The following is a 57671-nucleotide window of genomic DNA, read 5'->3' on the forward strand; positions in this document are numbered from 1 at the left end:
TGAGTGGCACAACTTGCTCCGGTACGAGTGGCACAACTTGCTCCGGTATGAGTGGCACAACTTGCTCCGGTTTGAGTGGCACAGTTACATCGGTATAGGTGGCACAACATGAGTCAGCCTATCCACTACACAGGAAAGCTATTAATTACTATTGATGAAGGAAAACAAGACAGAGGGGCGCATTTTATAAATCTTAATACTACTGATTTAGAAAATGGAATCTATCTGTACACCATTAAAATAGATGGACAAGTGGCAGGTTCTAAAAAAATGGTGGTTTTGAAATAGTATATCATTAAATACCTAAATAGAAATCAAAGCCTTATTAGTATGACTAGTAAGGCTTTTGTATGTCCTCTTAGCAAAAAATGATAATCTAGAGTTTTGTTTTCAATAAAAAAAGCACCACCTAAAAAGGCAGCGCTTGAACTATATATTCAAATTTTATATGCTCTAAACCATTCCGGTAAAACCCATAAATGCTAAAGCTAAAATTCCAGCCATCACCAATGCTATAGGTACACCTTTCATTCCTTTTGGAGCTTCCATTAGGTCCATATGCTCTCTTAAACCAGCAAATAATACCATGGCTAATCCAAAACCAACAGCTGATGCTATAGCGTAAACTACACCTTCCATTAAGTTGAACTCTTTTTGAATGGCTAAGATAGCAACACCCAAAACAGCACAGTTAGTAGTAATAAGAGGAAGGAAAACACCAAGAGCAGCGTAAAGGGGAGGACTTACTTTTTTCAAGATAATCTCTACCATTTGCACTAAAGATGCAATCACTAAAATAAATGTAATGGTTTGTAAGAAACCAATGCTTAAAGGAATCAATACGTAATATTGGATGAGCCAGGTAACAATAGTTGCAATTGTCATTACAAACATTACTGCACCACTCATTCCAACTGAAGTAGATATCTTTCCGGAAACCCCAACAAAAGGACAAATTCCCAGAAACTGCGCCAATACAATATTATTGACAAATATGGCGGATATGATGATAATTATATATTCCATAGTTCTAAGATTTAGGCTTTTTTGTTAATTCTGTTGATAATAGCAATCAGGTAACCCAATGCAATAAAAGCTCCAGGGGCCAATACGAATACTAACATTCCGTCGGCTTCCATAAACTTAATATTGAAAATGGCTCCACTTCCTAATATTTCTCTAACTCCTCCAAGTACAGTTAATGCAAATGAGAATCCAAGTCCCATGCCTAAACCATCGATTAATGAAGAAGAAAAGTTTTGTTTTGAAGCAAATGCTTCTGCACGTCCTAATACCAAGCAGTTTACAACAATTAAAGGAATGAATAAACCTAACTGGTCGAAAAGAGCTGGCATATAAGCTTGCATCGATAACTCAACTATAGTTACAAAAGAAGCAATAATTACAATAAAAGCGGGGATTCTAACTTTATCAGGTATGCCATTTTTAATAATGCTGACTACCATATTAGATCCAAGAAGTACAAAAGTAGTAGCCAATCCCATACCCAAGCCATTAAAGGCAGAGGTGGTGACCCCAAGAGTAGGACAGAGGCCTAATAAAAGAACGAATACCGGGTTTTCTTTGATAAAACCTTTGGTGAAATTTTTCATTTGACTCATTATTTCTTTCCTCCTTTATTTAGTTCGAAAGTTTTGTAAGCTCTTTCCGTGGCATCGCTAAATGCCCTAGAACTGATTGTCGCAGCTGTAATGGCATCAATTTCTCCACCATCTTTAGTGACTTTTAAATTGAAGGTAGCTGGATTTTTATTCTCAAACTGATCTTTAAATTTAGGGTCTGCCATTTTAGTTCCCAAACCTGGAGTTTCTTTATGTTCCAATACAGAGATATTAGAAATAACTCCATCGGGTTTAAAACCTACCATGAGTTTGATTAAACCACTAAATCCCATCATAGTATACGTGTTCACTGCAGTTCCTACATATGCACCTTTATTATAGGCATTATAGAATGTTAATGAATCTTTAGGTTTGTTTCCATCGAAAGACATGACTTTATAAGCTGGTTTTACCTCATCAAATTCTGGTAATACTACTTTTATAGCGTTTTCTATTTTTGCTTTCTTGGCCAATTCGATAGGTTCTTTGGTGACATTATATACTGCCCCAAGAGCTAGTCCGGCTATAGCTGCTACTAAAAACAGCACATAAACCATATTGATGAATGTTGATTGTTTTTTAGCCATGTTTCACCTCCTTACCAAATCTAGTGGGTTTAAAAGAATTATTAAGTAATGGAACTACAGCATTCATAATAAGTATGGCGAAAGACATTCCTTCTGGATAGGCTCCCCAAACACGAATAATGACTGTTAAAACTCCAATTCCGACACCATAAACCAATTGACCTTTTTTGGTCATGGGAGAGGAGACCATATCGGTAGCCATAAATATGGCACCTAGCATCATACCTCCAGTTAGTAGATGGAAAATAGGATTTACATAATGTGTGGGATCAATCAACCAGAAAATACCACTGAATACCACAACTGAAATCAATACGCTTCCAGGGATTTCCCAAGTGATGATTTTTCTCCATAACATATAAATACCACCAAGGATTAAGGCCAGAGCAGATACTTCGCCCATACTACCACCCATGTGGCCCATAAACTGGCCCATAAACTGTGGCATCTCTGGAGAAGTCATTAGTTCTTGTACTGTTTGTCCTGCTTTTAAACCTTCTTTCATCACTCCAAGAGCAGTAGGACCTGTAACAGCATCAGCTAATCCATCAATAATAGGACTTGCTTTTGGCCAACTGGTCATTTGAACAGGGAAGGAGATGAGTAAGAATACACGTCCAACTAATGCTGGATTGAAAGGATTCTTTCCTAAACCCCCAAAGCTCATTTTACCCATTCCTATCGCTACTAAAGCACCAATGATAATAATCCACCAAGGCAGATTACTAGGTACATTGAAAGCCAAGAGGATTCCGGTAATGGCTGCTGAACCATCCATAATGGTATTGCTGCCTTTTAATAAATATTTTTGGATAGCCCATTCGAAGAAAATGGAAGCTGCTACCGCAATAAAAATAACACGCATGGCATCGAGGCCAAAGAAGTATATGGAAACCAGCATGGCCGGAATCATGGCATATACTACTCCCCACATGATTTTCTTGGTCGACATATCGCCATGAACGTGAGGGGATGCAGATACTGTTAATAAACTCATCTTTTCTTATCGTTTTATTTCTTGTTTCTATTCCTGATGATTCCACCTACTTTATTCTTTCCAAACCTGATGAAGTCGAGAAGAGGAATGTTAGCAGGACAAGTATACGAGCAAGAACCACATTCAATACAGTCCATCACTCTTTCGTTTTCTACCTTATCAAACATTTGAAGCTTGCTGGTTTTAGAAAGGTAAACTGGTTCTAGTCCCATTGGGCAAACCTGAACACATTTAGCACAGCGGATACAATTGCTTGTTTCGCCACGTTTGCTTTCATTCTCAGGCATGATTAAAATACCAGAAGTTCCTTTTACTACAGGTACATCAGTATTTAATAATGCTTTTCCCATCATAGGACCACCATTGATGATTTTGCCAGTATCTTCAGGTAAACCTTCGGCAGCTTCAATGAGTTCCTTAACTGGAGTACCAATTCTAACCATAAAGTTAGATGGCTTCTTCACTGATTTGCCAGTTACAGTCACCACACGTTCTATTAATGGTTTGTTCTTTTGGATCGCTTCATAAACAGCCAATGCAGTACCCACATTGTTGACTACACAACCTACTTCTAGAGGAAGTTTCCCAGATGGAACCTCTTTACCAGTAATGGCTTGTATCAACTGCTTTTCACCACCTTGGGGATATTGAACTTTTAGAGGATGGATTTCGATACCTTTGAAATTCTTGGCTAATCTTTTAAGCTCCTCTATAGCATCTGGTTTGTTGTTTTCTACACCAATTAAGGCTTTGTCAACATTTAGACCCTTCATGAGGATGCTAATACCAATCATCATTTCCTCACCACGCTCTAACATTAAGCGATGATCGGAAGTCAAATAAGGCTCACATTCCACTCCATTAATAACTAGAAATTCTACTTTCTTTCCTTCAGGAACCATTAACTTAACAAAAGAAGGGAAGGTAGCGCCACCAAGCCCTACTACCCCCATCTCGTTAATCTTGTCAACAATTTCTTTGTTTGAAAGCTTAATATCTTTTACGATATCTTTACTTTGATCGATGTTCTCTAGCCATTCATCACCCTCCACATTAATAATGATTGAAGGTTTACGGTATCCACTAGAATCATAGACATCATCAATTTTAAATACTTTCCCCGATACAGGTGAGTGAATATTGGCAGAGATAAAACCACTAGCTTTAGCCAATAATTGCCCTACTTTAATTTCGTCACCTTTTTTTACTACTGGCGTTGCAGGAGCTCCTAAGTGTTGACCTATTGGAACTGTTACTTGCTTTGGTAGCGGAAGATATTCAATGGCTGCTTGAGCCGATAATTTGTTTTCAGGTGGATGTACACCACCAAGTTTAAAAGTCTTCATTTAATACCCCTTTTATTTATTTAGAGAATTAAGCTTTTTCTGTATTTTCTTTAGCATCAGAGTCCTTTTTAGCAATAGGCTCTTCAACTTTCTTCACCTCTTTTTCCACTTTTGCAGCAGGAACAGCTTTTTCAGCAACGGCTACTTTTGCAGGAGCTTCTTTTTTAGCAGCAGGCTTTTCACCTTCTGGCTTTAGCTTTCTAAGAGGGAAATTGATTTCGTGAATGGCGTTTGTTGGACAAACGGGTTCGCATTTTCTACATAGCTTACACTTTTCAAAATCGATATAAGCTCTGTTGTTCTTCATTTCGATGGCATCGAAAGGACAAACTTTGAAACATTTAGAACATCCGATACAAGCTACATCGCAGTTTTTCTTAGCTGGAGCACCTTTTTCTTCATTTACACAGGCTACAAAGATTCTACGTTCTTTTTTACCTAGGTTTCTTAGTTCAATAATATCCTTGGGACAAGCAACAATACAAGCATTACAAGCCACGCAATTTGCTGTTACTTCAGGTAACATGGTTTCAGGATTGATGTGGATGGCATCGAAATCACAAGATACTTCACAGTCACCTAATCCTAGGCAACCATAAGAACATCCTCCTTCTCCAGAAAATACAGTAGCGGCAGCTGCACAATTGGCAATACCATCGTATTTAACTTTAGCAGGTGAATTGACCACAGAACCACTACATCTTACAACAGCTATTTGAGGTTCGGCCATTGCGGCTTCCATGCCCATTACCTTACCAACATCAACCATTACATCGCTTCCTCCTACAGGGCAATTAAAGCCTTCTAGAGTAGCTTTTTTAACAATAGCTTCAGCAAAAGCTCTACAACCAGCATAACCACAGCCACCACAATTGGCACTGGGTAATACTTCTTCTACATCATCGATACGTGGATCTTCAAAAACTTTGAATTTTTGTGCCACAAAATATAGAATTACAGCAGCAACAATGGCTAAAACCCCTAGAGAACTTACGGCATAAATAATAACTTCGTTCACGGTATTTATGTTTTGTTTTTAATTTTGTTATACTCAACTAAAACAGGTTGATGGACAAAAATAGAAACATTAGTCGTATAGTCCTTGCTTTTACAGTTGTTGTATGTTTGGACTTAAGGGTCTGTAAATCAGTATATAACGATTTGTTTGATTATTTTGACACAAAAAATGCATTTGTAAATAGCACTATGTCAGTAGGATACAAAATTGTTTAGAAGACTTCTAAATTTCATTCTAAATAAGAGTTTGTATCTTAGTATAATTATGTAAAAAACAGATATATAAGAGGTTGGCTTATTGTTTTTTAAATAACAATAGCTTATCCTATCAAGGTGGCAATAGCCTCAAGAATTTCCTTGTTTTCAAAAGGTTTTTCAAATGTTAGGGTTGCTCCAAGTAATCTTGCCGATCTCAGGTTATCCATGGCATTTGTTCTTCCTCCTCCTGAAACAGCAATGATCTTTATGTCTTTAAATTCCTTTTTTAAATCGAGGATGGTTTCTATGCCTTCTTTGTCAGGCATGATAATATCTGTAATAACAAGCTGGGGTTGGTGTTCGCTGTAGAGTTCTTTAGCGTATCTGCCATCTGTTGCTTCAATTACTTCGTAATTATTACGTTTTAGTAAAACGGCAAACATTTCTCTAAAATGGGTATCATCATCAATTAATAAAATCTTCTTCATGGCTGTGTTTTTTTGGTAAATACAATTAAATTATCGGTAAATATAATGAAAAAATAGTTCCTTTTCCAAATTCTGATTCCACTGTTATTTTGCCATTATGTTGCTTCACTATTCCAGTAACAACAGATAAACCAAGGCCTGTTCCCTTTCCAACTTCTTTAGTAGTAAAGAAGGGTTCGAATACTCTTTGAATGGTTTCTTTATCCATTCCAATACCATCATCAGATATTTTAAGACAAATCATTTTTTTATGGTCAAACTCTGCTAAAGTCATGTTAGGAAAGGCTTCAATTTTGACACTACCATTATGATCATCAATTGCATGAAATGCATTGGTTATAATATTTATGATAACTTGTGTAATTTGGTTTTTATCTGCAAGTAATTCTATATTGAATTCTTCGTTTGGATAGATGAGATCAATATTTTTAGGTTTAGATCCCTTAATAATATCTATGCTATCTGTCAACAGTTGGTCGAAGGATATCTTATCCATAATAATATCTTTTCCTCGACTAAAGGTGAGTAGTTTTTGAACAGTTTGTTGGGATAGAGTAACTGCTTTCATGGTATTGGTTAAATAGGTATGCACATGATGGTCAGTTTCAATATCTTCCAAGGACATATCCACATATCCCTTGATAGTAGCCAAGTAGTTATTAAAATCATGAGCAATTCCTCCAGCCATGGTTCCTACAGTTTCCATTTTTTGGGTTTGAATTAATTGGCTTTCCATTACTCGTTTTTCTTTCTTGTCTTTTTCAATTTGAGTGATATCCTTAATGTAGAAAGCTAAAGAAACAATATTTTGATTCATATCAATGATAGGACTAATCTTGATATTGAATATATTCTTATCATCAACCACATGTAACTCTTTATAAGTTTTAGAGCTGAGAACTAATTCTGAGAATTTCTCTAATACAACTCTATTGGTTTTCTTGAAGAAGCTGAAAATGGATTTGTTTAAAATATTTGCTTGATCGGGGAGGAAACCGTTTAAATCATTAGAGTTTGCTGTGATGATTTCTCCATGAATATCCACTAATATGGTAGAATCGAAACTAGCGTCGAGAAGCGCTTTTATTTTCTGCTCACTCTCCAAAAGTACATTGTACTGTTGCTTAATCTGCTTTTGAGAACGTTGGTTTAAGAAATAAAGCCAAACAAAGAAAACTAGTATGATAATGAGGACAATAATAATGAAAAATAAACGGTTTCTTTTGGTTTGGTTTTCTAATGTGAAAACCTTTTGTTCATTAGCTAGTTTTTCTAAATCTTTTTCTCGTTCTTGATTTTCTAATTTTAGTGACATATAGTCAATACGACTACTAACATGTTCATTATAAATGGTATCGTTCAGTTCTTTAAAAGCTTTATAATAGTATAATGCTTGTTTAAAATCTTCTAGTCGTTCATAGTTTTTAGAGGCAGCCTCATAGCCTATTTGGATAATGTTTGTTGCATTGATTTGAATAGCTATTTCAAGTCCTTTATTGTAGTATTCTACAGATAATGAGTCGTTTAGTAGTGTTTCATGAGCTTTAGCGTAATCAATAAAGAGGTTAGCCAAGTCGAGTTTGCTCCCGAATTTTTCAAAAACACTTTTGGCATCTTCAAAATATGAAAATGCTAAGGGATATTTGCCCATAGCCACATAAACATTGGCAATCATACTCTTCGATTGAGCAATTCCTAGTGTGCGGTTGTTATTCATTTCATACCTCATACTTTTATTCAAAAGAATCAGTGCGGAATCGTAGTTCCCTTCTGTATAGAGTATGTCTCCTAAATTATGTTGAATTATCGAGACTGTTTCGTCCTGACCGTATTCTTCAGCTAACCGAAGGGCGCGTTGGTAATAAGTTTTGGCCTTATTTAAGTCCTTGGTTTCCTGATAAACCAAAGCTATATTGGAAAGATCTATTGATAGTTCTTTTTCTAAGCCCAGTGCTTGCGTTAATTCTTGACCTTGAAGAAATAGGCTTAGGGCTTCATCATACACTCCCCAATCTAAATAAATGAGTGCTTTATTACTTATAGCATAAGAGATACTCAGTGTGTCGTTTAATTGACGAGCAATATATTCGCATTTATCATAATTAAATATAGATTGTTTGTAATTACCTATGTCGGAATGAATAATACCGAGGCTATTATAAGAGTTTACTAATTTGTATGTTAATTGGTTCTCTTGTTCTATAATGATAGCTGTATCTATATAGGCAATTGCATATTCTTGGTTGCCTAAATCTTTATAATTGCTAGATAATAATTGATAAAAATCAGATAAATCGCTAGGCTCTATTTGTTCAATATATTTGTCCAATGCAAATTTTAAGGTATCATTAGATTCTTTGGTTTTATGAATTCTAGATAGACCTTCACCTATACCGTATATCGAGTTCGCTGCTTTTTTTGGTTTGTTTATTTTATTATATATTTCGTAAGACTTTTGATAAAAGGTTAGTCCGCTTAAAACTTTATTATTGTCATAGGAATACTGGCCTTTAAACATATAGGCATTAGCCAATCCGTATTTATAATCAAGTCTTTTTGAAAGTTCGATGGCTTCTGTGATCAACTCTTCACTGTAATTGGGTTCATTATGTCTTAGTTTGAATGATAGTTCTACAGCAGCATCAACCCATTTTTTATTCTGACTTAAACCAAGAATATTTTGGAGACTGTCAATTTCGCGATTAGCATTCTGACTCAATACTATTCCAGAAATTAATATTAAAAGGAGACAAAGGTTTTTTCTCATGTTTTGTGTTCAATTCAGCAGCTAAAACTACAAAAAAAACCGATATGTGAATTATTATTTGCTTTGCTACTCAGAGAATATTTCTTGCAACATCTGAATCCCTCTCGATTTCATAGTATAGGATTTTTCATGCTGGTTAGAGTCAGAACTTGTATCTACATGCCCATCTTTACCATGCGTAGGTCTTTTATAGGAGTTTCTAATGATACCAGTGTAAAATAATTTCCTTTTCTCTTGAATTAGGCTATAGATGCTTCCGTTCATAATAATAGATTGTTTTGTGGTCAATAAGATAAAATTCTGAAGCAAAAGTATCTTGTAATAGGCTGTTTGTCAATTATTTTAAGCTTAAGTTGTGTTGTAAAGTACAAGTTAAGTCCTGTTAGGTAAACTTAAGCTGAATGAAATAAATTAAGAAAAAACTTAAAATTGTTATGAAAATCTTGATTATTCATGAGGAATTGTCTTACATTTATACGAATTTTGCAAAAAGGCTGTTTTTTAAAATGCTACCTTATGGATTTAAGATCTGAAAAAGAACATTTTTAAGCTTTAGCAAAACTTAAGAAAACCAAAATTACTTAATCAATTATTGTTTAATGAAGAATCAGTTTAGTTTTTTAAATCTTCCGGCTATAACAGCTCTTGAGCATGCGGTGCATTTATTGCCTGGATTGGATAGGGTTGATTTATTGTGGAATGATCCTAGAACAGCTGAGTTAACATTATTATCGGTTGATAAAGAAGACTCCTCTTCCATAAAGAATATAAGTTTATCCTCAAACAGTATATCTAAGCTCAATCAGTTTCGCTATCAAAAATCCTCAGTGGCTTGGTATAGCCAAGATGAGCTGCCTTTTAGCGAAAATGAAAGTGAATTAATGGAGGAGGACCTATTTAGTGAAGTGTTGAAGAGTATGCTTTGTTTGAGTTTTTCCAGTGATATAGATGCTTTTAGTGATGTTTATATCTTTTATTTCCGTAAAGATGCAAGTGAGTTTGGTCCTATTAAGTCTGGTAATATCTTAAATACTCAACAAAAAATGATAATTGGAAGACTGTTATTTAATAGCCTAAAAACTATTTTAACTCAATTAAATTCCAATAGAGAAGCCATGATGGAATATAATAAAAGTATTTCAGAAATGGTTCAGTACCAACAGCAACAATTGAAAATACATAAACAAGAATCCGATGATTTTAAATCTCAATTGGATGTCATTCTTTTTAAATTGGTAGATTCTGTTAAAAGCCCTGGTGATATTATTGTTTTAGAGGATAAAGCTAAGGAATTACTAAGGCCATTCTTATATGATTATGATAAAGTTAAGCTGGCTTTAAGAAAAGCTTTAGTTTTTGTAAAAACACTTCAGTTTGGCTTAAATCATAATCAAATTATTCTATCTGCAGTTCATTTTAAAGAATTTGAAAAAATAGAGGAAGCTGCAAAAGATCAAATTGAGCAAGGAAAAGGATCCTATGTAACCCATACTAAGACCTATCAGTTTTTGGAGGATTTAGAATTTGCTGCAGAACAATTGACATTGAAAGGAGTAAAGTTGACGAGTGCAAGGGTAGGACAAACTTTAGAGAATTCAATTACAGCGGCAGCTATTTCTGATAAGATTAAAAACCATAGGCGTAAGATTATAATGTTATTGGAGCAGTACCCTGAGAAATGGAATTTGATAAGAAATAGGTTTAGGCCTATTATTAATATTCAAGAAAGAGCTAATGAATCAAAGGTAGCTTAAAAATTATCTTCTTCTTCGACCAAAAGCAGATGAGCCTTTTGTGTCTGCAAAGCCAAATCGATATCTCAGCCCAGCTTTCAAATACATGAAATTATCTTTCCCACCATCAGTGGTGAGATCCAATTCGTCCGACATTCCATAATGGTAATCTAGTTCAACTAATATATCTATTTGGTTAAATATCTCATAGGAGACACCAAGCCCAATATTAAATTCTAAAGTTGAAACTTTAGTGGCGTAGTTGAGGCTGTCGATAGGGGTTCCGTATCCTTCTTCTTCTATACTATAAAGAATAGGCTTTGTGCTTGCTAAGCCAACTCCTACAATTCCATATACAGAGAATATTGGGATATAATCTGTATCGCCAAATATGCTAGAGAAATTGATTAAGAATTGACCACCATAATTTGTAAGGCTAGCATCATATCTTATTCCTCTTTCATTATTAGTGGCTTTGAATCCTCCAGAAGTGAAATAGGCTCTTGCTGAAAGGTATTTGTTAAAGCTTTTTCCAGCAGTTATACCAAATGCAAATTTACTTTCCTCTTTTATTTTTAAGATGGGATCATAATTGAATACTCCAAGGGTGCCATAAAAACTTGTAACACCTGTGTTTACATCTATAAACCAGCTGTTTTCGTTTCTTGAGTTATCTTGGCGAAATTTCATTTGTGCATTGGAACTGATGTATATTCCAAGTAAAAACAGAGCCAGTAAGCTATATTTAATTTTCATCAATTGTATAAATTATATAAAAAATCCCCTTGGGGCAAAAGTAAAAGATTTCTTGATATATCGTTTCTATTAATGTGTAATAATAAAAGATTGGCTGATATTCAACACAGACTTCTGAAGAGCTATTGGGATAACTAGAGGAAATTTGAGGAAGATAGTGAGCTAAGTATAGAAATCCACTTGTGGAAAAGCCAATAATATGTCATTTTTCAACTAAAAACAATTTGATATCGCCTGGTATATCTTCTTGAATTTCAGATTGAACCTAATGTGTTTTTTGCTTTATATGGAAGCTATTTATTAATTGACCTCAGGTTTTTAGGAATATATTTGAGCAAATATATATTACTGTACTTTTGAATTCATTAAAAAATATCACTTATGCAAAGAGATACAGTTGGGGTATATCCCTACAGAATTAAATCTTATGAATCTGATTTTAATGGCAAAATGTCATTAAATGCAAGTTTTTTATTTCTCCAAGAAAGTGCTTGGCAAAATGCCTTAGAAAATGGTTTTGGATACGAATATCTAGAAAAAGAAAATGCCATATGGGTATTGACAAGGGTTTTGATTCAAATTGATAAATGGCCCTCTTGGAAAGATGAAGTAATAGTAAAGACTTGGCCTCGAATTGCTGAAGGTTTATTTGCTTTGCGTGATTATCAGATCTTATTGGGGGAGCGTGTTGTGGCTAAGATTGCTAGTTCATGGTTGGTTTTAGATAAAGATACTAAGCGTCCTCGTAGAATAAGTGATTTTGACTTTGGAAGGCAGGATTTTCTAAAAGCTCAGGCCATTGATAAACCACTTAGGAAACTTGGTTTATCTATGCTAATGACAAAAGTAGACCATAGAAAAGTATATTCCAGCGATCTAGATATTAATAAACATGTTAATAATGCCACCTATGTTAAATGGATAATGGATGCCTATTTTAGTGCGGAATCAGAATATTTAAAAGAGTTCGAAATTAATTTTATAGGAGAGTTGGTTTTAAATGATGAATTCGGAATTTTTGAGGGCCAAATAGAAGGGGAGTATTTTTATCAAATTAAAAGTATAAAGGATAAAGAAATCTGCAGGGCTCGTATTCGTATAAAATAAATATGAAGCTCTAAAAAAGTTAGTTTTAAATCTGCAGGTTTTTCTCTAATGTTTTAACTTAGCTCTAACATTGAGTTTACCTACTTTTTTCTAAATCCACCTAATCTTGCTTTATCAAAAAAGCAAAGATGAAAAGGACTTCAAATTATTCTATATTTCAATCCCAACTTCAAAAAGGGCTTGAAGATTTTACCGCAAAAAAATTCCAATTTGCAGGCTCTTCAGAAATTATAAAACTCGATATGCACTGTCACGACTATAACAGTGATAAGCCAGATGAGATATTGGGGCGGATTTTAAATGTTTCTGAAACTTGGTTAGAGTCGGAAACCCTCCTCCAATCATTAAAAAAGCATGGCTGCAATGCTTTTACCATCACCAATCATAATAATGCGCGTTCTTGTTGGGAGATGCAGGATAAAGGATTTGATGTTTTATCTGCTGCAGAATTTTCATGTCATGTCCCCGATTTTAATGTTGGTATTCATGTTTTAGCCTATGGTTTTAACCCCCGTGAAGAACAGGTATTACTCAAATTAAGGCGAAATATTTATCATTTTCAAGAATATGCACTGCAGCAAAATATTCCCACGGTTTGGGCGCATCCATTATATTTTTATGCTCCAAAAGGCTTGCCTTCCATAGATTTTTTTAATAAAATGCTATTGGTTTTTGAACGATTTGAGGTGTTGAACGGGCAAAGAGATACCTGGCAAAATATGTTAAGTCTAGAATGGTTGAAAACTTTTGATGAGGAAAAAATGATTCACTATGCCAAGAAATATGATGTTCAACCCCATGATTATTGTTTTAAACCTTTAGAGAAAAGCTATACAGGTGGCTCTGATAGCCATATGGGTATTTTTGCAGGATTAACAGGTACTCAGTTATATATTCCTAACTTGGCTGTTAGGAAGCTTGATGAGTCCATGTCTTCATTGGCATTAGAAGCCATTATAAATGGAGATATGATCCCTTTTGGGGCTAATAATAGCAGTGAAAAGATGGCCATAGCTTTTCTTGATTATGTTTGTCAAATAGCCATTCATCATAAAGATCCTGGTTTGTTTAGGATTCTTTTACATAAAGGAACAATGGCAGATAAATCCATAGCGCTTTTGGTGACGAATGCTTTTGGTGAGATTCGTAGACATAAAGTAACCATGAATTTTATAGAGTTGTTTCACAAGAGTTTTTTAGGGAAAGTGCCGAGCAAAACTAAAAAGTGGTTTATTCCATCAGTTTATAAGCCTGTCTTTGATGATGCTAAAAAGATAGCGGATACTTTTAATCATAGGCCGACTGATATGGTGAAGGATTATGATGAAGCCATTAGTTCGATTAGTAATCAATTAAATCTTGTTTTGGCGCAGCGATTTGGGCTTAAGATGCAAGAAATGTTGAAGGATGGGCAATTGCAAAAACTGAAATTGAGTACCATCATCGAGAAGCTTGAGCTGCCTTCTGAACTCAGGGTATATTTGGATGAAAATATAAAATCTAAAAATAAGAGGATTCATAAACCAGACATAGGGAAGTTTTTAGATGGTTTGAATTTTCCATTTTTGGCCTCCTCATTAATACTTTCGGCTCATTTTACTTCCGCTAAAGTATTGTATAGTAATAGACCTCTGTTGAATAGTATTTCTGAAATCACTGGAAAATATAAACATCCAAAGCGTATGTTATGGATGACCGATACCTTTAACGATCAGAACGGGGTATCCATGGTTTTGAAATCGGTTTTGCAGGTCATTAAAGAAAGAAATTTGCCTATTGATATTTTAATAGCGAGTTATAAAATAAAACCAGAGGAGCATTTGAAAGTGATTAAACCTATTTCGGAATTTGATATTCCCAATTATAGTTCACAATCCATAAGGATACCTAATTTCTTAGAAATACATCGTTTGTTTCAAGATGGAGACTATGACCGCTTAATGTGCTCAACAGAAGGGCCAATGGGTTTGGCTGCTTTATATTTGAAACATGCTTTTTCAGTGAAATCATTTTTTTATTTGCATACTGACTGGATGATGTTTGCCAAAAAGGTTCTTAAATTCGATCGGCCAGCCTCGAGTCGATTGAGAAGAATACTTCGGACTTATTATAGCAATTTCGATGGTTTGTTTGTGTTGAACAAGGATCAGAAGAAGTGGTTGAGTAATAAACAAATGAACCTAAAAAGTAAACACCTGCATCTTACCGCTCATTGGGTTGATGAAGCTTTTAAGCCTCAAAAGGTGAAAAAAGAGGAGGTCTTTGGAATTGCAAGTGATGTGCCCGTGTTGTTGTATGCAGGACGTGTAAGTAGAGAGAAAGGAGTAGACGAGCTTGTCGAGATATTTACGCAGGCTAAAAAGGATATTCCGAAATTAAGACTTCTCGTAATCGGAACTGGGCCTTTTGAAGAAGAAATGAAAGAAAAACTACCCGATGAATTATTTTTTGGATGGGTGGAGCGCCATGAATTACCTAGATATTATTCCGCTGCAGATCTTCTTGTTTTGCCAAGTAAGTTCGATACTTTTAGCATGGTAGTTCTTGAGTCTATTTCTTGTGGATTACCTGTTGTAGCATATGATTCAAAAGGCCCTAAGGATATTTTATCTGGAACAGAGGCAGGGTTTCTTGTCAAAAGAAAATTAGAAATGAGTGGGCAGATTGCAAGCTATTTTCAAGATGAAAGCTTAAGAAGTAAAATGATAAAAGCGGCGGTTTTGCGTTCTCAAGACTATTCTTCAAAATTAATTATGGACGACTTGCTTAAAGTGGTAGAGCTCTAAAAATGAAAGAAAATCAAGTTAAGAGGGATTTTATTTGGTGGAAACATGGAGTTATTTATCATATATATCCACGTAGCTTTTATGATACCAATAATGATGGTATTGGGGATTTGCAAGGAGTGATAGAAAAAATCCCTTACCTTAAAGAGCTTGGCGTCGATGCTATTTGGCTTTCTCCTGTTTATCCATCACCATTTAAAGATTCAGGCTATGATATTTCAGATTATACTTCTATTGATAGTAGCTATGGTGATTTGGCTGACTTTAGACTTCTGTTGAATAAAGCTCATGCATCAGGTATAAAAATTATTATGGATTTGGTGATGAACCATACTTCTGATCAACATCCATGGTTTTTGGAATCTTCATCTTCTATTGATAATCCTAAAAGAGATTGGTATATCTGGGGGAAGCCAAAGGATGGTCAGGTTCCGAATAATTGGAAGTCGGTATTTGGTAAAAGTGCTTGGCAGTATGAAGAGCAAACTCAGTCTTATTATTTGCATAGTTTTTTTAAGGAGCAACCAGATTTGAATTGGAGGAAAAAGGCAATGAGGGAGCAGTATTTTAAAGAGATTGAATTTTGGCTGAATTTGGGTGTAGATGGTTTTAGGCTCGATGTGATCAATATGATAGGTAAGGATAGAAAGCTTAGAGATAATCCATCTTTATTACGTTTTCTCTTAACTGATTCTCATTGGTTTAATAGAAATAGGCCTAGATCCTATAAAATTGTAAGGAAATTGCGAAAATTAGTCGATTCTTATCCTGATAAGGTTTTGATTGGGGAGGTTTTTAATCCACCACCTGGGGATGCTAAACTAGTAGCTTCTTATCTTGGAAATGGTAAAGATAGCTTACATATGGCTTTTGATTTTTCCTTGTTCTTTAAGCGCTGGGATGCTAAAAAATTCTATAAGAGCATTGCGAAATTGCAGAAGGAAATACCTGTAAAAGCTTGGCCCTGTTTTGTGCTTTCTAATCATGATTTGAGTAGGGGGATGAATAGATTTGGTAAACATAAATATGAAAAAGCCAAAATTGCTGCATTGCTTCTGTTGACCATAAGAGGAACTCCCTTTATTTATTATGGCGAAGAAATTGGAATGTCTAATATCAAATTAAAAAGGAATACCATAGTAGATCCTTTGGGGTTAAAATATTGGCCTTTTTATAAAGGCCGAGATCGGTCTCGTTCACCTATGCAGTGGAATGCCTCTAAAAATGCGGGATTTAGTTATCATGAACCTTGGTTGCCCATAAATGATAATCATGCCTTTATTAATGTTGAAGATCAGAAAAATGAGCCTGATTCAATATTGAATTTATATAAAAGTTTGATCAGCTTGAGAAAGCAGTATAAGAGTCTTCAAAAGGGAAAGTGGCAAACCATTTTAAAAGGTGATGACCAGCTATTGGCTTATTATCGTTCTTATAAAAAGGAGAAGCTTTTAATTGTTCTAAACTTTTCGGCTAAAACTAAAAATATGGAACTTCCCAAAGGTAAATTTGAATTGATTTTCAGTATAGCGCCTCGATATTCAGATTTAAACAATGAAAACCGATTTTTTGAAATCATTCCATACTCAGGGCTAATTTTTAAGAAAGAAATGAATCGATAATGGCATAATGAATTTGGTAATTTTGTTATCATTTTCCAAATTAGCTCTAAATAGGGCCGTTTTATATAAAAGGGTAGAATTTCATGATAAATTATCTCTAATTTTATTTATCTTTGCCCTCGAAATGAGTGGAAAGATTTGATTTGCTTGCAACCACATTAAAAAAATGCTAAAACAATAATGTCTTTACATTTCCTTGCAAGCGTCTTTCCCGTAAATATTTAAAAAATTATAAAATATAAATAAAATGGGATATTTATTCACATCCGAATCTGTTTCCGAAGGTCATCCAGACAAAGTTTCTGATCAGATTTCTGACGCATTATTAGATGCTTTTATCGCTTATGACGCTGATTCTAAAGTTGCCATCGAGACTCTTGTTACTACTGGTCAAGTAGTTTTAGCAGGAGAAGTTAAATCTAATACCTATGTTGATGTTCAGCAGGTGGCACGTGAAGTCATTAATAAAATAGGATATACCAAGAGCGAATATATGTTCGATGGTAATTCTTGCGGTGTTTTATCGGCTATTCATGAACAATCGGATGATATTAACCGTGGAGTAGATAAGGTAAATAAAGAAGACCAAGGTGCTGGTGACCAAGGAATGATGTTTGGTTATGCTTGTAAAGATACTGATTCTTACATGCCTTTAGCATTAGAGATTTCGCATATTCTTCTTTATGAAATGGCTGCTATTCGTCGTGAAGGTAAAGAAATGACTTACTTACGTCCTGATAGCAAGAGTCAGGTAACTGTAGAGTATGGTGATGATAACCAACCTGTCAGAATTGATACTATCGTTGTTTCAACTCAGCATGATGAATTTGATGATGATGAGCCTATGGTTCAAAAAATTAAAGAGGATGTTATTAATATTTTAGTGCCTCGTGTAAAAGCTTTATTGCCTGAAAAAATACAATCATTATTCAATGAAGAAATCATATATCATGTAAATCCTACAGGAAAGTTCGTGATAGGTGGTCCCCATGGTGATACTGGTTTGACAGGCCGTAAGATTATTGTTGACACCTATGGTGGTAAAGGTGCTCATGGTGGTGGAGCTTTCTCTGGTAAGGATCCTAGTAAAGTAGACAGGTCTGCGGCTTATGCTTCTCGTCATATTGCAAAAAACATGGTGGCAGCAGGAATAGCTAATGAAGTATTAGTACAGTTGAGTTATGCTATTGGAGTCGCGCAACCGGTTGGTGTTTATGTAAATACTTATGGAAGTTCTCAGGTAGAATTGTCTGATGGTGAAATTGCAAAAATGATTCAAGAAGTATTTGACCTTCGTCCAGCTTTTATTGAAGATAGGTTAAAACTTAGAAACCCAATTTATGCTGAAACAGCATCTTATGGTCATATGGGAAGAACTCCAAAAACTGTGAAGAAAAAATTCCATAGTCCTTATCAAGGTGATAAAGAAGTAGAAGTAGAATTGTTTACCTGGGAGAAATTAGACTATGTTGATGTATTAAAAACAGCATTTGGTTTATAATCTATGCAAAATTTAGATATTGAAAGCCTGGCGGATGTCAGGCTTTCTTTTTAGGTTTGGATCAATTTATCATATTGGCTGACTATGCTTATTATACCAATTAAATATCAAACTTACTCAATTGTTCTAGGGTATAACTTATTTTAGGTCATATATACAGATTTCATTAGATCGCTTTTGTTAAACTTGATATTTTTTTTAAAAAAGTGGTGCCCATTTAAATAGGCACCACTGAAATTGAAATTAAAACCAATCTTTTTAAAGCTCAAGTTTATACTTTATACCTCCAAGCATCCAAAGCCCAGGCTGAGCCACACCAAACTCTACAACTTTAACATCGTTTATATTGTTGGCTTCTGCAAAAAACTCCATGGATTTGTATTTATAGCTCAATTTAGCATTGATAGACCAATAATCTTCATAAGGATGGTCTTCGTACGTAGACTCCTCAAAATTATAAGTTTGATAAGAGCCTAATCTATCTTTATAGGAAGATGCAATCTGAAGATTTAGATTCTTAATCAATTTAAACTGAAAGACCAGATTAAACTGATGGCGAAGATTATTCAAGGCATATTTGCTCTGAAGGTCTATATCTTCTTTTTTCATATCCAAATAGGTGTAGTCTAAGTTCATCTGCTTCCAAAACTTCACATTCCACAATACATCGGGTTGTATTCTTGTGGCCAATTCTATACCATTGGTGGTAAGGTCTGTGATGTTTTCTGTTCTCCAAATGGTGTCATGCCATACCCAATCAATGATATCGTTTCCATAACGGCGGAATACTGCTGCTTGAATCTGATATCCTTCTTTTTGGTATTCAGTACCCATTTCTAAAGTGAATGATTTCTCTGGATTTAATTCTGTATTACCCATATTAGCAGGTCCAGAATAGAATAAATCAGTGAATGTAGGAAGTCTCATGGCATGATTAGCGGAGGCTATTAATTTGAGTTCTGGATTCAATTGATAGCTAATGTCTAAACCAGGATAAACGGAGATATCTTGGTCTTTAGTGGAATACCAGTGGGCCAGTAATCCAAGTGAGACCTGCCACTTTTTACCCAGTTCCTTAGATTGTTCCACATATAAACCTGCATGGTCGCGCTCAAAAGAATATTTAAACTCTTGGTCTTTTGCCCAGCTGATATTTTCTGGCTCGTCCAGCTTTTCTCCCATACTCGAACTCAACAAATGCTCTCTTTTGATATTTAATCCCACCGAAGTTTTTCCCAATTTAGAATAGAATATCATTTTTACCCTTCCTCCGTAAACATCTGTTTGGTGGAAGTTCTGATAGAGCTCTGGCTTCTCTCTGGTGAGTTGCCAATTGTCTCTATGCTGACGATAATAGGGGAGCACAGAAAGCCTCAACTTGTTGCCAAAATGAAACCCAAGTGCTGCATTTCTGCTCTGGTTGCTTTCGTACTGCAAAGGATATTTGGGAGAGTAAAAAGAATTAGCTCCAAAGTCCTTCTGCATAAATCCCAGTTGGGCATCCATCAATAGGGCTTTCAATTGTAGACTTGACTGTAAAAAAGCATTATAGCTTTTAAAGTCGGTATTTTCCATATAACCATCACTGGCTTTCTGGTCGTAGGAAACTCGTGTTTTCCAGTTTTTCACTTGGAAGTTTCCCGTAGCTCCATAATGATATAAACCATTTTGTCCACCCATCAACCTGGCCGATAGATGGTTTCCTTCTTCAGCTTTGGTAATAATGTTGATGGCACCACTAAAGGCATTGGGTCCGAAAACTCGAGCACCAGGGCCTTTCAGCACTTCTACTTTTTGAATATCGGAAATATCAACCGGGATATTCAAATTAAAATGACCAGTTTGGGGGTCAGAAACGGGAATTCCGTTGATTAACACTAAAACTTGATCGAATGAGCCACCTCTGATGCTCACATCTGCTTGTACTCCTTGGCCTCCTCTTTGGCGGATGTCTACCGACTGTACAAAAGAGAGAAGCTCTGCCAAATCGCTGACGGGCGCCGACTCAATCTCTTGTTTAGTGATGGTAGTAATCATCCTTCCATGTTGCGAGAAAACCAGAGGTTCTGCTTGTGCGGTCACTTCTAATTCTTCCAACTCCACATCTTCACCTGGAATAGCCAAGGTGGCGCTTTGTGCTACAACAGCACTAGCAGCCAGTGTCAAAATGCTGAAAGTAAGCTCCAATCTTCCGATTTTCACTACGCTTTTCAAACTATTAAACACTGCATAGGCTTTTCGACTCCATTGACGGAAATGAATAGAACGAGGACCACTAAAACTTCTAGATTTCATAATGAAATATTTTAATGATTATTAAGCCGGCAAAAGTAGTCTAATTTCAAAAAATGAGAAGTTTTTTGAGAAAAATAATGAGTTTTTTTAAAATTGTATCTTAACCTAATTTCTCAGCATGTTCCCATATGCCATGAAGATTACAGCCAGCTTCTACTTTTACAATATCTCCTGATTGTAGTTTTAGGTAATGCTCACCATATCCTCTTATAGGGCCATTTTCTAAAACTAGATTAGAGACCAATTTGTCATTTTTATATATAGTCAGGTAATCTATCCAATGGTTTTCTTCGGTAGGATGTATGATACCACCTTGCCCAATGGTGATGATAACTTTTGTAAATCCTTTTGAGTCTTGTTCTCCAAAAGTAATTTGAGGAGTGTGTTTAAGTTCATGTGGAGTAGGGTTTTTAGGATCGGCAAAACTCATTTTCATGCGATTGATAATAAGCTTCTCTTGCTTTTGTTCTTGAGCTTGGGCTGAAGAAGAATTTAAAAGAGCTCCTCCGACTAATATGCCAGCACTTGCTGCACTTATTTTCTTAAATAAATCTCTACGTTTCATTCTTTATAGGTTTTTTGTGAGTAGCAAAGATAAAACATAAAAACAGGCTATAAAAAAAACCGTCCTTAACAGAATGTTAAAGACGGTTTTTGAATAGTTGATGCTCAACTATAGGTATTTTTTCTTTAAAAGCTTACCGAATTGTTGAGCAGCCGTAAAATAGGCATCACCAACTCTAAGCCCTGTATCTGGAGCTGCAGCTCCAGGAGCTTTAGTAATTTTCACTACAGCAAGGGCCTCATCAGTAGCATCTGTTTTTACAAAAGTGATTTCTAGGTCGATGGCAGATTTTTTGTTCTGAAATCCCATAAAGAAACCAGGCTCTGTAAAAGTAGTTTTTACTATCATGGTGTATTCATAATCAGAATCGTCTTGTGCTACAAAAAGGTCACCAGCATACTTTTCCATTCCTTCCATAAACATGGGCTCATAATGGTCTTCTCTATCTGCAAAATAAGAATCTTTCCATGCTTCTCCAGCACCTTCTTCTTTTTCCTCAGCATCAGCCATTTTCTTCTCAATATATTTATCTTGAGTAGTTTTGCCAAATTTCATATCCTCTGGATATTCGAAAGTAACATTCAGTTCTGCTAAGTCTTTCATAAAACCCATATCACCACTAACGATTTTAATTTTTTGTGCTTGAGTGAACCCGATCATCATAAATGATGCGATGAATACTAGAATAATTTTTTTCATAAGATTTTGATTGTGTTAATATTAATACGCAAATGTATAAAATGATTTGAGAGATTAATAATTTAGATTATAATTTATTTGAATATTTTTTCTTTGTTTAAAAACTCACGATAAGCATTGGCATTATTAATATGTTGTTTGCTGTTTTTTGCAAAGTTATGATAGCCAGAATAGTCAGGCTTGGCACAGAAAAAGAAGTAGCTATGCTCTTCAGCATTTAGTACTGCATTTATCGATGAAATACTAGGGATGCATATGGGGCCAGGTGGAAGGCCTGTATACTTATAGGTATTATAAGGTGAGTCAATTTCTTTATATACATTTAGAACTCTTTTAATATTGAAATCCCCTAATGCATATATAAGAGTAGGGTCTGCTTGTAGCCTCCAACCACTTTCAATTCTGTTTATATAAACCCCAGCAACCCTTGCTTTCTCGTCGTTCTTTTGGGTCTCTTTTTCCACAATACTTGCTAAAATACTTACTTCTATAGGGTTTAGGTTTTTGTCATTAGCTTTAGTCACTCTTTCTTCTGTCCAAAATTGCTTATACTCAAAGCTCATTCTGTTTAAAAACTCATCAGTGGTGGTATTCCAATAAACAAAATAGGTGTTGGGCAAAAACATGCTTTTTACGGTTTCAGTACTAAAGCCAACAGAATTACAATAAACAGAATCGTTTAATTTTTCAAGAAGTAAATCTTCGTCGATATTAATTTGCTCGGCAATTCTTTTTGATAAATCCTCTTTTAATCTTATGTTGTTGAAAATGAGTTTTATGGGTTCTTGATTACCGCTTCGTAATAGGTTAATCAGTTCATTATTATTCATTCCATTTTTTATGGAATAGCGACCAGGTTTAATATTGTCAGCGTATTTCTTGTAATCAGCTAATAGCTCAAAATTATTGCGGTGGATGATGTTCCCGTTGGCATATAGTTGATTCTTAATGCTTTCAAAATCATCCTCATTATTAATATAGATGTATTGTTCTTTTTCTTCTTCGGTCCAAATATTAGGTGCCATCACTATTTGATAAGCCATATATGCAGCAATACCACCGATTATAATGATTCCAATAAGTAAAATGAATAAGACCATGCGGAATGGATTTTTCTTTTTCCTAGAATTACGGCGATAAGAACTATGATAATTAGACATAAATTTAGTTTTTCCTGATTAATTGCAATAAAATCTCGTCGTGATATTTACCTTCAATAAATACCCAATCCTGTTTTACTCCAATTTCGGAAAAATGTTTCTTTTTAAACAGATTTAGACTCTCGGTATTTGAACTTAAGATATTGCAATACAATTGATGCAGTTTCAATTGTTTAAATGCGTAGCCAATAATCAGTTCCAAAGCTTCACTGGCCCAACCTTTTTGTCTATATTTCTCATCAATTAAAATCCCCAAACCAGCCCGCTCATTATGGGCATCAAAATCAAATATATCCACACAGCCTAATACTTCATCATTTTCTTTATTAGTGATCATGAAACGAAATTGTTTGTCAGCATAGATATCGTGATTTCCTTGTAGAATAAATTGCTCTATATCGAATCGAGAAAAGGGGAGGATAGTATTGCTTAAATACCAAAATTCAGATTGGTTTTCCCAATCAAACAAAATTTCTAAGTCGCTAAGCTCTGGAGCTCGTAAAGCTATTTTATGGTTTTCTATCATATTAAAAAGGGATATTTATATGGCCTTTGTATACAAATACTGCAGGACCTGTAAGATAGATAGAATGAAAAAAATTACCATCCTCTGTTTCAAATTTTACATTTAATTGGCCACCCAATACTTTGATATTGAAATTTTTATAAATCAAATTTTGGCGAATTGAAGAAGCGATAGCTGCAGCTGTTACGCCAGTTCCGCAAGCTAAGGTCTCATTCTCAACACCTCTTTCATAGGTTCTTACATAAAGCTGATTCTTTTTTTGCTCTACGAAATTTACATTAATACCTTCTTCTTGATAAGCATCGGAATAGCGAATAGCTTTCCCTTCTTCAACCACATCTAGTTTTTCCACTTCTTCGCGAAAATCGAGATAATGAGGAGAGCCAGTATTGATTTCGAAGTTGTTGTTTAAAGATTTAGTCTCATGAACATCACTCATTTTTAGTTCGACGAGTTTTTCAGTGGGATGCTCTTTTAAAATTCTTCCTTCGTGATTTCCGTCAATGGCTATAAAGCGATATACCTCCTTTGTAATTCCCATATCATAAGCAAATGCGAGCATGCATCGACCACCATTTCCACACATACTGCCTTCTTTGCCATCGCTGTTATAATACTTCATTCTGAAATCAGAATCCTCCGAATTTAAAAGCATCATTAATCCATCAGCTCCTATACCTTTGTGTCTATCACATATAAACGCAATTTGCTCAGTTGTTAGTGAAAAGGAGTTTTTTGTCATATTAATAATGACAAAATCGTTACCGGTTCCGTGATATTTGTAAAAGTGAATCATTTGCCAAATTTAGTAAATAATACAAATAGATAAGTCTTAGTAAATCACTATCATTTGTGGATTTCTCAAATTAACATAATGCCATAGAAGTAAAAGACCCATCACAAGTCTTAAGTTCCTCTAATTTACCTGAAAAAATCAATTCTCCACCAGCATCTCCACCTTCTGGACCTAAATCGATAATCCAATCAGCTGCTTTAATAATATCTATATTATGCTCAACAATAATAAGAGAATGCCCTTCATCTACTAATTTTCTAAATACTTTTAAAAGTAGTTCCACATCTTGTATATGTAATCCTGTAGACGGTTCATCAAAGATAAAGAGGGTTTTGGAACTGCTTTGCTTGTTCAACTCATGGGCTAATTTCAACCTTTGGGTTTCGCCCCCCGATAGGGTAGAAGTGGCTTGTCCCAGCTGTATATATCCAAGTCCTACCTCCTCTAAAATGTTTAAAGCAGGAGCTGTTTTCTTTGCATGAGAAAAGAACTCTTTAGCTTCTGAAATACTCATTTTTAAAACCTCATCAATAGATTTCTCTTGGTGCTTCACCTCGAGAACTTCCTCTTTATACCTTTTACCATCACAGATTTCGCAAGTCACCCAAACATCGGAGAGGAAATCCATAGGGACTTTATTTTGTCCCATTCCCTTACAAGCGGGGCAGCTGCCATCTTTGCTATTAAATGAAAAATGTGATTTCTTAAAGCCTTTTGCTTTGGCTTCTGACTCTTTGGCAAATATATCTCTGATGTCTTCAAAAATGCCAGTATAAGTGGCGCAATTACTTAGTGAAGATGTTCCAATGCTTTGCTGGTCCATGATGGATATGGAATTGATATTATCGAAGGAGATGGATTCACAATTTTCTGCTTTACCACTTTTATAGGATTTGGCAATCACAGTGAAAACCAATGAGGATTTCCCCGAACCTGAAACACCAGTAACCGCAACCATTCCTCCACTAGGGATTTTGAGATCGATATTTTTTAGATTATGAGCATGGGCCGCTTTAATTTGTATTCCAGTTTGGAGCTGTGCTTTTGATACTGGAATATTGATTTCTTGATGGAGATATTTTCCAGTGATAGAATCCTCAGAATTTTTAATTTTCTCTATATTTCCTTGAGTGATGATTTCGCCACCATTATTACCGGCTTTTGGACCTAAATCGATAATATGGTCTGCATTTTTAATCACTTCCATATCGTGTTCCACCATGATAATGGTATTACCGTTTTCTTTGAGTTGAGAGATGGTTTTTAGAAGTTTTTCAGTATCTCTAGAATGTAAGCCCACTGTTGGCTCATCTAAAACATAAGTTAAACCGCATAAGTCAGATACCAGCTGACTGGCAATCCTTAATCGTTGAGCTTCACCACCAGAAAGGCTTTGTATGGGGCGATCTATATTTAAATATCCCAATCCTAATTGCTGAAAAATATTGAACTTCTCATTTAATTGTGTAAAGATTTGTGCAGCGGCTATGTCTGATGATTTTGCTTGTTCTTTAAAATAATCTTGCGCTTTTTGGATATTCCAAGATGAAATATCTGAAATATTAAACCCTTTAAATTTAATGGACAGGGCTTTCTCTTTTAATCTTTTTCCATGGCATTTCGGGCATTTTATTTCACTCATGATAAACTCATAAATCTCACCTCTTTTGCCATCCTTTTTTATTTGGTAATCTTCGTTAAGCTCATTGATAAATCCATGCCAAGGTATTTGTAGCTGATGCGTTCCACTTCTATTTCCTCTTTTAAACTGCCATTCCACATAGAAAATTCGTTCTCCACATCCATAAAATGCTATTTCTTTGGCTTCCTCGGAAAGTTCTTGATAGGGAAGAGAAAAATCAATAGCTAATTCCTTTCCAACTTGAACTAAAGTGGGAACAAACTGACCATGGATATCTCCAAAGAATTTCCCTGGTTTATTTCCATCCATGGCGCCATTCAATAGTGATTTATCAGGAAAACTAATGAACTTTTGTGGGTCAGCAGTAATCATAATTCCCATTCCATTGCAATGTGGGCACGAAGATTCAGCTCTGTTAAAAGAAAAATCGGACATGGTTAAATTACCCTTTTCTCCTTTTTCATTTTCTCCAAAACGAGAAAATAATAAGCGGTATAAATCATAGATTTTGGTAGCGGTTCCTACAGTGGAACGAGGATTTTTCTGAAATCGATTCTGACGAAAAGCTATGGCAGGAGTGAGGCCAGAACATTGTTCTAAATCTGGCTTTTTTACTTTATTCATCATTCTTCGGGCATAGGAAGAAAGGTTTTCGGTAAAGCGGTTTCTGCTTTCTGAATAAATAGTATCGAAGGCCAAGGAACTCTTTCCGCTACCCGAAACTCCTGTGATGACGGTAGTTTGGTTTAGAGGAATCTCCACATCGATATTTTTCAAATTATGAGTATTCACGCCGTAAAAATGAATATTCTGTTGCTCAATGGCTGGACGAGAAGTTGGAGTTCCCCACTCTTTAGGCTCGTACTTCTTTTTCAACTCCTGTCCGGTAATGGATTCGGAGCATTTTATTAATCCTTTAGGACTTCCTTGAAATAATAGCCTTCCTCCGTTTTCTCCTCCTTCTGGGCCTAAATCTATAACTCTATCAGCCTGTTCTATAATATCCAAGTCGTGTTCTATGACGATAACCGTATTTCCTTGATTTACTATTTTCTGAAGAGCTTGAATCAAATAGCTAATGTCTTTTTTATGCAATCCCACCGAAGGTTCATCCAAAATATAAAGCACATGACCTTTCGAACTTTTATAGAGTTCCGAAGCCAGTTTTATTCTTTGCGCTTCGCCACCAGAAAGGGTGGTCGATGCTTGTCCGAGTTTCAAATAACCCACATCGAGTTGAATGAGTTGGTCGAGGATTCTAGTGATTTTACTATGCCCTTGAAAAAACTCAAAAGCTTCTTCTATGGAAATTTCCAATACCTCATATATGTTTTTTCCTTGATAAGTGACTTCTAAAGTTTCCTCCGAAAATCGCTTTCCATGACAATGCTCACATTCAATTTCCACATTTCCTAAGAAATGCATACCGAGCTGAATTCTACCAGCACCTTGGCAATGTTCGCATCTTCCTCCTTTATTATTAAAAGAGAATTGTCCTTTTTTATATGCTCTATTTTTCGATTCTTCTTGCTTAGAAAATAAATCTCTGATATGGTCGAATAAGTCAGTATAAGTTGCAGGATTACTTCTGGGAGTTCTTCCAATGGGAGATTGATCGATTTCAATTACTTTTTTGATTTCTTCAGAGGATTCTAGCTTACCAATTTCTGATTCTGTTTGCTTGTTACGCAACATATGGGCAAGAATTTGATTCACTAAGGTAGATTTCCCAGCACCAGAAACTCCAGTCACCACATTGAGTAGGCCTAATTGAAAATCAACATCTATATTCTTCAAATTGTTTTTGAGGAGTCCGGTGAGTTTGATTTCACCAATGCTTTTTCGGTTTTTGCTAGTAATAAAAGTAGAATGAGTAGTGGAAAGTGATTGAGCGGTTATACTTTTGGGATATTTCTCTGGGTTTTGAAGTAATTCTTGGGTTTCCCCTTGAAATAAAATTTCTCCACCATGAACTCCTGCTTTTGGTCCAATATCTATTAAATAATCAGCAGCCTTTATGGTTTCTTCATCGTGTTCCACCACGACTACGGTATTCCCATTGTCTCGTAAATCTCGTAAAACCTGAATCAATTTCTGATTGTCACGAGCATGTAAACCAATGGAAGGCTCATCTAAAATATATAGAATCCCCTGTAATCCTGTTCCTAGTTGAGAAGCCAATCGTATTCTTTGGGCTTCGCCACCCGAAAGACTTGCGGATTCTCTTTCCAAAGTGAGATAATTCAAACCCAATAATTCTAGATGATATAATCTCTTAAAAATAGGTTTGAGGATATGTTCGAGTACATCTTGTTGAATGTCTTCATGTTTCAAATTATCCAGAAATGATTTTAGGTCCGCTACGGTCATAGCACTTAAATCGCTGATGTTTTTTCCTAAAAGGTGTACATTTCGTGCTTCTTTTCTCAGTCTAGTACCCTCACAATCAGTGCAAGTAAAAGAGCTGGCAAATCGGAGAATATTATCATTTCTATCTCGTTTCAAGATTTCCTCCATAATAGGAAGCATGCCTTTATAAAAAGCTTCTTCACGAGGTTTTGCAGTAATTCCTTTCCATTTTAAACGAGATTCTAAGGAGTGTTTTCCAAATAGGATTTTCACTCTGTCGCTACCATACCAAATAATATTTTGTTGCTCTAAAGTCAACTGCTTCCAGGGGATGTCTACCGAAAAATCATGAGCTCTACAAACCTTATCCAGCTCATCTACTCTCACCTGAGAATAAACAATATAGCCAGTAGGAGTAGTGGGGACGAGTGCACCTTCTGTTAAGCTTTTTGTTTCATCAGCAATGAGTTTTTTTGGATCTATTTGCTCTGTTAGTCCTAAGCCTTTACAAGTAGGACAAGCTCCTGCACTGGAGTTAAAAGAAAAGAGTTTGGCCCGTATCTTAATATTTGAATAACCACAATTGGAGCAGATATTTTCCGCTTTGCTTTTCATTTCTGCGCCACAGTTTAGGCATTTTACTTCTCCTAAACGAGCAAATAGCAAGCGTAAATAATCATAAATACCAGATAAGGTGCCAACTGTAGAGCGAGGATTTGAAACTGCGGTTTTCTGGTGAATAGCCAAGGCTGCATGTAAACCTTTTATTTCCTCAACTTTTGGTTTCTCCATTTTGCCTATATACGACCTGGAATAGGAAGAAAATGATTCTAAAAACCTCCTCTGGCTTTCATTAAATATCACTTGGTAGGCTAAACTCGATTTCCCAGAACCCGATACCCCAGTAATTACGGTAAGAGAGTTATGAGGAATTTGAACATCAATATTTTTGAGATTGTGTTCTTCAGCATTTTTAATGATGAGCTTATTGTTCTTGGAATTCATCCTTTGATTTGTTTTGCGAAATAATCAGTACAAAAGTATGGTTTATGGGAGAAAGAGAAAGGGCAATTTTTTAGTTTTTCTAAATTTATAATATGTGGGAGGGGAATGAATAAAGGAATGATAGAATGTTAGAAAAAAATAACCATGTATAATGAAAATAAAATATTCAATATACATGGTTAGATTATTCTGTTTTGCTTGTTGAATAATGCAATAGTTGAATGAGTAGCGCTTATTACCAGTTTAGTTGGTTGATTTGTTCTTTCACAAAATTCTCATCAGGGTCAATATCAAAAATCAATGTAGGCTTTAAGTAGAATAGTTCTTTTTCCGATTTGAATCTTTCTTCTCCACCACCAGTAATATTGAGCATGATCAAGTCATCAGTATTTACTTTTTTATCTTTAACAGCAGATATTAAAGTGGCAACAGCAACTGCAGCGGCTGGGTGAATATCTATTCCTTCTGATTCTAAGAATAATTGAGCTGCATTTCTAGCTTCTTCATTGGTCGCTAAAAGTACTTCACCTCCAGCATCTTTCATGGCATCATATAAACCACCAGCTAATGAATAGGGAGGTTTTCTATTGGATAATACTTTGGCATCAATGATTTCAACTTGTTTGCGTGCTTCATCGTTGTTGAAATCTAATAAAGGACGAGAATCAGCTTCCCAAGCATCGTAAATAGGGTTAAAGGGAGAATTCTGAGAAACCATTAATTTGGTTTTTCTGTTTCCAAATCTACCATCCTCTAATAATCTTAAATTGGCTTCCCAAGCTGCAATGGCGCCTGTTCCACTACCTATGGCCTGGAAATAATATTCTGGGATTTCTCCAATGGTAGTAGCTGCCGATAGCATGGTTGTTGCCATTCCATCTCGTCGGGCTACATTTTTGGCTCCACCTTCTGCGAAAAAACCATTCATCTCACATGCTATATTAGATAGATGGATGGCATCAAAATAGTCTCCTCCAGTTTTGCTGGCGATAAGTTTCACACAATCGTTTAGAGGTGCATCAAACCAAAGGGCGTTCAAATTATCTTCAGGGACACTTAATAAAAGAGGTATTTGGTTGTCTGAGCATACTTGGGCAAAGGCACGAGCCGTATTTCCAGCGGAAGCCACCACTAAAACCTTTTTCTCATCATTATCCATTCGAGAGCACACAGAATAACTTTCCGTTTCCTTAAAAGAACAAGTTTTCATTTCTATGTTCTTTTCTGGCCAATACCCACTAAAAGTAATATATAAATTATTGAGTCCGATTTCTTTTGCTAAACCTTCGCTTTTAAAAGTGACTGGTGCAAAGGAGCCTTTAATCATTTTGTGGATAGGCAGCCAATCAGCAAATTTGAATAAACCATAGGAATCATCCTTGACTTCCAATTGTTTTTTTTCATAAATAGCTCTCACCAAACCGGCTTGAGCTTCATTGGGAGCATTTAATGTCCAGCCCTCGTCATTAAAGGTTTTCTTTGTGGCTTGGGATTCTAAAATATATTGGGTTTTGTCAATTTTCAGACTCATAATATTGATTTTAAAAAGATGCGCAAATATAGAAATTTATGATTGTTTTAATATTTTAGATAGACTTTGTCATTCTGTAAATGTGTGCCAGAAACATAATACCATTTTCTATCTATTTTCTCAAAATTAGATTGTTCGTGTAGTGCTTCTGTATATCCATCCTCAATATAAATGGCTCTAAATTCTACCAATCCAATTTCATCATTGGCTTGTCCAGCTTCGGTTTTTACAATAGATAATCCCAACCATTCTATGGAATTCATCCATCTTTGCATCTTTTTTCTTTCTTTAACGGGACGTATTTTCTCTATATGAGTATTAATTATATAATCAACTTTGCCTAGTGTAAAAGCAGTATAGCGAGAACGCATTAGCTCTTCTGCAGTATCTGGGTATTCTTTTTTATCGATGAATGGTTTGCAACATTCTTCATAAACTTTGTTGTTTCCACAAGGGCAATATTCTATCATAATTATTCTTTTGATTTTAAGCAGGGCAAAATTAAGCTTTTAATTCATATTTATGGGTTGCGGTGAATTTTTTGAAGTGCAGTTCGCAAAGAACAATGGGGAGAAAGGGGTTCACCACTTCTGTACTTCATTAAAAGCTTAACAGATTCTTGTGCTAGTTGACGTCTTACAGCTCGTCGTTCTCCTTTAATTCTTGCAATATTAAGATGGTCGTAAGCGGTAGTTTGGTGCCTCATCCAGGCGATAACGGCTTTTGCTGCTCGTTCTTCTATGGGAATCATGGCTGTTCTTGCAACGGTGCCACTACCCACAGGAACGGCATGTTTGGTAATAGCTTCTGCCATCAGTTTCTCCATGGTTTTATATTTGAGGTGGAATTTTAAATATTTCTCCACTTCTTTCTGAAAATCCTCCTCATATTCGTCTTGCTTTTTGGCTCGCCTTTTTAAATCGCTAAGTCTTTTCTTTTGGTAGGCATCGGTGTTTCTAGTTTCTTCTACTTCTTTTTTTGCCCACGCAATGGTTTCACTGGGCGCCCAAACGCCTTTTGAAATCATTCGTCTGCCCTTTTTATATTGAACCCTCCAGAACAATCCTTTGGCTGTTATCTTTCTGGTGATTCCAGCATCTCCAGCAGCTAAAAAACTCCATCCTGCAGGAGGAGTCACTTTTTCTCCATATTTATTGAGGAGTGTATTATTTGGGCCTGGACTTACGATTTCTTGATTCATTCTTTGCAATCTGTATTTTCTGCAAAAGAAGGGATTTTTGAGGAATAAAGTAAGTGAAAGTATATTTATTAATGACTATAATATAATCTTCATCCCAAATAAAGGGCGAAGAAACTTCACCCGCCTTAATACCAATTCATAAACCATAAATGAAGCAAGAAAGGTAATAAAAAAGACCAATAAGTATTTAATAAAGGCAGAGATTTCCAATGGGAAAATATAATACGAAATTGCATACTGCATGATCATGTGTATGATATAAACAGGATACACAGCTTGACTTAAATAGCTTAGTGATTTGCTAGGACGGTTAAAATATTGATTAGCAAAACCGAAAACAGAGGAGGTCCAGAATACTGTTTCTAAACTCATTAATATATTTGGGGATTCTAAATCATAAATAGATAGTCTGATTACAAATAATACATTTGCAAAAATGAGAAATATATATTTCCATTTTTTCAGCATATGCCAAATGTTTGACCCCGACATTACAAATGTAAAGCCCCATAGAAATGCCAATCCTCCCATAATAAAGCCGTGTAAAGACATGGCATAAAAGGTATACATTTCGGGATTTACTAAAACACTCTCAATAACAAATGTAAGAGCCACCAATAGTAATGACAATGGATTTTTGAATATGGTATTTAGCTTTTCGGGGAATTTGGAATTTCTATTTTTATCCATATAATAGAATATGGAGCTAAACAGAAAAACATAAATATAGATAAAGCCAAGAAACCATAAATGTGCAGCATGAGGAGCATAGCTGAGTTCTTGAGAATAGTAATCTTGCCAAATGAAAACATGAATGGGTACAATAGCTATGACTCCAAAAACAAAAGGCATCAGTATTCTAATGGTTCTGTCTAAAAAGAGTTGTTTAAGGTTTCTATTGCGCATGGCAAAGGCAATCCCCATTCCTGATACAAAAAACAAAAGTGGGATTCGCCAAATGTTTAACATGGACATAGGATACCAAATCCATTCTAAAAAAGTATTATTTTGTATGAACTGGATAAATACACCCCAGGGTTGAAATCCAATTGCAGTGTGATAAATAATTAAAAGGCCAATAGCAATTACTCTCAACCAATCTATATCATGTCTTCTTTCCATCATTATTATTTAAAGTGATTTTAGCTATTTGTTGTTTTTGGTTAATGATTCCCCTTTATTAAAACCTGTTTAACTGCTTATGGTTGATTGATTTAGTAGCTTAGTCAAAAAAGGGAAATCATTTTGTGTCAGAGGTCAGTTTTAAATACCAATTCTTTTATTTTGATAATAGAACAGCAACCTCAGGTCTTGTATTCTCTAGTCTCTCTAAATCTAATCTTAAACCTAATGCTCCTAAATCTTTTGCAATTTGCTCGTAAATAGGTTGAACATCGCTAAATGGTCCAGAAACAGATTGTAAAGCAGTAGAACCATATTGATTGATAAGTGTTTTATCTGCTCCACGAGTCAATAATTCTTTTACAATTTCTGTTCTACAATAAAAAGCAGCGGTGTGTAATGGAGAAGAGCCATCGGCATTAGTTGCATTAATGTCAGCATTGGCATCCATCAGCATGATAGCGATATCTGTTTTGCCAAAAGTACAAGCAATATTTAAAGGAGTTGAACCATAAGCGTCTCTTCCATTTAACTCGGAACCTATTTTTATATGTTGTTCTACAGCTTTTTTATTGCTCATAAACACCGCTGCAAAAATATCCATGCTTGGTTTTTCTACCTTCTCCGTTTTTGTTTTTTGTTCTTCAGGAGTATGACATCCTTCACATGAATACCCTCCTATAATAATAAGAGAAAGTGAAATAATAAAAGCTGTTTTTCTTAAAATGTTGATTTTTGTTGTCATCGTTTTATTGTTTTTTAATTTTGAGCAAATATCTGTCGAATAATTCTAAGTGATTAAATAACAGTGTTTCATAAAGTTTAAACTTTCATTCATTAATAAAAATGATGCATCATTTGTACAAATGATGCATCATTTTTTAATTAAAGTCTGAAATTGTGATTAAATATTTTCAATTTTCTTCCATTTATTAATTCAAGGATAATACTACCTTTGATGAGCTTAAAAATGACAACAAATGCCAAATCAGGAATTGATAGATAAATTGAAACAGATTATTCTCAAGCATATTTCCAATGAGAAATTTGGAGTGGCAGAACTAGCAGAAGAATCTGGTATGAGTCGTTCTACTTTGCTCAGGAAAATGCAAAAGGATACAGGTTTATCTGCCAGCCAATTTATTAAGAAAGTGCGTTTAGAGGAATCTAAAACTCTTCTTGATGAGACTGATTTGAGCATATCTGAGATAAGTTTTAAGGTAGGGTTTAACAGTATTTCATATTATATTAAATGTTTTAAGGAGGAATATGAACTTTCGCCAGGAGAATATCTGAAGAAAGAAAAGACTGCAGGAGAGCAGATTGAAATAGAGAAGGTTCATGTTAATAGAAAACCATATGTTTGGTTAATTCCTCTTTCGGTTATCATCATTGGCCTTTCCATTTGGGTGGGAACGATTTTTAGTGAAGAGGGTAAGCCCATTGACAAGTCCATAGCTGTATTGCCTTTTAAAAATGACAGTAAAGACTCTAGTAATGTATATATAGTCAATGGTTTAATGGATGCCATTCTCAATAATTTGCAAAAGGTGAAAGACCTAAGGGTGATTTCACGCACATCAGTCGAGAAATACAGAAACTCAAATAAAACCATAGCTGAAATAGCTGAAGAACTTGGGGTGAGCTATTTTGTGGAAGGAAGTGGTCAAAAAGTTGGAGATCAGATTTTATTGAATATTCAATTGATAGAAGCACAGAGAGATAAGCACATATGGGCGGAGCAATATGATAGGAAACTGAATGATATTTTTGAAATTCAAAAGGAAGTAGCCTCGAAAATTGTGCAGCAAGTAGAAGTGAAAATTACACCTGCTGAGATGGAAAGGATTGAAGAAATACCTACTGATAATATTGTAGCCTACGATTTCTTCCTACAAGGACTTGAATTATTATATAATCCTACTGGAACTAGTTTAGATTCCGCTATTGTTTTCTTTTCACTTGCCATTGAACAAGATAAAGATTTTGCAAGAGCCTATGCTGCCACTGCTATGGCCTATTATTATCTAGATATCTTTCAGGTTCAAAAACAATATATAGAAAAGACCGAGTTTTATGCTGAAAAAGCGTATTTGCTTGACCCTCAATCACCACAATCATTGGTAGCCAAGGCATTTTCTTATATGACGAAGAAAGAATATGAAATCGCGGTTTCTTATTTTGAAAAGGCTTTGGAATATCATCCCAACTCGGCTTTTGTACTCAATTTCTTATCCGACTTTTATACCAATTACATACCCAATACAGAGAAATATTTAGAGTTCGCCCTAAAGGGATTACAAGTGGATAAGAGCTCTAATGACTCGTCTGCTAGCTCATACCTTTATTTACACCTGAGTAATGCTTTTATACAAGCAGGATTTATAGAAGAGGCTTTAAAATATTCCAATCAGTCTTTGGCCTACTATCCTCAGAATATCTATTCACATTATTTGAAAGTTTATATTGAGTATGCAGAGCATAGGAATATGGAGATAACGAATGATAAACTACTTGAAGTATATAATATGGATACCACACGTTTAGATGTAATACAAGAAGTGGCAAAAAGCTATTATATATTGGGTAATTATAAGATGGCTTATCATTTTTATAATAAATTAATTGTAGCTAAAGAGAAGTACGATATTTATTTATTTGTACATGAAAATATTAAAATCGCATGGACCTGTAAGGAGTTGGGCTATGAGCAAGAGGAACATGATTTGCTGGAAGAATATCGTGTTTATTCCGAGAACGATCAATCCATATACCAACCATTATTAATGTGCGGCTATTATGCCTATATAAATGATACAGAAAAAGCCATGGACAATTTGAGGTTGTTTTCAAATTCCGATAATTATCACCTTTGGACTTTGTTCTTAATCAATGAAAGACATCTGGAAAGTATTTCTTCAAGTCCTGAATTTATTGAAATTTTGGAGGGTTTGGAGAAGCGGTTTTGGGAAAGACACGAAGTGTTAAGTACAAAACTGGAAAGTGAAGGATTGATAAAAAAACGGTTCTAATTTCTTAGCCTTAGAAAGTTTTCAAATTCTCTACAGATATTATTAAATAATTGAGGTGTTCAATTACTTACTTATTTTAATGGTGTCTATTTCAAGTAGGCTATAAGTTTGTTTTTTACTAAACTGTAGAACTAATTGTTTTGGAGTATGCTTTTTTCGCTCCCCTTGGGGTTGGGGCAAACGAAAAAAAGACTGAATATCATTGTATTAGGTGTTTGTCTTCTAGTTTTGAATAAGTACTTATCTAAATACTTCAATTAAATAAATGGAATGTTTCTGATATTAGCCCCAAGTTATTCTAGTTTAAATCCAATGAATTTGTCAATATTTTTCGTTAAGAAATCGCTAAATTGAACCTGTTGTATTTTATTTTGTACCTTCGGGAATCCAAAAAAAACTAATCAATGAAATCACTTCTCAATAAAGTAGTTATCCTTTTGATAGCGCTAATCTTTGGTCTATCTGTACAAGCTCAAAAGAAAAGTAAAGAAGAAAAAAAGAACCCTATCAATTCCCAATTGCTATCAGGGATTAAATTTAGAAACTTGGGTCCTGCATTTATGTCTGGACGCATTGCAGATATTGCTGTAAACCCAAATAATCCAGTAGAATGGTATGTGGCTGTGGGCTCAGGAGGGGTATGGAAGACTTCCAATGCAGGTACAACTTGGAACCCGATTTTTGATAAATATGCAGTCTATTCTACGGGTTGTATTACCATAGACCCTTCTAATGAAAATAGAATTTGGTTAGGAACCGGAGAAAATGTGGGTGGCCGACATGTAAGTATCGGAGATGGAGCTTATCTCAGTGAAGACGCCGGAAAATCCTGGAAAAATATGGGATTGAAAAAATCTGAGCATATTTCTAAAATCATTGTTCATCCATCGAATTCCGATATTATTTGGGTGGCCAGTCAGGGACCATTATGGAGCAAAGGAGGAGAAAGAGGCTTATACAAATCTTTGGATGGTGGGAAGACTTGGAAAGAGAGTTTAATCATAGATGAGTGGACTGGCGTGACTGATTTGCAAATAGACCCTCGGAATCCTGATATACTATATGCTGCTAGTTGGCAAAGGCATAGAAATGTAGCTGCCTACATGGCTGGAGGTCCTGGAACTGCGCTTTATAAATCCACTGATGGAGGAGAAAATTGGAGGAAACTGGAAAATGGGATTCCCGAAAAAGACAAAGGTAAAATAGGTTTGGCCATCTCACCAATCAATCCAGATATACTCTATGCAGCCATTGAGTTTGAAAGAAGAACAGGAGCGGTATATCGTTCAGAGAATAGGGGAGAGACTTGGGTGAAAATGTCGGAAACGGTATCTGGGGCCACAGGCCCACACTATTATCAGGAATTATATGCTGATCCCAATCAATTGGATAGAATTGTATTGGTAGATGTGCGAATGCAAGTTTCTAATGATGGAGGAAAAACATTTACGAGAGTTAAGGAAGAATTCAAACATTCTGACAACCATGCCATTGTGTTTAGAAAAGGAGATCCTAATTATATGTTAGTAGGTTGTGATGGAGGTATTTATGAAACCTTTGATAAGACCCTCAACTGGCGTTATATTGATAATCTTCCTGTCACACAATTCTATAAATTGGCTTTGGATGATACAGAACCCTTTTATAATATTTATGGTGGAACACAAGATAATTCTACTCAGGTGGGGCCTAGTAGAACCGTAAATGCCCATGGAATTACCAATGCAGATTGGCAAATCGTTTTGGGAGGTGATGGACATCAACCGGCCACAGAACCTGGAAATCCCAATATTGCTTATGCCGAATCACAACAAGGTTATTTATTCCGATTAGATAGAAAAACAGGGGAGCGTGTTTTTATACAGCCCCAGCCTGGTAAAGGTGAAATGGCAGAGCGATATAACTGGGATGCACCTATTTTGGTAAGCCCTCATCATGCATCGCACATATATTTTGCTTCTCAGTATTTATATAAATCGGAGGATAGAGGAGATAGCTGGAAAAGAATTTCCGGCGACCTCACCAAAAATGAAAATAGATTTAAACTGCCTATAATGGATCAAACTTGGGGCTGGGATGCCGGCTGGGATTTATGGGCTATGAGTAATTATAATACCATTACATCCATTTCTGAATCACCTTTAAAAGTAGGTTTAATTTGTGTTGGAACTGATGATGGTCGCATTCAGTTGACAAAAGACGGAGGTGAGAACTGGCAATTAATTGAAGTGAATCGTTTACCTAATTGTCCAAGTACAGCGTTTGTAAACGATATTAAATTTGATTTGCATCAAGAGAATACTTTATATGTGGCTTTAGATAATCATAAATATGGCGATTTTAACCCCTACCTATATAAATCCCAAGATTTAGGAAAGTCATGGAATCCTATTATCAATGGTTTGGACTCCGTAGATTTAGTTTGGAGAGTGGTACAAGACCACCTTAAGCCTGAATTGTTATTTGCTGGGACCGAATTTGGTCTGTATTTTAGTATTAATGGGGGACAAGAATGGGTGAAGTTCAAAGGTGGATTGCCTACCATTTCCTTTAGAGATATAGCCATTCAAAAGAGAGAAAACGATTTGGTTGCAGCTTCTTTTGGTCGTGGTTTTTTCGTTTTAGATGATTATAGTTTTATGAGAAACCTCAGCGAAGAAATGCTTGAAAAGCAAGCCTATTTATTCGATTCTAGAGAGGGGCTTTGGTATTTTCAAAGCCGACCGATTGGTGGGTCCAAAAAGGGTTCTCAAGGGGCTTCCTTTTATGTAGCAGATAATCCTGAATTTGGTGTCACCTTTACTTATTTATTAAAAGAGGAGTCTTTAACGAAAAAAGCCAGCAGACAAAAAGAAGAAAAGGAATTGAAAAAGAATAAGCAAGACTTGGTGTTTCCTGAGTGGAACGAGATAGAGGAGGAGTTGAGAGAAATAGAAACTAGGTTTTGGATACAAATTCTAGATGCTGATGGTATGATTCTGAGGAAATTGGCAGCTAAAAATAAAAAGGGTATTCATAGAATAAGCTGGAATTATACTAAGGAATCTATAAAACCCATTGATGTACCTGATAAAAGAACAGAGAACTCAACGGGTCAAATGGTAGCCCCTGGAGAATATTTTGCTGTTTTAGTAAAGGAGAAAGAAGGAGAATATATAAGGATGACTGACACTATCCAGTTTAATGTTACGAAACTATTTGAAGGAAGTTTGGCTTCAGCTTCTTTAGAAGAGATGGCCTCTTTTTGGAAGGAATTGGATGAGGTTTCTGCAGAGCATCAGAGTATTCAAATTAAAATGAAAAAGACTTTAGAAAAATCTAAAAAAATACAAATGGCTTATAAAAAGTCAAATCAAACTTCCAAATCTTTGTCGAAAGATATTTATAATTTGATAAAAGAATTACATGCGCTCGATAATAAGCTTAATAATCCAAAGGTTATCAGAGAATTAGAGATAGACTATAGGCCAACCATTTCAAAAAGAATAGGAACGGCATATGCTTGCGTTAGTAATTCTTCTTATGGTCCAACCACATTGGCCAGAGAGAATTTAGAAATAGCCAAAGAGGAAATGGAAGATCTAATGATAAGCCTAGAACGAAGTCAGCAAAAAATAAATGCCATAGAGTTGAGGTTGAAGGGTTTAGGTGCTCTAGAAATCATTGATTAAGGCATTTTGATAAAAGATAAGCCTCATGATTAGTATTGTGAGGTTTTTTTTAATGATATATCATTGGGTTAGCTATATCATTGCTTTAAGCCGTGTACATATTTAACATGAAGATTGGGTATGATTGAGATTAGATTGGAGCGCCTGAGATAGGCTAAAATAGCAAAAGAATCTTTCTAAATCATATGATTTTCAGGTTTATATTATACAGCATCAATAAACTTATTTATCTTTTCTTTTAAATCACAAGCCAGTATAGGTTTTGCTAGATAATCATTACATCCAGCGGCAATAGCCTTTTCTTTATCTCCTCTTAGGGCATAAGCTGTTTGAGCGATAATATATACGTCTTTATTAAACTCACGAATTTGTTGGGTAGCTTCATAACCATTTAACTCAGGCATTTGGATATCCATTAATACGAGGTCAATATCAGGATTCTGTCTACAAGCAGCCACAGCCTCGATACCATTTTTTGCACTGATTATCTCTTTGCCAAATTTCTTTAGCATTATAGAAATATATTCCTCTGAAATAAGGTCATCCTCAGCAATCAGTATTTTTAATTTACGTGCTTTGGTTTCTAATCGAACCATTTCTTCAGGAACTTCTTTGTCAAGGTTTATGGATTCTTTTTGACAAGGAACATTAAAATAGAAGGTGCTTCCTGTTTCTTTTTCTGAGGAATCTTCCATAGAGTTAGATGTTATCCAAATTTTACCACCAAGCATTTCCACATAGGCTTTAGCTATGGAAAGCCCTAAACCTGCTCCCTGTCTTGCTTTTTTATTTGGAACATCGGCTTGAATAAATCTTTCAAATATGTCTTCTTGTCTATTTTTTGGGATTCCAATTCCATTATCTTTCACATAGAATTCAATACATCTGTTATCAGCAGTATATCCAAATTCTATATGTCCTCTTTCGCTATACTTAATAGCATTTTTGATCAGATTAGTGAGTATAGAAAATACTTTCTCGCCATCAGTTTTTATGATGGCCTCCTCGTTTGAGAAGGCTTTTTTTACGCTAAATGTAAATCCTTTGGCTTCTACCTCTGGCTTAAACATGTTATAAATATCATCTAATTGAGTATTGATATTGATGTCATGTAGAAAGATCTCCATGGCACCTGATTCTATTTTGGATATATTGATGATATCATTGAGAATGTTAAGCATTCGAACGCCACTTTTTTCGATGATTCGAATATAGTTTTGTTGTTCTTCTCCACTTAAATTGGGTTCTTTTAAAAGTCCAGCAAAACCAAGTATTCCATTCATAGGAGTTCGGATTTCATGGCTCATATTGGCTAAAAAGGCAGATTTCAATCTGTCAGATTCCTCTGCTTTTTCTTTTGCCTTTATGAGTTCTAGTTCGGCTTGTTTGCGTTCTTTTTTTTCTTTAGCTTCCTCAAGAGCTCTGATAATAGAATAGGGTAGTTTCTCGGGTTTATCTTTTAATATATAATCGACAGCTCCTTTTTTGATCAGGTCAATAGCGGTTTCTTCACCTATAGAACCAGAAACAATGATAAAGGGAATCTCGGGGCATATTTCGAGTGCTTTTTGAAGTGCAGGGTAGGCGCCATAGCCAGGTAGTCTGAAATCGGAGAGGATGATATCGTATTTCTGAATAGAGAGTGCTTTTTCAAATTCTATTTCATTCTCAACTCTATCCATTTCAAATTCGAATTCGGCAAATTCCAATAATTCTTGAATAATCTCAAAATCCATAATAGAATCCTCTATAGATAATATTTTTAATTTCCCATATGTGTGGCTTGATGCGTCCATTTATCTATTTATTTGATGGGATTTCATTAATAAGAGCCCAAAATATTCCAATATTTTTTACTGAGTCTATAAATTCTTTAAAATCAACGGGCTTTACAACATAGGCATTAACACCTAAAGCGTAGCATTTTTGTAAATCAGGATCCTCACGGGAGGATGATAGCATAACGATGGGGAGGGTTTTTAGTGTATTATCATTACGTATAATTTCTAATACTTCTATTCCATCCATTTTAGGCATTTTAATATCCAAGAGAATTACAGCAGGGATTTCCCTTTCTCTATCAGCAAATTTCCCCTGGTAGCGTAAAAACTCTAAAGCTTCTACACCATCATTTACATGGGTAACTCTATTTGATAGATTATGATCTGCAAGAGCCATAATGGTTAATTCGGCATCTCTAGGATCATCCTCAACTAATAATATTGGTTTTAGTTTATTCATTTTTTTTCCTCCTAGCATTTTGGTATTGTGAAATAAAATGCAGCTCCTTTATTAGGTTCTGCTTTAGCCCAAATTTCTCCATTGTGACGTATTATAATTCTTTGAACATTAGCTAGTCCTATACCTGTTCCCTCATATTCTGATTTTGAATGTAGGCGCTGAAATACTCCGAATAATTTATCAGCATATTTCATGTCAAAACCAACACCATTATCGGATAGGCAAAATACAAAATATTTTTCATTTTCTTGATAATCAATTTCAATTATTGCATTTTCCTTCTCTTTTGTGAATTTTATAGCATTGTTTAAAAGGTTAACCCACACTTGTTTAATCAAAGACTTGTCGCAATAAGTAATAGGAAGTTTTTTCTTTTTCCAAATAATATTTCTGTCTTCGGAATTGGAAATGGCTCTTTGGTAGGCTTGTTCAAAGACTAAATTCATATCTACATCTGATTTTTTCATTTCTTGCCGTCCTGTTCGAGAAAACTGTAGTAAATCATCAATTAATTGTCCCATTTCATGAGCAGAATCAGCTATGATATCCATATATCTCATACCTATTGTGGATATGGATTCTGGGAATTGTCTCCTAAGCATATCTATATATCCATTAATATGCCGCAGAGGAGCTCTTAAATCATGTGAAACCGAATAACTAAAAGCCTCCATTTCTTTGTTTGCAGATTCGAGCTGTTGAGTTCTCTCTTTAACTCGTTTTTCTAGGTTCTCGTTCAGCTTTTTAATTTCTTCTCGTGCAAATCTCTCGTCTTCCAAAACACTAAGCAAAACAATTCCAGATTTTTTAGAGGCCCTCAATAATTCATGAATTTCCTCTTCCGCTTTTTTACGTTCTGTAATATCTTCAATACTTGACCAAATGAATTCTTCACCATCTCTTTCTAAGATGATTCCACTAAGATTAACAGGAACTAAATCTCCGTTACGATTGATGAATTCTTTCTCGTAAGGACCATATTTCCCCGTTTTTACTAAGGTTTCAAATTGTTTATCATCCTCCAAATGGTATTTTTTAGGACTGATATCATGATAGCTGAGCTTTAGAATTTCAGGATTATCCATTCCTAATATCTTTTCAAAAGAAGAATTAACTTCTATAAATGTGCCATCCATTTTGCTTAATACGAGGCCCACAGGTGAGAAGTTCAAGAGAATTTGATTGCGTTCTTCACTTTCAATTAAAGCGGACATGGCAATATCTCGTTCTTCTTGTCTGATGTTTATCTGGTTTAAGAAATTATTAAAACCATCATATAGTAAACCTACCTCGTCGTTATATTTTTTTGAAATGGATTCCGAAAAATCTTGGTTAGATGCCATTTTATTAACATGATTACTTAATGTTAATATAGGCTGAGAGATGTGTTTCTGCATCGAATTGGCTAAAATCAATGATAATAGAATTAGAATGATCAGAAGTATAGAAAGAATGATGAGCATGTTTCTTTTAGCCTGAATGAGGGCATTTGAGTTTGCTTTAATAAAAAGGGTTCCATATTGTTCATTTTGGAAAATGACGTTTTCAGTTATATAAAAATAATCATCTTTAAAAGTGTTTGTATTATTAATCGAGAGCGGTGATTTTTTATTGTGATTTTCATCTTCATAATATTGAGCGAATACTTCACCATCCTTACTATACAATATTGCTACTTCGATAAAATTGATGTTTTTTAATTGTGATAAGAGTTCGGTCGCTTGTTGATTATCGTCAAATGTTAAAGGAGCAATACAATAACTAGCCACTAATTTGGCATTCAGTATAAGCCCAGAATGTATTTCATTTTTCAATCTGTTAGTATTCCATAAACTAATGAATGTAAACCCTATACTAATGGTCAAAAAAGTAATGAATAGAATAATGGCTATCATCTTATTTTTAATCGACAAATTATTTATGTAGTTTGGCTTATTCATCTGTTTCTACAATTTTTGCCGAATTGAGTAGGAGACTACTAACATTCAGATTAGAATTTTTAATGGATTCTTCATTAATTTCATAACGGATATGATTATCCTCAATATACATGTTTATGTGTATTCCCTTTACTCCAAACCCTTCTGACCCACTTATGGTGAGTATTGGGTATTCATTTGTGAAAGAAAGGATTTCAGCGATTCTGTTTTTTTCACTTGAAGAGATATATACCAAGTTAGCCTCTTTGATATCTTGTATTTCATTGGTGTATTTTATTTCTACATCTAATTTTTTGATATTGGTGTTTTCAAATAATTCATCAAGAGATTTTTGAATAGGTGTTTCTCCAATGACCACGATTTTAAATGTATCGCTTTCGCTGTTAAACTCCATGGGCCATTCCACAAAACGAGTAAAACGCTCAATAAAAGCGGCTTTAAATTCGTTTTCTGATACTTGAGCTTGGATGGAGCTCATCAGCATAAGGAGAAATAATAAGATTTGAATTTTTCTGATTTTCATTTTCTATTCTATTAAAACTTAGCTGTTAAACGAAAACCAAAACTACGTGGTTCATTAATGAATCCAACTTGTCTGGGATATTGCCTATTATTTCCATCCTCCCAATATTGAAAAACATATCTTACATGATTGACCGAGAATAAATTCATAACATAAGCAGTAAATGCAAAATCAGTCTTACTAATATCGAAGTGATAAGAAATAGAAAGATTAGAAGTAAAGGATGGTTTTGCATATCCTTTATCAGTTACATCATTATATATATCATTCATTTCGATTTGGGTAGGGGTAACCATAGTTATTATGGATATCTCTAAACATATTTAACATATCTATTTGTCCGTATTCCGAGGCAAATCGTGCATTAAAATGTGCAGAAAAGGACGAATTGAATTGATAGTTTGTGATAAGTTTAATTTGGTGTTGAGGGAAATTATTAATTCTATTATTTCCAGCATCATTCATGGGAATGTCTAAGCTATCTAATCCTATGTTTGATAAATAGGTATTGAGTTCAAATTCTGGATCCCAATTCAATTGTTTGGTAAAAGAATAGTTAAGTCTTATGCCCAATTTCTTTTTTTTATAGGATAAATCCACAACAAAACCTGCTGTATTATAATTACCAATTAATTCTGATTTTTCATTTTCTGTCCATGCTATTTGATTAAGAGACCGATAAAAAGTCGAAAGATTCATGGTGAAGTTTTGTAAAATAAGGCTAGAATAGATTAGCTCAATCCCTTTTATCTTCTCAGGATTAGGATATTCATCATTTGTATATCTGATGGTATATAACTCCCTGAAATTCGGTAATCTAACCGATTGTTGAGCAATAAGTTTTACATAATTATTTTTATTTATTTCTTGAATTAAAGCTATTCTTGGTGAAAATGCGATTTTAGCCAAATTGTGTTTGTCTACTCTACCAGAGAGCAAAATGGTGGTTTTATCAAAAACTTGGTAGTTAAGCTCAAAAAAACTAGATATTTGGTGGGCATCAATTGGCGATTCAATAAGGGTAACAATACCATTTTCATTATACTGTTGATAAAAGCCAGAATTAGAATCTTTAACTGCAAATTTAACAGGTGGTGCAAAGTCCATGACAAAAGAATCTTTGGATTTCCCCCATTCTGTTCCGTAATACCAATAATTATATTCTACACCCAAAGCTAATTTTAACTTTTTACCAGGTTGATAGTTTAATAGGGATTGGAAGTTCAGTCTATTTTCACTGTATGAACCATTTCTTTGAGTGATATCATGAAATGGTTTTTTGTCTCCTTGATAGAGTTGTATATCTCCTATGCTTTGAGATTGGAAGCCAACATTAGTTTGTAATTCGATTTTATTAGAAAACTGATGTTCATTTCTTAGTGAAGATGTAAATTGTTGACCATAATGTCCTGAAAATGCTGGGCCTTCAATGGACTTTCCTTGTTGGGTTTGTTTGACAAAGCTAAAACTAGTGTATCGAGCTAAAAACCGGAACTCCTTTAAGAAGTTGATGTCTAATTGTACTTTTGCTTCTGGTCTATTGTCAAAATCAGCATAAAAGTTTGGCGCAGGACTTCCTTTTCCTTTGTTTCCCCATGTACTTGACATAAAACCATAACCATAGCCATGGGCACGATCGATATAATAAAATTCAGGGTCTTTTATCCCATCAGATTTCCCAATAGAACCAAATATCGAAGCAGAAAATGATTTGTTTTTATGAGAATATTGGCCATTTAAATAAGAATAGCGATAGGTGAAATCATGAGTTATTCCAATATTAGCTTTATCAGCATTTTTTGCAGAAATAGTCGTAATAGAAATGACCCCGCCAATGGCTCCTGGTCCATATGTAACAGAACCTGGTCCGCTGATGATCTCAATTTTTTCAATATCTGAAAGGTCTTTATTTAGGATTTCGAAAAATGGGCCATTATTATATCTCAGGTTCATTTGTTCCCCATTAACTATCAAGAGAAAAGAATTATTTTGATCACTCATAATACCACGAATACCAATGCGAGGACCAAGCCAATGATTTACAAAGGTTCCACTAGGAACATAAATCTCCAGTAGGTCTAATAGATTTCTAGCAGGAGTGCTTTCAATATCTTGCTGTGTAATTATGGTTAGTGTTGCAGGAGTTTTTGAACGTTCAAGACCAGTTAAAGTACCGGTTTTAATTTGAATGTTCATTAATTCTTGAAAAGAGAGCTCAACAAGATCTTTAGCTTTTAAAGTTTCAGCTGTACTTTGTCCCCAAGAGAATGGTGATAGAAAAAACAGACATTGAATGATAATGCAATATTGTATAAGTTTTTTCATATAATTTCATTTAGTTACCAAATATACTTAAATATTTCATTTGTTTATGCTCGTATGCTATCTTTTTAATTTGGAATGGCTTGTATATGAGTTGTTTATTGCGGTTTGCTTTCAGTGCTTATTCCTCTTTTGAATTAACATCCAAAACACTAGAATATTTAATGGGTTGTCCTAATTTCTGGAGTAATCGGTTAATCTCAATTTTTAACTCGATGGTTTTTTCTTCTCTGTTGATCATGGTATCGTGCCAGCGTTGTAATTCACTTAATTGTTTGTTGATTTTTTCTTCTGCCTCCTTTCTTTTTGTAACATCTTGAACAGTTGAAATCATAATGTTTTGATCGATTAATGGAATATTATAAGCTAATACATAGCGTGTCTCACCTTTATTGGTAGTAATCTTTAGGTTGTTCCACCTCATTCTTTTTGGATCGCCACTCTGCATATCAGAAACGATTTTTGTTTTCATCTTATCATGATATTCTTTCTCAGGAAAAACTTTTTCAAAAAATATGCTCGTATTGGTTAATACCTCTTTGGGCCAGCCATAAATAGTTTCGAATAGTTTGTTTAAATATTTAACATTTCCATCATCAATAGTATTGACTGCAAAACCTATAGGCATATTTTCCATAATGGCTTCAATATAATTGTTTCGATTTTCAAGCTCTTCAAATATTTGTTTTCTTTCAGTAATATCTGCGGTGGACAATAATGCTCGTACCCTTTCTTTTGAGCTTTGGTCAATTTTTAAAGTAATATGGATATTTTTTACTTCTCCAGTTAAGGCTTTTACCTCAGCTTCTGATTCATAATAATTTTCACCATTAAAAACAGTAACTAATTCTTCTCTAAAAACATTGAAAGAATTTTTCGTAAATGTTTTGTCTAACTTCCCAATCAATTGTTCTTTGTTTTCTGCGCTATGTAATGCTAATGTGGCTTTATTAACATCGATTATTTTAACCATTTTTGTACAAGCAGATAATTCATTAGGAAACTCATCAAAGTACTTATTTAAATCTTTTACTCCTTTATTCTTAAGTGTATTAAAGAATTGAGTAAGTTCAGTGAAGTCCTCTTCCCATAAAGGTATAGGCGAATCATTAAATAATGTCTTGTATCGTATTTCACTATTTTGCAATGAAGCCAAGTTTTCCTTTTCTTTAGTAATATCAGTTACAAATGCAAAATAGTATTCAACTTCACCTTTATTATCAAAGCGAGGATGCACTAAAAGTTCTATAGGTACTCTAGAACCATCTTTTTTAAAATACTCCTTTTCATAGCTAACAGGCTTTTTTGTTCGATGAAGTTCTTGTAGTTTGATAGTTTCTGGTTCTTCCCACTCAGGAGGAGTTAATACCTTATTCCAATTCAGGTTTTGTAATTCCTCCTCCGTATAGCCAGTAATGGTTTGATAAGCTTTATTACACATGCCAAGCTTGCCATTAGGATAACCAATGGCTATACCAATAGAAGACTCTTTAACGATATCTGCCATGAGTTTTTCTCTGTCTCTACTTTGTTTTAGAGCCATTTCGGCATTCTTGCGTGAAGTAATATCTTGAACAATTCCTATTATTGATTTAACTTCATTTTTATCGTTTTTTTCAGGTTCACCTACAACATTTATCCATTTGATTCTGCCATCAGGAAATAGTAAACGATGTTCAATTTCCCAAGGAATTCCATTTTCTATACCATTATTGATATGGAGAAGATCCATTTCACTGTCATCTGGATGTACCACCTGCAGGAAGGTGTCTACAGTTAGGTTTCCTTTCTCTAATTCGAAAATTTTCAATAGTTCATCTGAGCCTGTCACCTCATTCGTTTCAATATGAATGTTCCAAAAGCCCATTTTAGCAATGACTTGACCTCTTTTAAGGCTTCTCTCACTTTCTTCAGCCCTTTCTTTGGCTTTTGTTAATTCTATTTCATGAAGTTTTTTCTCGTTGATATCAGTAAAGAGAACACCAAATTGGTTGGGTGCTGTTTGAAAGGCATTCACACGATAAAAAATATTTAATGGGCCAAACATAGCTTCAAAAGAGATGGGTTCTCCGGTAATCCCAACCTTTCCATATCGTTTAATCCAATAATCTTCCGAAGTAGGGAATAATTCGAGGAGGGTATGTCCTAGGGTTTGGTCATTTATTAAACCTGTTTGCTTTTCAAATGCAGGATTAGCCTCCATAAACCTTAAGTCAATAGGGTTTCCAGCTTCATCAATTATCACATCTTGAATGGAAAAACCTTCGCTCATACTCCCAAATATATCACGCAATTTTTTCTCAGTCTTTTTTAGATTCTCTATTTCTTCTTCAGCCTTTTTGAGTAAAATATGAGTTTCATCTACTGGCTTTTTAGCTGTTTTTAATTTTAGTAGTAAATTAACTTGTGCTATCAAATTGACTTCATCTATAGGACTGGATAAAAACGCGTCAGCACCCTCCTCTAAAGCTTTTATTCGTAGGTTTTTATCTTCTTCAGAAGAATAGATAAATACTATTGGAATGTGAGAAACAGAGGAGTCTATCTTTAATTCTTTGCAGAGATCAATGCCATTTTTCTTCGAAGCATTAAAGCTTAAAAATATGATGTCGGGTTGGTGGTCTTTGGCAAACAGGAGCAGGGATTCAGTACTTGGAACATTTATAAAATCCGAATCTGTCCATGTTTTCTTTAAAATGGATTGCAGTTTCGTTAATTGGTCATATAGTCCTTCAATGCTTAAAAAACGTATCATAATCACAGAATAATAGGGTTAAGACAAAATCTTTAAAAAAAATGGTAAGCAATAAATTACTGGCAATGATTGGTTATCTATGTTTGTGGTGATATAAATGTGCTTTAGTCAAGAGAACTAAAATAATAACAAAGTTCACCATTCAAATATAGTGAAATTTTACTTGATTTAAAGTTCTTCTCATGAGTTGATGGATTTCTAGATATTTCAGGTTAATTAGGTGTTTTGAGTGCTATCTTTATAATAAACCTTAAATAAAACATAAGCAAGTTCTTCAAAAATAGTGATGTAAGCAATATTCTTTACAAATTAAAGCAAAGAAAATAGTGCATATGATGAGGATTGGTTTTTGAAAATGACATAGCAAAATAGGGGAGAAATCTGTGATTATGGTTATGGTGCTTTTTTTACAAAAAAATTGCAGCAGTCTTTCATAATTCTGTTCATAATACTTTTGCATTTGATTTCAGGAGGAAGTGTTATCAAAATTTAATGAAGGTTTAATTTCTGATTAATCATTGTTCTATTTTATGTATCGATTAAAGGTGTTTTTATGAGGGATTTTACCATGTTAATTTGCTAGATATAATCGGAATTGTAATAGCAAATTAAAGAGGATTATAAATATGATAAGAAATCTTACATTTCTTTACCTGTAAAAACACTTTACAGCTTCTCTTTTTTAAAAGAAAATCAGCTTATTACAGTCTGTTTTTCATTCTTAATTTTCCCTTAACAAATCGCTTAATAAATTATCTCAATGCTATTAATAATATGACTACTTTTGCAGCCATTTTAAAAAGACCTAAATGCTGGATATTAGAAACATTGCTATTATAGCCCACGTTGACCACGGTAAAACTACCTTGGTTGACAAAATTTTACATCAGGTGAAATTGTTCCGTGACAATCAAGAAGTGAAAGAATTAATTCTTGATAATAACGACTTGGAACGTGAAAGAGGAATTACCATTCTATCTAAGAATGTGTCGGTTAGATATAAAGATACCAAAGTAAACATTATCGATACTCCCGGTCACAGTGACTTTGGAGGAGAGGTAGAACGAGTGTTAAATATGGCCAATGGAGTACTATTGGTAGTAGATGCTTTTGAAGGCCCAATGCCTCAAACTCGTTTCGTTTTACAAAAAGCTATTGAGTTGGGATTGAAGCCTATCTTGGTGGTGAATAAGGTAGATAAGCCAAATTGTGATCCTGAGGAGGCTGTTGAGAAAGTTTTCGACTTAATGTTCAGCTTAAATGCTACTGAAGATCAATTGGATTTTCCCGTTGTTTATGGTTCGTCAAAAGAAGGTTGGATGAGTGAAGATTGGCAAAAGCCAACTGAAGATGTTAAATATTTAATGGATGTGGTTTTAGAGCATATTCCAGTTTCCCAGCATGTAGAAGGTAGTACTCAAATGAGAATTACTTCCTTAGATTATTCTAGCTTTGTAGGTAGAATTGCTATTGGAAAATTAACTCGTGGGACTTTACAGTGGGGGCAGAATATTTCTTTAGTCAAGCGTGATGGAACCATTACTAGATCTAAAATTAAAGAATTATATGTTTTTGAAGGCTTAGGTAAAGAAAAGAAAAAAGATATTGTTCACAGTGGTGAAATAGTAGCTTTACTAGGAGTTGAAAATTTCGATATTGGTGACACTGTTGCTGCTTTTGAAGACCCTGAAGGATTGCCAGCTGTGAAGATTGACGAGCCTACTATGAGTATGCTTTTTACCATTAATAATTCACCATTCTTTGGGAAGGAAGGTAAATATGTGACTTCTCGACATATTAGAGAAAGATTATTTAAAGAGATTGAAAAAAACTTAGCTTTAAAAGTTAAGGAAACTGATTCTCCTGATTCATATAATGTATTTGGTAGAGGGATTCTTCACTTGTCAATTCTGATAGAAACCATGCGCCGTGAAGGCTATGAGTTTCAATTAGGTCAGCCTCAGGTTTTATATAAAGAAATTGATGGGGTAAAGCATGAGCCTATTGAGTTATTGACTGTTCATGTTCCTGAGCAATTTAGTGGAAGAGTGATTGAAATGGCTTCTCAGCGTAAAGGTGAAATGAAGATTATGGATACCAAAGGAGACCGTATTCATTTAGAATTTGAAATTCCATCAAGGGGTATTATCGGTTTGAGAAATAACATGCTCACAGCAACAGAAGGAGAGGCTGTAATGGCACATCGTTTCCTAGAATATCAACCTATGAAGGGGGAGTTGAATACGAGAAGAAATGGTGCTTTAATAGCCATGGAAACTGGAATGTCTATTCCGTTTTCTATAGATAAATTACAAGATAGAGGAGCTTTTCATATTGGACCTAACGAAGATATTTACGAAGGACAAGTTATAGGTGAGCATATCAGACAAGATGATTTGGTGATTAATGTTACTAAAACTAAGAAGATGAGTAATATGCGTTCTTCTGGTGCTGATGATAAAGTGGTTATTGTTCCTCCAATTCGATTTTCTCTGGAGGAAGCAATGGAGTATCTTAGAAAAGATGAATATTTAGAAGTAACCCCAGAATCTCTTCGTATTCGTAAGATTCTATTAAGTGAACATGATAGAAAAAGAGTAAGAAATAACAGAATCTAATTTTAGAATTTTGTTCCTTATAAATGGCTTCTCCTGGTATTAGGAGGAGCTTTTTTTGTAAAAAGAACACTAATGGATACTCAATTGTTTAGTTGTCATTAATTCGCCATTAAGTCTGTATTTAAAATCCTTAATATTTTCCTTACAATTACTTTTTCTATTATAATTAATGTCATACAAAGTATCATACTTCAATGTGCTTTCAATAAGAAGGAGGTAATTTGGTGAGTTTTCTTTAAAGTCAATAAATATGGTGTAAGAATTTTGTTCATTTAATACTCCTAGAGTTAAAGTGTCAATGAGTTCATCAAAATTATTTCTTTCTGTAATATAAGCGTTTAAAATAGAAGGAGAATCGAGATTTGGGTAGGATATAGAAATTGAAGAGCCAAACAATATTTCAAAAACATACAATTATGATCAAAATAATGCTTTAGGCTTGCTTAGCAATGCTAGTATTATAATTGGCAATAATAATGATCCAGACTATCTTGCCAATAATATAGATTATTATGATCCCCTATTTAGATTATCATCAAAAATAGAAAATGTAAATGGTGTAGACTATTCATACAACTATGATTACGACACTTACACCATCTCGCTCGGAAATGTTTTTCGAGTACATATAACACTCAAAACTATTTTATTACCTTTGTTAAATATCAGATAAATATAAAGTAGATGTACCTGATAAAGTGCTTAAAGTTAATAGTTTGGTGTGAATTCAGTCATGGGTTATTTTATGAAAAGCTAAGTATATACACCTCTAGCCTGAGGAGACCAGTGCAAGATATGATAGTTGAAAAAACACAGGATTATTTGTTTAGCTCAGCTAGAAACGATGCTGAATGGCCTTTTTTATTGGATGTTATTTTAGAAACACTTGAATTGAGAATATATGTTAGATAATCATTGTTGTAGACGTTCGGATTAGCATTGCTAGTTCCTTGTAGTCGTTTGCAATCGAGAACCTAGTGTGAGCTCAATGATTTAAACCCGAGTTATTGTGGTATTACACTATAGAAAAGAATTTACCTTAAGTTTGTTTCAGCAATTTCTCTTTTTTGGAGGAGGCAATTCGAATGATAGAGTCTGCTTTAGAATGAAGTCCTTTCTTAAAGTAAATACTTGCTAATAAGTAATAAGGTTCGCTATAGTCTTGGGCATTATTTATGGCTTTCTTTAAGCTTTTCTCGCTGGATAAGGTGTCGCCAAAATAAAGTTCAGCCTGAGCTTTATAATAAAATACCTTATCATGGTTTGGATTGATTTTACCAACAGAATCAAAAATGAGATAGGCATTCAGTCGGTCATCCATATTCCAAAGGATTAGAGATTTCCCAAAAAGGGCAATATTATTTCTAGTATTTAGTTTTAAAGATTGATTGAAATATATAAGTGCAGTAGACCAATCATCTAGATAGTATTGGCAGTAACCCAAATAAGCTATGGCCACATCATTTCTTGGATTTATTCTGGCAGATTTCTGAAGAGGGATGAGTGCTTTTTGATATTGGGCTTGAAAAAACAATTCTTTTCCATTCTCTAGAAGAATAAGATCTGCTCGCATTCCTGTTTGACAAGAAGCCAAGGTGAAAAATAGTGATATGAGTAAAATGGTTTTTTTCATTTGAATAAAAAGAGGAGTAAAATTAGTAAAAAATCAGTTCTAATGACTAAAGCGTATTTATATTCAAAAAAAAAGCTTGGTTTGTATTGTGTTGATAATCAATGGTGTGATAATTATTGATTTGTTTTGAAATTTCTTTTTTATACATTTGTTTTATAATATGTGATCTGTGAAAACTAAATTAGCGTATATCTATTCATTCCTTGTGGCATTTATTTCGGTAAATGGTTACTCACAGTGTGATATGCAAGTTAATTTTGAAGATTATACCACAAATGGAATGTCTTCTTTTATTGAATGGAATACCATAGATGACAATACCGTAGTATGTAGTTCATCTGATTGGCAACCTTCTTTTTTAGTGAATAATGATACCTTGTTAAATGTTAAGATCACAGGAGAGGTTTATGTGAATCCAATCATTAATGATGATGATTTTATCGGCTTTGTTTTTGGTTATAAATCTCCAAACATTAACACTCAAAGCAACGATAATCATTTTTATTTGTTTGATTGGAAAAAAGAAGGTCAATATTGTCCTGTGGCATTTGGTAGTTTTTATGCCAACGAAGGCTTTAGCTTGGTTGAAGCAAAAGGGTTAATAGAGGAGGATCCTGTTTCTACATATCGCCATTTTTGGGGGCATTTGAATAATGAAAATTTCAACTTATTAGATTATCGTTACAGTAGTAATATGGGTTGGGAATACAGCACTATTTATCAATTCGAACTTATTTATACCTATAAAAAAGTAAAGATTAGTATAGATGGTGAGTTAATATTTGAAATGGATGGCTGTTTTGACCCCGGTCTCTTTGGTTTATATAGTTTTAATCAAAATGCTGTTGTTTATCAGAACATATCTATTGAGCAATATTATCAAATTCATATTGATAATGAACAAGATATTTATTGTGAAGGGGAGAGTGTTGGATTTCATTTTATAGATCCAGATTGTGCTGATTTACCGCCTAATACTGTTTCTTTCCAATGGAATTTTGGTGATGATACTGAATTTTCGCAAGATTTAAATCCACAACATACTTTTGCTGAACCTGGAGATTATAATGTAGAATTATATTTAGAGAATCTATTTGGATGTATTGATACTATCCGTCAAGGTATTCACATCGAAGCAAACCCTAGTTTTGTTCAAGTGCCACATGATGTGGAGTGTTTTGTTGGTGATGATATTTATTTTGTGGTAGAGGCGAGTAATGCCTTAAACTACCAATGGTATTATAAAGATCGTGAAATGGACTCTTTTGTGATCTTACAAAACGATGGTTATTTTTCTGGTGTTCGTTCCGATACTTTAAGAATTAGTGATGTGAGGTTGCCATTTGATAAAATGGAGTTTTTGTGTTCTATAAATGGAGATTGTTTAACCAATATCTCATCAGAAGCCGCTGAAATCATTATCACAGATATTCCAATAAGGGCTAATCTTGATGTGGATTCCAAAAGTGTTTGTGCTCAGGATTCTAGCTACTTAATTTTGTCACTAAAAGAATTTTATAATATAGAAAAAGCACGTATTCTCTTCGAATATGATCATGAAAACTTGCAATTATTAGATTTTACATCTTATAATAATCATATTAATTATAGTTATCAGGAAGAGGATGGAAGATTAGAAATCCATCTAGAGAGAATAGGAGCCTTACCTTTTGGGGAGGCCATTATTGCGGCATTTGAATTTCAGTCCATTGGAAGTGTTAATACCATAGCTGAATTTAATTGGGTGAAAGATAGTACTTGGTTTATTGACATAACAGGTGATACCATTCTAGATATATTATCGAATACAGCCATCTCTATTAATCAGCCTATTACTTGGGATATGAATGATTCTATTTCACTTTGCTATGGTGAAAGTATTAATATTGAAAGCGATGACTTTAATCAAATTATTTGGAGTACGGGGGCTACAGGTAATGAAACGCTTGTCGTTGATGATGGGGAATATTGGGTTAAATTTGAAGATTATAATTCTTGTATCTCGGCAGACACTTTCTATTTTAATTCCAAACCATTGCCCCAGGAGCCATTGGCAATTCATATTTTGAACGACTTTTACTGTGCCAATGAGGACTCCATTAGATTCTCTATAGATGGTGGTTTAGGTGCAGAATTGGAGGTGCATTATAATGATATTTATAAATATTTTGCGGAGCCTTCTGATGAATATCGATTTCCTAATCAATCAGAATCTTTTGAAATATCAGCAGCATATATCAATGACTGCGGAACCTCATCAATAATAAGTCAGAATGTAGAAGTGCATCCAGTAGTCATTCCCAAAGTAAAAATTGACTTTAGTAATAATGAATTGTTTTCAGGTGAAACCATTAACTTTTCTGCTATTCCTGAAAATGAAGGAGAAGAACCTCAATATTATTGGCTAATGGATCAAATCATTGTTCAGTTTGGAGAAAGTTCAGTATTTCAAACTTCAGATATTTTAAGTAACCACAGATTGGATGTTATTATGTATTCTAATGCAGAATGTCTAGATGTCCAAGATTCTGCTTATGCTTCTGTTTTTGTGAATGCAATTGATCAGTTTCAGTACTATATTCCAAGTCTAGTTATAGCCAATGGTGATGGTAAGAATGATGAGTTTAAAGTAGATTTTATCAATACTGATTTTGAAGAGTTTGAAATACAAATCTATGACTTATTAGGAAAACTAGTGTTTGAAACCAATGATCCAGAGCAAGGGTGGGAAGGTGAGAATACCAGCTTTAACGGGAAGGCTGAAATGTTTGCTTATAGAATAAAATTCAAACATATTGGACAGCATGAAAAGTTAATCACTGGGAAATTCATTCTAAGAAAATAGTTGTTTTTACTGGTAATAGTGTAAATTTGTATTTTAAGAAATAATTTACATCATTCATATTCGGAATGTCACTTTCGAATTAAACCATTATATATGAAAAAGCATATTCTATCTATTTTATTAAAATCACTATTTATTTTTCTCTTAATTATTCCAACTTCATTAGCGGCACAAGAATCTAGGTTTACCAAAAATCTTTTGGATGATAATGGTCTAAAACAAGGCCTTTGGTCAGAAACAAATGGAAGCAAAAAGGAGCAAGGAAAGTATGTTGATAGCGTGAAAGAAGGTCAATGGGTGAGGTTTAATGAAAAAGGGTCTATCAAAAAAATAGAAAACTATGCTAATGGCAAACTAGATGGATTTGTCATTATCATTGATAATAGAGGATATATTCAAAAATCAACTTCTTATATCGATGGGATTAAAGATGGAAAAGAATTGGAGTTTACTTATGGAGGAAGAATTACTGGACAAAAAACTTGGACTGAAGGCTTGTTAAATGGTAAGGTTGAGATTTTCTATGATAATGGAAAGATTCAAGAAAAAGGGATGTATTTTAAAGGTAAACGTAATGGGAAAACCAAATGGTATGATTACGATGGGAAAATGATAGCGGAGTATCAGTATAAAGAAGGTAGTATGGAAGGTGACCAAAGGTCATTCTACCCAA

General features: G+C 34.5%; 42 protein-coding genes (1 of these 42 running past the window's edge). 11 read left to right on the forward strand and 31 right to left on the reverse strand.

Annotated features, from left to right (window positions below; all coding sequences use genetic code 11):
• The first annotated feature begins 108 nt into the window (after positions 1-108).
• Positions 109-288, forward strand: a complete 180-nt coding sequence (locus HNS40_RS06170) for a hypothetical protein (RefSeq protein ID WP_172278763.1) — start codon at positions 109-111, stop codon at positions 286-288.
• Positions 289-453: 165 nt separating this feature from the next.
• Here the strand turns inward: HNS40_RS06170 and rsxA are convergent, their stop codons facing one another.
• The 9 genes from rsxA to HNS40_RS06215 all read right to left on the reverse strand — a co-directional run bounded on the left by rsxA (position 454) and on the right by HNS40_RS06215 (position 9286).
• Entirely contained in the window at positions 454-1026 is a 573-nt protein-coding gene (gene rsxA, locus HNS40_RS06175; protein WP_172278765.1) for an electron transport complex subunit RsxA, read from the reverse strand.
• A gap of 11 nt (positions 1027-1037) precedes the next feature.
• Positions 1038-1622, reverse strand: a complete 585-nt coding sequence (locus HNS40_RS06180; RefSeq protein ID WP_172278767.1) for an RnfABCDGE type electron transport complex subunit E — start codon at positions 1620-1622, stop codon at positions 1038-1040.
• Entirely contained in the window at positions 1622-2209 is a 588-nt protein-coding gene (locus tag HNS40_RS06185; protein ID WP_172278769.1) for an RnfABCDGE type electron transport complex subunit G, read from the reverse strand. Before HNS40_RS06185 ends, HNS40_RS06180 begins: the two co-directional genes overlap by 1 nt.
• Complete coding sequence (locus HNS40_RS06190) at positions 2202-3206, reverse strand: RnfABCDGE type electron transport complex subunit D (RefSeq protein WP_172278771.1); 1005 nt, start codon at positions 3204-3206, stop codon at positions 2202-2204. Before HNS40_RS06190 ends, HNS40_RS06185 begins: the two co-directional genes overlap by 8 nt.
• A 14-nt stretch (positions 3207-3220) precedes the next feature.
• The gene (gene rsxC / locus HNS40_RS06195; protein ID WP_172278773.1) at positions 3221-4552 is read right to left on the reverse strand and encodes an electron transport complex subunit RsxC; all 1332 of its coding nucleotides are present in this window, start codon (positions 4550-4552) and stop codon (positions 3221-3223) included.
• 28 nt (positions 4553-4580) lie between these two features.
• Positions 4581-5570, reverse strand: coding sequence for an RnfABCDGE type electron transport complex subunit B (locus tag HNS40_RS06200; protein WP_172278775.1), 990 nt, complete (start codon positions 5568-5570; stop codon positions 4581-4583).
• A gap of 319 nt (positions 5571-5889) precedes the next feature.
• Positions 5890-6255, reverse strand: coding sequence for a response regulator (locus HNS40_RS06205; RefSeq protein ID WP_172278777.1), 366 nt, complete (start codon positions 6253-6255; stop codon positions 5890-5892).
• A gap of 25 nt (positions 6256-6280) precedes the next feature.
• The gene (locus tag HNS40_RS06210; protein ID WP_172278779.1) at positions 6281-9022 is read right to left on the reverse strand and encodes a tetratricopeptide repeat protein; all 2742 of its coding nucleotides are present in this window, start codon (positions 9020-9022) and stop codon (positions 6281-6283) included.
• Between the two features lie 66 nt (positions 9023-9088).
• A complete protein-coding gene (locus tag HNS40_RS06215; protein WP_172278781.1) occupies positions 9089-9286 on the reverse strand; it encodes a hypothetical protein in 198 nt (65 codons plus the stop codon).
• Positions 9287-9621: 335 nt separating this feature from the next.
• Between HNS40_RS06215 and HNS40_RS06220 the strand changes: the two genes are divergently transcribed.
• On the forward strand, positions 9622-10776 hold the full coding sequence (locus tag HNS40_RS06220; protein ID WP_172278783.1) for a hypothetical protein: 1155 nt from the start codon (positions 9622-9624) through the stop codon (positions 10774-10776).
• A 3-nt stretch (positions 10777-10779) separates the two neighbouring features.
• Here HNS40_RS06220 and HNS40_RS06225 read toward each other — a convergent pair whose 3' ends face one another.
• Positions 10780-11511 carry an outer membrane beta-barrel protein gene (locus tag HNS40_RS06225; RefSeq protein ID WP_172278785.1) on the reverse strand — a complete coding sequence of 244 codons (732 nt, stop codon included), beginning with the start codon at positions 11509-11511 and terminating at the stop codon, positions 10780-10782.
• A 381-nt stretch (positions 11512-11892) separates the two neighbouring features.
• Between HNS40_RS06225 and HNS40_RS06230 the strand changes: the two genes are divergently transcribed.
• From HNS40_RS06230 to metK, 4 genes are all read left to right on the forward strand, one after another.
• Positions 11893-12618, forward strand: a complete 726-nt coding sequence (locus HNS40_RS06230) for an acyl-[acyl-carrier-protein] thioesterase (RefSeq protein WP_172278787.1) — start codon at positions 11893-11895, stop codon at positions 12616-12618.
• A gap of 128 nt (positions 12619-12746) precedes the next feature.
• Positions 12747-15404, forward strand: a complete 2658-nt coding sequence (locus HNS40_RS06235; RefSeq protein ID WP_172278789.1) for a glycosyltransferase — start codon at positions 12747-12749, stop codon at positions 15402-15404.
• Positions 15405-15406: 2 nt separating this feature from the next.
• Entirely contained in the window at positions 15407-17026 is a 1620-nt protein-coding gene (locus tag HNS40_RS06240; RefSeq protein ID WP_172278791.1) for an alpha-glucosidase, read from the forward strand.
• Positions 17027-17273: 247 nt separating this feature from the next.
• Complete coding sequence (metK, locus tag HNS40_RS06245; RefSeq protein ID WP_172278793.1) at positions 17274-18527, forward strand: methionine adenosyltransferase; 1254 nt, start codon at positions 17274-17276, stop codon at positions 18525-18527.
• A 258-nt stretch (positions 18528-18785) separates the two neighbouring features.
• Here metK and HNS40_RS06250 read toward each other — a convergent pair whose 3' ends face one another.
• From HNS40_RS06250 to HNS40_RS06305, 12 genes are all read right to left on the reverse strand, one after another.
• On the reverse strand, positions 18786-20822 hold the full coding sequence (locus HNS40_RS06250) for a TonB-dependent siderophore receptor (protein WP_172278795.1): 2037 nt from the start codon (positions 20820-20822) through the stop codon (positions 18786-18788).
• A 100-nt stretch (positions 20823-20922) separates the two neighbouring features.
• A complete protein-coding gene (locus HNS40_RS06255; protein WP_172278797.1) occupies positions 20923-21387 on the reverse strand; it encodes a desulfoferrodoxin family protein in 465 nt (154 codons plus the stop codon).
• Between the two features lie 108 nt (positions 21388-21495).
• Positions 21496-22086, reverse strand: a complete 591-nt coding sequence (locus HNS40_RS06260) for a hypothetical protein (RefSeq protein ID WP_172278799.1) — start codon at positions 22084-22086, stop codon at positions 21496-21498.
• Positions 22087-22160: 74 nt separating this feature from the next.
• Complete coding sequence (mltG, locus tag HNS40_RS06265; RefSeq protein ID WP_172278801.1) at positions 22161-23186, reverse strand: endolytic transglycosylase MltG; 1026 nt, start codon at positions 23184-23186, stop codon at positions 22161-22163.
• A gap of 64 nt (positions 23187-23250) precedes the next feature.
• Positions 23251-23772, reverse strand: coding sequence for a GNAT family N-acetyltransferase (locus tag HNS40_RS06270; protein ID WP_172278803.1), 522 nt, complete (start codon positions 23770-23772; stop codon positions 23251-23253).
• Position 23773: 1 nt separating this feature from the next.
• Positions 23774-24568 carry a diaminopimelate epimerase gene (gene dapF / locus HNS40_RS06275; RefSeq protein WP_172278805.1) on the reverse strand — a complete coding sequence of 265 codons (795 nt, stop codon included), beginning with the start codon at positions 24566-24568 and terminating at the stop codon, positions 23774-23776.
• A 70-nt stretch (positions 24569-24638) separates the two neighbouring features.
• The gene (gene uvrA, locus HNS40_RS06280) at positions 24639-29564 is read right to left on the reverse strand and encodes an excinuclease ABC subunit UvrA (RefSeq protein WP_172278807.1); all 4926 of its coding nucleotides are present in this window, start codon (positions 29562-29564) and stop codon (positions 24639-24641) included.
• 235 nt (positions 29565-29799) lie between these two features.
• Positions 29800-31095, reverse strand: coding sequence for a cysteate synthase (locus tag HNS40_RS06285; protein WP_172278810.1), 1296 nt, complete (start codon positions 31093-31095; stop codon positions 29800-29802).
• A 47-nt stretch (positions 31096-31142) separates the two neighbouring features.
• The gene (locus tag HNS40_RS06290) at positions 31143-31565 is read right to left on the reverse strand and encodes a YchJ family protein (protein ID WP_172278812.1); all 423 of its coding nucleotides are present in this window, start codon (positions 31563-31565) and stop codon (positions 31143-31145) included.
• Between the two features lie 50 nt (positions 31566-31615).
• The gene (locus HNS40_RS06295) at positions 31616-32296 is read right to left on the reverse strand and encodes a DUF2293 domain-containing protein (protein ID WP_172278814.1); all 681 of its coding nucleotides are present in this window, start codon (positions 32294-32296) and stop codon (positions 31616-31618) included.
• Between the two features lie 75 nt (positions 32297-32371).
• Positions 32372-33418: an acyltransferase family protein gene (locus HNS40_RS06300; RefSeq protein WP_216663654.1), complete on the reverse strand. Its 1047-nt coding sequence runs from the start codon at positions 33416-33418 to the stop codon at positions 32372-32374.
• A gap of 157 nt (positions 33419-33575) precedes the next feature.
• Positions 33576-34163 carry an ankyrin repeat domain-containing protein gene (locus HNS40_RS06305; protein WP_172278818.1) on the reverse strand — a complete coding sequence of 196 codons (588 nt, stop codon included), beginning with the start codon at positions 34161-34163 and terminating at the stop codon, positions 33576-33578.
• A gap of 235 nt (positions 34164-34398) precedes the next feature.
• Between HNS40_RS06305 and HNS40_RS06310 the strand changes: the two genes are divergently transcribed.
• Positions 34399-36450, forward strand: coding sequence for a helix-turn-helix domain-containing protein (locus HNS40_RS06310; RefSeq protein WP_172278821.1), 2052 nt, complete (start codon positions 34399-34401; stop codon positions 36448-36450).
• 404 nt (positions 36451-36854) lie between these two features.
• Positions 36855-40121 (forward strand): glycosyl hydrolase, encoded by a 3267-nt coding sequence (locus tag HNS40_RS06315; protein ID WP_172278823.1) that lies wholly within the window; start codon positions 36855-36857, stop codon positions 40119-40121.
• A gap of 203 nt (positions 40122-40324) precedes the next feature.
• Here HNS40_RS06315 and HNS40_RS06320 read toward each other — a convergent pair whose 3' ends face one another.
• The 7 genes from HNS40_RS06320 to HNS40_RS06350 form a co-directional block, all read right to left on the reverse strand.
• On the reverse strand, positions 40325-41917 hold the full coding sequence (locus HNS40_RS06320) for a hybrid sensor histidine kinase/response regulator (RefSeq protein WP_172278825.1): 1593 nt from the start codon (positions 41915-41917) through the stop codon (positions 40325-40327).
• 4 nt (positions 41918-41921) lie between these two features.
• Entirely contained in the window at positions 41922-42362 is a 441-nt protein-coding gene (locus HNS40_RS06325) for a response regulator (RefSeq protein ID WP_172278826.1), read from the reverse strand.
• 11 nt (positions 42363-42373) lie between these two features.
• Complete coding sequence (locus tag HNS40_RS06330) at positions 42374-44302, reverse strand: ATP-binding protein (protein WP_172278828.1); 1929 nt, start codon at positions 44300-44302, stop codon at positions 42374-42376.
• Positions 44295-44825: a YfiR family protein gene (locus tag HNS40_RS06335; RefSeq protein WP_172278829.1), complete on the reverse strand. Its 531-nt coding sequence runs from the start codon at positions 44823-44825 to the stop codon at positions 44295-44297. The genes HNS40_RS06330 and HNS40_RS06335 overlap by 8 nt, the downstream gene beginning before the upstream one ends.
• 11 nt (positions 44826-44836) lie before the next feature.
• Positions 44837-45097, reverse strand: a complete 261-nt coding sequence (locus HNS40_RS06340) for a hypothetical protein (RefSeq protein ID WP_172278831.1) — start codon at positions 45095-45097, stop codon at positions 44837-44839.
• On the reverse strand, positions 45090-47150 hold the full coding sequence (locus tag HNS40_RS06345; protein ID WP_172278833.1) for a TonB-dependent siderophore receptor: 2061 nt from the start codon (positions 47148-47150) through the stop codon (positions 45090-45092). Before HNS40_RS06345 ends, HNS40_RS06340 begins: the two co-directional genes overlap by 8 nt.
• Positions 47151-47268: 118 nt before the next feature.
• Entirely contained in the window at positions 47269-49902 is a 2634-nt protein-coding gene (locus HNS40_RS06350) for a PAS domain S-box protein (protein WP_172278835.1), read from the reverse strand.
• A gap of 809 nt (positions 49903-50711) precedes the next feature.
• Between HNS40_RS06350 and typA the strand changes: the two genes are divergently transcribed.
• Positions 50712-52520: a translational GTPase TypA gene (typA, locus tag HNS40_RS06355; RefSeq protein WP_172278837.1), complete on the forward strand. Its 1809-nt coding sequence runs from the start codon at positions 50712-50714 to the stop codon at positions 52518-52520.
• Between the two features lie 69 nt (positions 52521-52589).
• On the opposite strand, the gene HNS40_RS06360 is transcribed toward typA, so the two are convergent.
• Together HNS40_RS06360 and HNS40_RS06365 are read right to left on the reverse strand one after the other, a co-directional pair.
• On the reverse strand, positions 52590-52916 hold the full coding sequence (locus tag HNS40_RS06360; protein ID WP_172278839.1) for a hypothetical protein: 327 nt from the start codon (positions 52914-52916) through the stop codon (positions 52590-52592).
• Between the two features lie 643 nt (positions 52917-53559).
• The gene (locus HNS40_RS06365; RefSeq protein ID WP_172278841.1) at positions 53560-54153 is read right to left on the reverse strand and encodes a tetratricopeptide repeat protein; all 594 of its coding nucleotides are present in this window, start codon (positions 54151-54153) and stop codon (positions 53560-53562) included.
• A 169-nt stretch (positions 54154-54322) separates the two neighbouring features.
• Here HNS40_RS06365 and HNS40_RS06370 point away from each other — a divergent pair, with 169 nt between their 5' ends.
• Positions 54323-56998: a gliding motility-associated C-terminal domain-containing protein gene (locus tag HNS40_RS06370; RefSeq protein WP_172278842.1), complete on the forward strand. Its 2676-nt coding sequence runs from the start codon at positions 54323-54325 to the stop codon at positions 56996-56998.
• Between the two features lie 93 nt (positions 56999-57091).
• Positions 57092-57671: the 5' portion of a toxin-antitoxin system YwqK family antitoxin gene (locus tag HNS40_RS06375; protein ID WP_172278844.1), read on the forward strand. The gene runs 197 nt beyond the window's last position; 580 of the gene's 777 nt are visible here — the first part of the coding sequence; the start codon lies at positions 57092-57094; its stop codon lies off the right edge, out of view.

Origin of the sequence: Lentimicrobium sp. S6, from assembly GCF_013166635.1 — a bacterium.
Lineage (GTDB): Bacteria > Bacteroidota > Bacteroidia > Bacteroidales > UBA12170 > UBA12170.

Bases quoted from the DNA above. Each gene is read 5' to 3' on its own strand.
- HNS40_RS06170 (WP_172278763.1), top strand. From the start codon at position 109: ATGAGTCAGCCTATCCACTACACAGGAAAGCTATTAATTACTATTGAT.
- rsxA (WP_172278765.1), bottom strand. From the start codon at position 1,026: ATGGAATATATAATTATCATCATATCCGCCATATTTGTCAATAATATT.
- HNS40_RS06180 (WP_172278767.1), bottom strand. From the start codon at position 1,622: ATGAGTCAAATGAAAAATTTCACCAAAGGTTTTATCAAAGAAAACCCG.
- HNS40_RS06185 (WP_172278769.1), bottom strand. From the start codon at position 2,209: ATGGCTAAAAAACAATCAACATTCATCAATATGGTTTATGTGCTGTTT.
- HNS40_RS06190 (WP_172278771.1), bottom strand. From the start codon at position 3,206: ATGAGTTTATTAACAGTATCTGCATCCCCTCACGTTCATGGCGATATG.
- rsxC (WP_172278773.1), bottom strand. From the start codon at position 4,552: ATGAAGACTTTTAAACTTGGTGGTGTACATCCACCTGAAAACAAATTA.
- HNS40_RS06205 (WP_172278777.1), bottom strand. From the start codon at position 6,255: ATGAAGAAGATTTTATTAATTGATGATGATACCCATTTTAGAGAAATG.
- HNS40_RS06210 (WP_172278779.1), bottom strand. From the start codon at position 9,022: ATGAGAAAAAACCTTTGTCTCCTTTTAATATTAATTTCTGGAATAGTA.
- HNS40_RS06215 (WP_172278781.1), bottom strand. From the start codon at position 9,286: ATGAACGGAAGCATCTATAGCCTAATTCAAGAGAAAAGGAAATTATTT.
- HNS40_RS06220 (WP_172278783.1), top strand. From the start codon at position 9,622: ATGAAGAATCAGTTTAGTTTTTTAAATCTTCCGGCTATAACAGCTCTT.
- HNS40_RS06225 (WP_172278785.1), bottom strand. From the start codon at position 11,511: ATGAAAATTAAATATAGCTTACTGGCTCTGTTTTTACTTGGAATATAC.
- HNS40_RS06230 (WP_172278787.1), top strand. From the start codon at position 11,893: ATGCAAAGAGATACAGTTGGGGTATATCCCTACAGAATTAAATCTTAT.
- HNS40_RS06235 (WP_172278789.1), top strand. From the start codon at position 12,747: ATGAAAAGGACTTCAAATTATTCTATATTTCAATCCCAACTTCAAAAA.
- HNS40_RS06240 (WP_172278791.1), top strand. From the start codon at position 15,407: ATGAAAGAAAATCAAGTTAAGAGGGATTTTATTTGGTGGAAACATGGA.
- metK (WP_172278793.1), top strand. From the start codon at position 17,274: ATGGGATATTTATTCACATCCGAATCTGTTTCCGAAGGTCATCCAGAC.
- HNS40_RS06250 (WP_172278795.1), bottom strand. From the start codon at position 20,822: ATGAAATCTAGAAGTTTTAGTGGTCCTCGTTCTATTCATTTCCGTCAA.
- HNS40_RS06255 (WP_172278797.1), bottom strand. From the start codon at position 21,387: ATGAAACGTAGAGATTTATTTAAGAAAATAAGTGCAGCAAGTGCTGGC.
- HNS40_RS06260 (WP_172278799.1), bottom strand. From the start codon at position 22,086: ATGAAAAAAATTATTCTAGTATTCATCGCATCATTTATGATGATCGGG.
- mltG (WP_172278801.1), bottom strand. From the start codon at position 23,186: ATGGTCTTATTCATTTTACTTATTGGAATCATTATAATCGGTGGTATT.
- HNS40_RS06270 (WP_172278803.1), bottom strand. From the start codon at position 23,772: ATGATAGAAAACCATAAAATAGCTTTACGAGCTCCAGAGCTTAGCGAC.
- dapF (WP_172278805.1), bottom strand. From the start codon at position 24,568: ATGATTCACTTTTACAAATATCACGGAACCGGTAACGATTTTGTCATT.
- uvrA (WP_172278807.1), bottom strand. From the start codon at position 29,564: ATGAATTCCAAGAACAATAAGCTCATCATTAAAAATGCTGAAGAACAC.
- HNS40_RS06285 (WP_172278810.1), bottom strand. From the start codon at position 31,095: ATGAGTCTGAAAATTGACAAAACCCAATATATTTTAGAATCCCAAGCC.
- HNS40_RS06290 (WP_172278812.1), bottom strand. From the start codon at position 31,565: ATGATAGAATATTGCCCTTGTGGAAACAACAAAGTTTATGAAGAATGT.
- HNS40_RS06295 (WP_172278814.1), bottom strand. From the start codon at position 32,296: ATGAATCAAGAAATCGTAAGTCCAGGCCCAAATAATACACTCCTCAAT.
- HNS40_RS06300 (WP_216663654.1), bottom strand. From the start codon at position 33,418: ATGGAAAGAAGACATGATATAGATTGGTTGAGAGTAATTGCTATTGGC.
- HNS40_RS06305 (WP_172278818.1), bottom strand. From the start codon at position 34,163: ATGACAACAAAAATCAACATTTTAAGAAAAACAGCTTTTATTATTTCA.
- HNS40_RS06310 (WP_172278821.1), top strand. From the start codon at position 34,399: ATGCCAAATCAGGAATTGATAGATAAATTGAAACAGATTATTCTCAAG.
- HNS40_RS06315 (WP_172278823.1), top strand. From the start codon at position 36,855: ATGAAATCACTTCTCAATAAAGTAGTTATCCTTTTGATAGCGCTAATC.
- HNS40_RS06320 (WP_172278825.1), bottom strand. From the start codon at position 41,917: ATGGACGCATCAAGCCACACATATGGGAAATTAAAAATATTATCTATA.
- HNS40_RS06325 (WP_172278826.1), bottom strand. From the start codon at position 42,362: ATGAATAAACTAAAACCAATATTATTAGTTGAGGATGATCCTAGAGAT.
- HNS40_RS06330 (WP_172278828.1), bottom strand. From the start codon at position 44,302: ATGAATAAGCCAAACTACATAAATAATTTGTCGATTAAAAATAAGATG.
- HNS40_RS06335 (WP_172278829.1), bottom strand. From the start codon at position 44,825: ATGAAAATCAGAAAAATTCAAATCTTATTATTTCTCCTTATGCTGATG.
- HNS40_RS06340 (WP_172278831.1), bottom strand. From the start codon at position 45,097: ATGAATGATATATATAATGATGTAACTGATAAAGGATATGCAAAACCA.
- HNS40_RS06345 (WP_172278833.1), bottom strand. From the start codon at position 47,150: ATGAAAAAACTTATACAATATTGCATTATCATTCAATGTCTGTTTTTT.
- HNS40_RS06350 (WP_172278835.1), bottom strand. From the start codon at position 49,902: ATGATACGTTTTTTAAGCATTGAAGGACTATATGACCAATTAACGAAA.
- typA (WP_172278837.1), top strand. From the start codon at position 50,712: ATGCTGGATATTAGAAACATTGCTATTATAGCCCACGTTGACCACGGT.
- HNS40_RS06365 (WP_172278841.1), bottom strand. From the start codon at position 54,153: ATGAAAAAAACCATTTTACTCATATCACTATTTTTCACCTTGGCTTCT.